General features: G+C 58.1%; 55 protein-coding genes, 4 pseudogenes and 1 other annotated feature (2 of these 60 running past the window's edge). Of the genes and pseudogenes, 29 read left to right on the plus strand and 30 right to left on the minus strand.

Annotated elements, in window-relative coordinates:
- Nucleotides 1-73: the final stretch of an ATP-independent periplasmic protein-refolding chaperone Spy gene (gene spy / locus L2I46_RS12290; RefSeq protein ID WP_072096650.1), read on the plus strand. It extends 413 nt beyond the left edge of the window; the window shows 73 of its 486 coding nt (coding positions 414-486); its start codon lies off the left edge, out of view; it ends in the stop codon at nucleotides 71-73.
- 87 nt (nucleotides 74-160) lie between these two features.
- Here the strand turns inward: spy and cho are convergent, their stop codons facing one another.
- Nucleotides 161-1,024 carry an excinuclease Cho gene (gene cho / locus L2I46_RS12295; RefSeq protein WP_023289300.1) on the minus strand — a complete coding sequence of 288 codons (864 nt, stop codon included), beginning with the start codon at nucleotides 1,022-1,024 and terminating at the stop codon, nucleotides 161-163.
- A gap of 99 nt (nucleotides 1,025-1,123) precedes the next feature.
- Nucleotides 1,124-1,951 carry an ammonia-dependent NAD(+) synthetase gene (nadE, locus tag L2I46_RS12300; protein ID WP_023289301.1) on the minus strand — a complete coding sequence of 276 codons (828 nt, stop codon included), beginning with the start codon at nucleotides 1,949-1,951 and terminating at the stop codon, nucleotides 1,124-1,126.
- 282 nt (nucleotides 1,952-2,233) lie between these two features.
- On the opposite strand from nadE, the gene osmE reads away from it, so the two are divergent.
- From osmE to chbG, 8 genes and pseudogenes are all read left to right on the plus strand, one after another.
- Nucleotides 2,234-2,572 carry an osmotically-inducible lipoprotein OsmE gene (osmE, locus tag L2I46_RS12305; protein ID WP_023289302.1) on the plus strand — a complete coding sequence of 113 codons (339 nt, stop codon included), beginning with the start codon at nucleotides 2,234-2,236 and terminating at the stop codon, nucleotides 2,570-2,572.
- 278 nt (nucleotides 2,573-2,850) lie between these two features.
- A complete protein-coding gene (chbB, locus tag L2I46_RS12310) occupies nucleotides 2,851-3,171 on the plus strand; it encodes a PTS N,N'-diacetylchitobiose transporter subunit IIB (protein ID WP_002901547.1) in 321 nt (106 codons plus the stop codon).
- 25 nt (nucleotides 3,172-3,196) lie between these two features.
- Nucleotides 3,197-3,307, plus strand: a pseudogene (locus L2I46_RS12315) (hypothetical protein); the annotation flags it as partial.
- An 11-nt stretch (nucleotides 3,308-3,318) separates the two neighbouring features.
- On the plus strand, nucleotides 3,319-4,677 hold the full coding sequence (gene chbC, locus L2I46_RS12320) for a PTS N,N'-diacetylchitobiose transporter subunit IIC (RefSeq protein WP_004203823.1): 1,359 nt from the start codon (nucleotides 3,319-3,321) through the stop codon (nucleotides 4,675-4,677).
- A 53-nt stretch (nucleotides 4,678-4,730) separates the two neighbouring features.
- On the plus strand, nucleotides 4,731-5,078 hold the full coding sequence (gene chbA / locus L2I46_RS12325; RefSeq protein ID WP_023289303.1) for a PTS N,N'-diacetylchitobiose transporter subunit IIA: 348 nt from the start codon (nucleotides 4,731-4,733) through the stop codon (nucleotides 5,076-5,078).
- Between the two features lie 27 nt (nucleotides 5,079-5,105).
- Nucleotides 5,106-5,930 carry a transcriptional regulator ChbR gene (gene chbR / locus L2I46_RS12330; protein WP_004203825.1) on the plus strand — a complete coding sequence of 275 codons (825 nt, stop codon included), beginning with the start codon at nucleotides 5,106-5,108 and terminating at the stop codon, nucleotides 5,928-5,930.
- A 110-nt stretch (nucleotides 5,931-6,040) separates the two neighbouring features.
- Nucleotides 6,041-7,387, plus strand: coding sequence for a 6-phospho-beta-glucosidase (locus L2I46_RS12335; RefSeq protein WP_023289304.1), 1,347 nt, complete (start codon nucleotides 6,041-6,043; stop codon nucleotides 7,385-7,387).
- Nucleotides 7,388-7,399: 12 nt separating this feature from the next.
- Nucleotides 7,400-8,158 carry a chitin disaccharide deacetylase gene (gene chbG / locus L2I46_RS12340; protein ID WP_032452530.1) on the plus strand — a complete coding sequence of 253 codons (759 nt, stop codon included), beginning with the start codon at nucleotides 7,400-7,402 and terminating at the stop codon, nucleotides 8,156-8,158.
- A 56-nt stretch (nucleotides 8,159-8,214) separates the two neighbouring features.
- On the opposite strand, the gene katE is transcribed toward chbG, so the two are convergent.
- Nucleotides 8,215-10,473, minus strand: a complete 2,259-nt coding sequence (gene katE, locus L2I46_RS12345) for a catalase HPII (protein WP_023289306.1) — start codon at nucleotides 10,471-10,473, stop codon at nucleotides 8,215-8,217.
- A 190-nt stretch (nucleotides 10,474-10,663) separates the two neighbouring features.
- Here katE and cedA point away from each other — a divergent pair, with 190 nt between their 5' ends.
- Nucleotides 10,664-10,918, plus strand: a complete 255-nt coding sequence (gene cedA / locus L2I46_RS12350) for a cell division activator CedA (protein WP_008807754.1) — start codon at nucleotides 10,664-10,666, stop codon at nucleotides 10,916-10,918.
- Between the two features lie 57 nt (nucleotides 10,919-10,975).
- Here the strand turns inward: cedA and L2I46_RS12355 are convergent, their stop codons facing one another.
- The 4 genes from L2I46_RS12355 to hxpB form a co-directional block, all read right to left on the minus strand.
- A complete protein-coding gene (locus tag L2I46_RS12355) occupies nucleotides 10,976-12,367 on the minus strand; it encodes an L-cystine transporter (RefSeq protein WP_023289308.1) in 1,392 nt (463 codons plus the stop codon).
- A gap of 135 nt (nucleotides 12,368-12,502) precedes the next feature.
- Entirely contained in the window at nucleotides 12,503-13,093 is a 591-nt protein-coding gene (locus tag L2I46_RS12360; RefSeq protein WP_023289309.1) for a metal-dependent hydrolase, read from the minus strand.
- A 91-nt stretch (nucleotides 13,094-13,184) separates the two neighbouring features.
- Nucleotides 13,185-13,946, minus strand: coding sequence for a 2-dehydro-3-deoxy-D-gluconate 5-dehydrogenase KduD (kduD, locus tag L2I46_RS12365; RefSeq protein ID WP_032452531.1), 762 nt, complete (start codon nucleotides 13,944-13,946; stop codon nucleotides 13,185-13,187).
- Between the two features lie 149 nt (nucleotides 13,947-14,095).
- Complete coding sequence (gene hxpB / locus L2I46_RS12370; protein WP_017898668.1) at nucleotides 14,096-14,764, minus strand: hexitol phosphatase HxpB; 669 nt, start codon at nucleotides 14,762-14,764, stop codon at nucleotides 14,096-14,098.
- A 188-nt stretch (nucleotides 14,765-14,952) separates the two neighbouring features.
- On the opposite strand from hxpB, the gene L2I46_RS12375 reads away from it, so the two are divergent.
- Nucleotides 14,953-15,489: a YniB family protein gene (locus tag L2I46_RS12375; protein WP_023283571.1), complete on the plus strand. Its 537-nt coding sequence runs from the start codon at nucleotides 14,953-14,955 to the stop codon at nucleotides 15,487-15,489.
- A 29-nt stretch (nucleotides 15,490-15,518) separates the two neighbouring features.
- Here the strand turns inward: L2I46_RS12375 and yciA are convergent, their stop codons facing one another.
- The 4 genes from yciA to L2I46_RS12395 form a co-directional block, all read right to left on the minus strand.
- Nucleotides 15,519-15,917 carry an acyl-CoA thioester hydrolase YciA gene (yciA, locus tag L2I46_RS12380; protein WP_002901629.1) on the minus strand — a complete coding sequence of 133 codons (399 nt, stop codon included), beginning with the start codon at nucleotides 15,915-15,917 and terminating at the stop codon, nucleotides 15,519-15,521.
- A 107-nt stretch (nucleotides 15,918-16,024) separates the two neighbouring features.
- A complete protein-coding gene (locus L2I46_RS12385; RefSeq protein WP_004203842.1) occupies nucleotides 16,025-16,564 on the minus strand; it encodes a septation protein A in 540 nt (179 codons plus the stop codon).
- 54 nt (nucleotides 16,565-16,618) lie between these two features.
- A complete protein-coding gene (locus L2I46_RS12390) occupies nucleotides 16,619-17,362 on the minus strand; it encodes a YciC family protein (protein ID WP_023289311.1) in 744 nt (247 codons plus the stop codon).
- A 25-nt stretch (nucleotides 17,363-17,387) separates the two neighbouring features.
- Nucleotides 17,388-17,801: a YkgJ family cysteine cluster protein gene (locus tag L2I46_RS12395; protein ID WP_236947896.1), complete on the minus strand. Its 414-nt coding sequence runs from the start codon at nucleotides 17,799-17,801 to the stop codon at nucleotides 17,388-17,390.
- 269 nt (nucleotides 17,802-18,070) lie between these two features.
- On the opposite strand from L2I46_RS12395, the gene ompW reads away from it, so the two are divergent.
- Nucleotides 18,071-18,709 carry an outer membrane protein OmpW gene (gene ompW, locus L2I46_RS12400; RefSeq protein ID WP_048334791.1) on the plus strand — a complete coding sequence of 213 codons (639 nt, stop codon included), beginning with the start codon at nucleotides 18,071-18,073 and terminating at the stop codon, nucleotides 18,707-18,709.
- A 78-nt stretch (nucleotides 18,710-18,787) separates the two neighbouring features.
- On the opposite strand, the pseudogene ybiX reads toward ompW, so the two are convergent.
- The 3 genes and pseudogenes from ybiX to L2I46_RS12415 form a co-directional block, all read right to left on the minus strand.
- Nucleotides 18,788-19,465: pseudogene (gene ybiX / locus L2I46_RS12405) on the minus strand (PKHD-type hydroxylase YbiX).
- 48 nt (nucleotides 19,466-19,513) lie between these two features.
- Complete coding sequence (locus L2I46_RS12410; RefSeq protein WP_236947897.1) at nucleotides 19,514-21,799, minus strand: catecholate siderophore receptor Fiu; 2,286 nt, start codon at nucleotides 21,797-21,799, stop codon at nucleotides 19,514-19,516.
- 302 nt (nucleotides 21,800-22,101) lie between these two features.
- A pseudogene (locus tag L2I46_RS12415) lies at nucleotides 22,102-22,431 on the minus strand (short-chain dehydrogenase); the annotation flags it as partial.
- Between the two features lie 172 nt (nucleotides 22,432-22,603).
- Between L2I46_RS12415 and L2I46_RS12420 the strand changes: the two are divergent.
- Nucleotides 22,604-23,073: pseudogene (locus L2I46_RS12420) on the plus strand (MarR family winged helix-turn-helix transcriptional regulator).
- Nucleotides 23,074-23,076: 3 nt separating this feature from the next.
- On the opposite strand, the gene trpA reads toward L2I46_RS12420, so the two are convergent.
- From trpA to L2I46_RS12445, 5 genes are read right to left on the minus strand one after another with little or no spacing between them, the layout of a single operon-like run.
- A complete protein-coding gene (gene trpA / locus L2I46_RS12425; protein WP_065883004.1) occupies nucleotides 23,077-23,886 on the minus strand; it encodes a tryptophan synthase subunit alpha in 810 nt (269 codons plus the stop codon).
- On the minus strand, nucleotides 23,886-25,079 hold the full coding sequence (trpB, locus tag L2I46_RS12430; RefSeq protein ID WP_236947898.1) for a tryptophan synthase subunit beta: 1,194 nt from the start codon (nucleotides 25,077-25,079) through the stop codon (nucleotides 23,886-23,888). Before trpB ends, trpA begins: the two co-directional genes overlap by 1 nt.
- A gap of 9 nt (nucleotides 25,080-25,088) precedes the next feature.
- Nucleotides 25,089-26,447: a bifunctional indole-3-glycerol-phosphate synthase TrpC/phosphoribosylanthranilate isomerase TrpF gene (gene trpCF, locus L2I46_RS12435; protein ID WP_032452536.1), complete on the minus strand. Its 1,359-nt coding sequence runs from the start codon at nucleotides 26,445-26,447 to the stop codon at nucleotides 25,089-25,091.
- A 3-nt stretch (nucleotides 26,448-26,450) separates the two neighbouring features.
- Nucleotides 26,451-28,046: a bifunctional anthranilate synthase glutamate amidotransferase component TrpG/anthranilate phosphoribosyltransferase TrpD gene (gene trpD, locus L2I46_RS12440; protein WP_236947899.1), complete on the minus strand. Its 1,596-nt coding sequence runs from the start codon at nucleotides 28,044-28,046 to the stop codon at nucleotides 26,451-26,453.
- A complete protein-coding gene (locus L2I46_RS12445; protein WP_236947900.1) occupies nucleotides 28,046-29,608 on the minus strand; it encodes an anthranilate synthase component 1 in 1,563 nt (520 codons plus the stop codon). The genes trpD and L2I46_RS12445 overlap by 1 nt, the downstream gene beginning before the upstream one ends.
- A 33-nt stretch (nucleotides 29,609-29,641) precedes the next feature.
- Nucleotides 29,642-29,737 (minus strand) — a sequence feature (Trp leader region).
- A 159-nt stretch (nucleotides 29,738-29,896) separates the two neighbouring features.
- Between L2I46_RS12445 and rnm the strand changes: the two genes are divergently transcribed.
- The 4 genes from rnm to rluB all read left to right on the plus strand — a co-directional run bounded on the left by rnm (nucleotide 29,897) and on the right by rluB (nucleotide 33,424).
- Nucleotides 29,897-30,760, plus strand: coding sequence for an RNase RNM (rnm, locus tag L2I46_RS12450; RefSeq protein WP_023289327.1), 864 nt, complete (start codon nucleotides 29,897-29,899; stop codon nucleotides 30,758-30,760).
- Nucleotides 30,761-30,776: 16 nt separating this feature from the next.
- Nucleotides 30,777-31,397, plus strand: coding sequence for an L-threonylcarbamoyladenylate synthase (locus L2I46_RS12455; protein ID WP_023289328.1), 621 nt, complete (start codon nucleotides 30,777-30,779; stop codon nucleotides 31,395-31,397).
- Nucleotides 31,398-31,478: 81 nt separating this feature from the next.
- Complete coding sequence (locus tag L2I46_RS12460; protein ID WP_023289329.1) at nucleotides 31,479-32,141, plus strand: response regulator; 663 nt, start codon at nucleotides 31,479-31,481, stop codon at nucleotides 32,139-32,141.
- 380 nt (nucleotides 32,142-32,521) lie between these two features.
- On the plus strand, nucleotides 32,522-33,424 hold the full coding sequence (gene rluB, locus L2I46_RS12465; RefSeq protein ID WP_023289330.1) for a 23S rRNA pseudouridine(2605) synthase RluB: 903 nt from the start codon (nucleotides 32,522-32,524) through the stop codon (nucleotides 33,422-33,424).
- 60 nt (nucleotides 33,425-33,484) lie between these two features.
- On the opposite strand, the gene cobO is transcribed toward rluB, so the two are convergent.
- Nucleotides 33,485-34,075 (minus strand): cob(I)yrinic acid a,c-diamide adenosyltransferase, encoded by a 591-nt coding sequence (cobO, locus tag L2I46_RS12470; protein WP_023289331.1) that lies wholly within the window; start codon nucleotides 34,073-34,075, stop codon nucleotides 33,485-33,487.
- Nucleotides 34,072-34,833 carry a YciK family oxidoreductase gene (locus L2I46_RS12475; protein ID WP_032452539.1) on the minus strand — a complete coding sequence of 254 codons (762 nt, stop codon included), beginning with the start codon at nucleotides 34,831-34,833 and terminating at the stop codon, nucleotides 34,072-34,074. The genes cobO and L2I46_RS12475 overlap by 4 nt, the downstream gene beginning before the upstream one ends.
- Nucleotides 34,834-35,088: 255 nt before the next feature.
- Between L2I46_RS12475 and sohB the strand changes: the two genes are divergently transcribed.
- The gene (gene sohB, locus L2I46_RS12480; RefSeq protein WP_032452540.1) at nucleotides 35,089-36,135 is read left to right on the plus strand and encodes a protease SohB; all 1,047 of its coding nucleotides are present in this window, start codon (nucleotides 35,089-35,091) and stop codon (nucleotides 36,133-36,135) included.
- 62 nt (nucleotides 36,136-36,197) lie between these two features.
- Here sohB and L2I46_RS12485 read toward each other — a convergent pair whose 3' ends face one another.
- On the minus strand, nucleotides 36,198-36,449 hold the full coding sequence (locus tag L2I46_RS12485) for a YciN family protein (protein ID WP_236947901.1): 252 nt from the start codon (nucleotides 36,447-36,449) through the stop codon (nucleotides 36,198-36,200).
- A gap of 406 nt (nucleotides 36,450-36,855) precedes the next feature.
- On the opposite strand from L2I46_RS12485, the gene topA reads away from it, so the two are divergent.
- The 4 genes from topA to acnA all read left to right on the plus strand — a co-directional run bounded on the left by topA (nucleotide 36,856) and on the right by acnA (nucleotide 44,245).
- On the plus strand, nucleotides 36,856-39,453 hold the full coding sequence (gene topA / locus L2I46_RS12490; RefSeq protein WP_023289334.1) for a type I DNA topoisomerase: 2,598 nt from the start codon (nucleotides 36,856-36,858) through the stop codon (nucleotides 39,451-39,453).
- Between the two features lie 343 nt (nucleotides 39,454-39,796).
- A complete protein-coding gene (gene cysB, locus L2I46_RS12495; RefSeq protein WP_085550745.1) occupies nucleotides 39,797-40,771 on the plus strand; it encodes an HTH-type transcriptional regulator CysB in 975 nt (324 codons plus the stop codon).
- A 245-nt stretch (nucleotides 40,772-41,016) separates the two neighbouring features.
- Nucleotides 41,017-41,184 carry a YmiA family putative membrane protein gene (locus tag L2I46_RS12500; RefSeq protein WP_002901776.1) on the plus strand — a complete coding sequence of 56 codons (168 nt, stop codon included), beginning with the start codon at nucleotides 41,017-41,019 and terminating at the stop codon, nucleotides 41,182-41,184.
- A 388-nt stretch (nucleotides 41,185-41,572) separates the two neighbouring features.
- Entirely contained in the window at nucleotides 41,573-44,245 is a 2,673-nt protein-coding gene (gene acnA, locus L2I46_RS12505) for an aconitate hydratase AcnA (protein WP_236947902.1), read from the plus strand.
- Between the two features lie 47 nt (nucleotides 44,246-44,292).
- On the opposite strand, the gene ribA is transcribed toward acnA, so the two are convergent.
- Complete coding sequence (gene ribA, locus L2I46_RS12510; protein WP_023289336.1) at nucleotides 44,293-44,895, minus strand: GTP cyclohydrolase II; 603 nt, start codon at nucleotides 44,893-44,895, stop codon at nucleotides 44,293-44,295.
- A gap of 163 nt (nucleotides 44,896-45,058) precedes the next feature.
- On the opposite strand from ribA, the gene pgpB reads away from it, so the two are divergent.
- The 5 genes from pgpB to yciH all read left to right on the plus strand — a co-directional run bounded on the left by pgpB (nucleotide 45,059) and on the right by yciH (nucleotide 48,701).
- Entirely contained in the window at nucleotides 45,059-45,826 is a 768-nt protein-coding gene (gene pgpB / locus L2I46_RS12515) for a phosphatidylglycerophosphatase B (RefSeq protein WP_023289337.1), read from the plus strand.
- Between the two features lie 135 nt (nucleotides 45,827-45,961).
- Nucleotides 45,962-46,270: a LapA family protein gene (locus L2I46_RS12520; RefSeq protein ID WP_023289338.1), complete on the plus strand. Its 309-nt coding sequence runs from the start codon at nucleotides 45,962-45,964 to the stop codon at nucleotides 46,268-46,270.
- Between the two features lie 6 nt (nucleotides 46,271-46,276).
- The gene (lapB, locus tag L2I46_RS12525) at nucleotides 46,277-47,446 is read left to right on the plus strand and encodes a lipopolysaccharide assembly protein LapB (protein ID WP_004203879.1); all 1,170 of its coding nucleotides are present in this window, start codon (nucleotides 46,277-46,279) and stop codon (nucleotides 47,444-47,446) included.
- A gap of 191 nt (nucleotides 47,447-47,637) precedes the next feature.
- Nucleotides 47,638-48,375, plus strand: coding sequence for an orotidine-5'-phosphate decarboxylase (pyrF, locus tag L2I46_RS12530; RefSeq protein WP_023289339.1), 738 nt, complete (start codon nucleotides 47,638-47,640; stop codon nucleotides 48,373-48,375).
- On the plus strand, nucleotides 48,375-48,701 hold the full coding sequence (gene yciH / locus L2I46_RS12535) for a stress response translation initiation inhibitor YciH (RefSeq protein ID WP_002901782.1): 327 nt from the start codon (nucleotides 48,375-48,377) through the stop codon (nucleotides 48,699-48,701). Before pyrF ends, yciH begins: the two co-directional genes overlap by 1 nt.
- A 129-nt stretch (nucleotides 48,702-48,830) precedes the next feature.
- Here yciH and osmB read toward each other — a convergent pair whose 3' ends face one another.
- The 3 genes from osmB to yciZ all read right to left on the minus strand — a co-directional run bounded on the left by osmB (nucleotide 48,831) and on the right by yciZ (nucleotide 50,323).
- Entirely contained in the window at nucleotides 48,831-49,049 is a 219-nt protein-coding gene (gene osmB, locus L2I46_RS12540; protein WP_002901783.1) for an osmotically-inducible lipoprotein OsmB, read from the minus strand.
- A gap of 271 nt (nucleotides 49,050-49,320) precedes the next feature.
- Nucleotides 49,321-50,070 (minus strand): DNA-binding transcriptional regulator YciT, encoded by a 750-nt coding sequence (gene yciT, locus L2I46_RS12545; protein ID WP_023289340.1) that lies wholly within the window; start codon nucleotides 50,068-50,070, stop codon nucleotides 49,321-49,323.
- A gap of 73 nt (nucleotides 50,071-50,143) precedes the next feature.
- Complete coding sequence (yciZ, locus tag L2I46_RS12550) at nucleotides 50,144-50,323, minus strand: protein YciZ/DeoL (RefSeq protein WP_004203883.1); 180 nt, start codon at nucleotides 50,321-50,323, stop codon at nucleotides 50,144-50,146.
- Nucleotides 50,324-50,348: 25 nt separating this feature from the next.
- On the opposite strand from yciZ, the gene L2I46_RS29535 reads away from it, so the two are divergent.
- Nucleotides 50,349-50,474: a hypothetical protein gene (locus L2I46_RS29535; protein WP_254915175.1), complete on the plus strand. Its 126-nt coding sequence runs from the start codon at nucleotides 50,349-50,351 to the stop codon at nucleotides 50,472-50,474.
- 7 nt (nucleotides 50,475-50,481) lie between these two features.
- Here the strand turns inward: L2I46_RS29535 and L2I46_RS12555 are convergent, their stop codons facing one another.
- The 4 genes from L2I46_RS12555 to L2I46_RS12570 form a co-directional block, all read right to left on the minus strand.
- Nucleotides 50,482-52,416 (minus strand): exoribonuclease II, encoded by a 1,935-nt coding sequence (locus L2I46_RS12555; protein ID WP_023289341.1) that lies wholly within the window; start codon nucleotides 52,414-52,416, stop codon nucleotides 50,482-50,484.
- A gap of 81 nt (nucleotides 52,417-52,497) precedes the next feature.
- Nucleotides 52,498-53,655 (minus strand): CMD domain-containing protein, encoded by a 1,158-nt coding sequence (locus L2I46_RS12560; RefSeq protein WP_105491154.1) that lies wholly within the window; start codon nucleotides 53,653-53,655, stop codon nucleotides 52,498-52,500.
- Nucleotides 53,656-53,843: 188 nt separating this feature from the next.
- Complete coding sequence (fabI, locus tag L2I46_RS12565; RefSeq protein ID WP_023289343.1) at nucleotides 53,844-54,632, minus strand: enoyl-ACP reductase FabI; 789 nt, start codon at nucleotides 54,630-54,632, stop codon at nucleotides 53,844-53,846.
- Between the two features lie 199 nt (nucleotides 54,633-54,831).
- A complete protein-coding gene (locus L2I46_RS12570) occupies nucleotides 54,832-55,374 on the minus strand; it encodes a HutD/Ves family protein (protein WP_101861491.1) in 543 nt (180 codons plus the stop codon).
- Nucleotides 55,375-55,583: 209 nt separating this feature from the next.
- On the opposite strand from L2I46_RS12570, the gene L2I46_RS12575 reads away from it, so the two are divergent.
- Nucleotides 55,584-55,697: the 5' end (the start) of a transporter substrate-binding domain-containing protein gene (locus L2I46_RS12575; RefSeq protein WP_023289345.1), read on the plus strand. The gene runs 732 nt beyond the window's last position; 114 of the gene's 846 nt are visible here — the first part of the coding sequence; its start codon is at nucleotides 55,584-55,586; its stop codon lies off the right edge, out of view.

Here is a 55,697-nt window from a genome sequence, read left to right on the forward strand (position 1 = left end):
CAATGCCAATTTTGAGAAGCATCTGACAGAACGCAACGCGCCGGCAGGTAAAATGCCTGCACCCGCTGAATAATGTAGCGTACTGAATCAAGACCGCCGGTCTTGCCCAATAATGCCATCAGGCGTTGGGCAGGGCCGGCGGTTTTTTCTTTCTGGCTTCTCAGCTAAGCGGGTGCAGCGGGTAGTTGCCGCTGAGCAGAGGTTTACAGAGAATTTTGTAACCATCCTGGTCGAATCCGGCGGGCAGGCGGGTAAGCTCAGCGGCCTGGTCGAGCGAGTCGACGGCCCCCAGCCACAGCCAGTTATGAATGACATGATACTGCGTCATATCAGGGCCGCGCTCCTCCAGCGCCACCGGTCCTGCCCAAGGCCAGCACACCAGCTGCAGCTTGCTCATCTGCGCCAGCAGACGCTGGCGGTGCGCCTCCACGCTCTCCTTTCCACAGCAGGCGCCGGCGCAGCGGCCCAGCGCGGATCGAAAGCAGGCGCGACCGCGGCTGAGCGGCTCCAGACCGAGCAGGCCATAACAGAGGCGCTGTTCGTCAGCGAGGCTCTGCAGCATCTGCAGCGCCGCCCGCCGGTTGGCGAACAGACCATAGAGATGCTGCTGATGAGAGAAATCAACCTCGCGGGCATAGACAATCTGCGGCCGGTCGTCCGCAAGCAGCCAGGCGCAGAGTTGCTTGTTACGCCGTAGCCGCTTGTTAAACAGCGGCTGCTGCTCTTTAATTAACCGCGCCTCCAGCAGCAGGGCCCCCAGCTCGCCAGCGGTGCGCTGCCAGGTAATACGCCGGGACTGACGCAGCATCGCGGCCTCTTCAGGCGTGCGCAGGTGGGAGAGCACCCGGCTGCGCAGGTTAACGCTCTTGCCGATATAGAGCGGCATCGTGTCGCTGTCGCCGTGAAATTGATAGACGCCCGGCAGCTTCGGCAGCGCCTCCAGCCACGGGCGAAGGTGTTCGGGATATTCATAGATCGCCGCCGCCTCAAACTCCAGACGCGGGGCAGATTGCTTTCTGGCCACAATAACTCCTGATACTGTCTATCTATCCAGTATAGCAGGCGGTTTTTGCGGCGAAAAGCGCAAAAAATAACCCCGGCGCGTGCCGGGGCGGGGGAGGGACTATTTTTTCCAGAAATCGTCAAAGACGGTGATGGGCGGCCGACGCTTGTGTTCGGTTTTCAGATACCAGCCTTCGATCGTTTTGGCGATGCTGGGGTCCAGCGTTTTGCCTTCCAGATAATCGTCGATATTCTCATAGGTGACCCCCAGCGCCACTTCATCCGGCAGGGAGGGGCGATCGTCTTCCAGATCGGCGGTCGGCAGCTTCTTATACAGATGTTCCGGGCAGCCGAGATGGGCCAGCAGCTGTTTGCCCTGACGTTTGTTCAGGCGGAAGATCGGGTTGATGTCGGTGCCGCCGTCGCCATATTTAGTGAAGAAGCCGGTAATCGCTTCCGCCGCATGGTCGGTGCCGACCACCACCCCTTTGGTCATCCCGGCGATGCTGTACTGGGCTTTCATGCGCTCACGGGCTTTTTCGTTGCCGCGAACGAAGTCGCTCAGTTCGATCCCCGCTTCGCGGAGGGCCTGTTCGCTTGCCAGTACCGAGGCTTTGATATTCACCGTCAACACGCGGTCAGGCTGAATAAAGGCGATGGCATCCTGGCAGTCCTGCTCATCCGCCTGCACGCCGTAGGGTAAACGGACGGCGATAAACTGCAGGCTGCTGTCGCCAGTTTCGGCGCGCAGTTCATTGATCGCCATCTGGCACAGTTTCCCCGTCAGGGTCGAGTCCTGGCCGCCGCTGATACCCAGCACCAGCGATTTAATAAAAGGGTAAGTCTGCAGATAGGATTTCAGGAAATCGACGCTGCGGCGGATCTCGCCTGCGGCATCAATCTGCGGCTTCGCGCCCAGCGCCTGAATAATCTCTTGTTGTAGCGTCATCGCGCCCTCCGAAAGTGAATCTGTTTGGCAACCTGTTGGCTTAAAGCTACCTCTTTGCCGCTGAAACGACAAGGACCGGGGTTTTGACTGCCGGAAAAGAAGGCAATCAATGACATAGGATTTCATTATAGATGCCCGCGCGCAGGAGAAAGCGCCGGTCGTCGGCGGAGCGTCAATCCTGTTTACGCAATAACACAATCAGACATGATTTCGCTGTTCGGCTTGAAAAATAACACTATTTATTCCAGGCTTATCGTTACACAGTGGAAGAGAGGAACCAAAATGAACAAAAGCTTAGCAGGAATACTGGGCGTCACCGTCGCGTTAACCTTACTCGCGGGCTGTACCGCTTACGATCGTACCAAAGACCAGTTTACCCAGCCGGTGGTGAAAGATGTGAAGAAAGGAATGTCGCGTGAGCAGGTGATGCAGATCGCTGGCAAACCTTCAACGGAAGTGACGATGGTCCATGCCCGCGGCACCTGCCAGACCTATATCCTCGGTCAACGAGATGGTAAAGTGGAGACCTACTTTGTGGCCCTCGACGAAACGGGGCACGTGATGAACTCCGGCTACCAGACCTGCGCTGAGTATGATACGGATCCGCGCAACGCTAAGTAAGCGCCCTACTGTTGACTGAGTTGTACGTAAGCCCGACCACTGGTCGGGCTTTTTTGTGAGTCCTGATGCTTATTTAATTGCGCGAATTATTTGGATGAAAATGTGAGGGTAGTCAAAACCGGAGGTCAATGAGAGACAATTCTGTTCAACAGGGAATTATCACGACGGCTCAGGTTGCCGTATACTCAACCCATAAACAGAATTAACCGGATGTTACCAGTCTTACCGGCTCTCAGCGGTTACTGAAGGCCCTGGTCTCACACATTGAGGAAGCGTTCATGGAAAAGAAACACATTTATCTGTTCTGCTCGGCAGGCATGTCCACGTCACTGCTGGTCTCCAAAATGCGGGCGCAGGCGGAAAAATACGAAGTCCCGGTCATTATTGAAGCCTATCCTGAGACTCTCGCGGGTGAAAAGGGACCGGAAGCCGACGTTGTATTATTAGGGCCACAAATTGCGTATATGTTACCGGAAATTCAGCGCCTGCTGCCGAATAAACCGGTAGAAGTCATCGATTCTCTTCTGTATGGCAAGGTGGATGGTTTAGGCGTATTGAAAGCCGCCGTCGCGGCCATTAAGAAAGCTGCAGCACAATAATTTTAAATTTTAAAACTCGATATAATTTGACGCCTGGCGGCATCCCGTTGCCGGACGTCAAAGAATAAAGAGTTTATTTTCCCGTCAAAGAGTAATTTCATACATCATCGCCGTAATAGTTTATTGCGGCTTTTAAGGGTATTGACTATGAGTAAAGTGATCGACTCGCTTGAAAAGGTACTCCTTCCTTTTGCAGTGAAAATAGGAAAGCAGCCGCATATTAATGCGATTAAAAATGGATTCATTAAATTAATGCCGTTGACCCTCGCCGGGGCCATGTTTGTATTAATTAACAACGTTTTTCTGAGCTTCGGCGAAGGCTCTTTCTTTTATTCCATGGGCATTCGCCTGGATGCCTCCACCATTGAAACCTTAAACGGTTTTAAGGCTATCGGCGGTAACGTCTATAACGGCACCCTCGGCATTATGTCGCTGATGGCGCCATTCTTTATTGGCTCCGCGCTGGCGGAAGAGCGCAAAGTCGACCCGATGGCCGCAGGCCTGTTGGCGGTCGCGGCCTTCATGACCGTGACCCCGTATAGCGTGGGCGAAGCCTATGCCGTCGGCGCCAACTGGCTGGGCGGGCAGAACATCATCTCCGGCATGATTATCGGTCTGGTCGTCGCGGAGCTGTTCACCTTCGTGATCCGTCGCAACTGGGTAATCAGACTGCCGGACAGCGTGCCGGGGTCGGTATCGCGCTCTTTCTCCGCGCTGATCCCTGGCTTCTTGATCCTCTCCATCTTCGGCATTATCTCGTGGGCCCTGTCGAGCTACGGCAGCAACTTCCACCAGATCATCATGGACTCCATCTCTACGCCGCTGGCGGCGATGGGCAGCGTGGTCGGCTGGGCATACGTCATCTTTAACTCCCTGCTGTGGTTCTTCGGGGTGCACGGTTCGCTGGCGCTGACCGCGCTGGATAACGGCATCATGACGCCGTGGGCGCTGGAAAACATCGCGCTGTACAACCAGTACGGATCGGTTGATGCGGCGATCGAAGCGGGTAAACAGTTCCACTTCTGGGCCAAGCCGATGCTCGACTCCTACATCCTGCTGGGGGGTTCCGGGGCGACGCTGGGTCTGATCATCGCCATCTTTATCGCTTCCCGTCGCGCTGACCATCGTCAGGTTGCGAAGCTGGCGCTGCCGTCAGGCATCTTCCAGATTAACGAACCGATTCTGTTTGGCCTGCCGATCATCATGAACCCGGTCATGTTCATCCCGTTCGTGCTGGTCCAGCCGATTCTGGCGGCCATTACTCTCGCGGCCTACAGCCTGGGGATTATCCCACCGGTGACCAACCTGGCGCCGTGGACCATGCCAACTGGCCTGGGGGCGTTCTTCAACAGTAACGGCAGCGTCGCCGCTCTGCTGGTCGCCCTGTTCAACCTTGGCGTTTCCACCCTGGTCTATCTGCCGTTTGTGGTGCTGTCGAATAAAGCGCAGACCGTCATCGAGCAGGAAGAGAGCGAAGAAGACATCGCTAACGCACTGAAATTCTGATACCGCGCGGTACGGGCAGCGTCCCGTACCGCCTGAGAAATGAGGGAAATATTATGTTTGATCTGGACAACATCGACGCGGTAGAGACCCCGGAAAACGACCTCGAAGAGGTGGTGATGGGGCTGATTATCAACTCCGGACAAGCCCGTAGCCTGGCCTATGCCGCGCTAAAACAGGCCAAGCAGGGGGATTTTGCCGCGGCGAAATCGATGATGGAGCAGTCGCGTCAGGCGCTGAGCGAGGCGCATCGCGTGCAGACCCAGCTTATCGAAAGCGACGAGGGCGAAGGGAAAATGAAGGTCAGCCTGGTGCTGGTGCATGCTCAGGATCACCTGATGACCTCCATGCTGGCCCGCGAGCTGGTTGCGGAATTGATTGAGCTGCACGAGAAGGTACAATAGGCCATCACGACGATGAGGCAGCCCAGGATGATGACCACCGAGATCAGTACCGCCAGAGAACAGCAGTTGTTCAACGGGAAGAACTTTCATGTGGTCATCTATAACAAAACGGAAAGCGTGAGCGGGCTCCACCAGCATGATTACTACGAATTTACCGTCGTATTAACCGGGCGCTATTACCAGGAGATCAATGGCAAACGGGTGCTGCTGGAGCGCGGGGATTTTGTCTTTATCCCGATGGGCTCGCACCACCAGAGCTTCTACGAATTTGGTGCGACGCGCATCCTTAACGTCGGCATCAGCAGGCGCTTCTTTGAGAAACACTATCTGCCGCTGCTGCCGTTTGGCCTGGTGGCGTCGCAGGTCTATGCCGTGCAGAGCGCTTTTCTCGGCTATATTGAGTCGGTCATTGCCTCACTCAATTTTCGCGAAACGGAATTTGACGAATTTATCGAGCTGGTCTCCTTTTATGTCATTAACCGTTTACGTCACTATCGCGAAGAGCCGGTTGCAGACGTGGTTCCACAATGGTTAAAAAATACCGTTGAGGCCATGCACGATAAACTGGAGTTTGGCGAGAGCGCCCTCGAGAATATGGTTCGGCTATCGGGCAAAACGCAGGAATATTTAACCCGGGCGACCCAGCGCTATTATGGTAAAACACCGATGCAGATAATTAACGATATCCGTATCAACTTTGCCAAAAAGCAGCTGGAAATTACCAACTATTCGGTGACGGATATTGCCTATGAATCAGGGTACAGCAGCCCGAGCCTGTTTATTAAAACCTTTAAAAAGCTGACCTCGTTTACGCCGAGCAGTTACCGCAAACATTTGACCAGTATTAATTAAACCCGCGCGGTATTAGCCGCCCGGCTTACACCGTAACTAATTTAAGTTAACTGTCCGCATTTATGCGGAGAGCGGCCTGCGCCCAGGCGCAGCGCCTAAGGGAGAAAAAAATGAGCCAGAAATTAAAAGTCGTCACCATTGGCGGCGGTAGCAGCTATACCCCGGAATTACTGGAAGGTTTCCTGAAACGTTATCATGAACTGCCGGTGACAGAGCTGTGGCTGGTGGATGTGGAAGAGGGCCAGGAGAAGCTCGATATTATCCATGCGCTGTGCGAGCGGATGGTGGAAAAAGCCGGCGTGCCGATGAAGGTTTATAAAACGCTGGACCGCCGCGAGGCGCTGCAGGGCGCGGATTTCGTTACCACCCAGCTGCGGGTGGGCCAGCTGAAGGCGCGTGAAAAAGATGAGCGCATCCCGCTGAGCCACGGCTATCTTGGCCAGGAGACCAACGGGGCGGGCGGGCTGTTTAAAGGGCTGCGCACCATCCCGGTGATTTTCGACATCGTGAAAGATGTGCAGGAGATCTGCCCGGACGCATGGATCATTAACTTCACCAACCCGGCGGGCATGGTCACCGAGGCGGTCTATCGCCACACCAGTTTCAAACGCTTTATCGGCGTGTGCAACATTCCCATCGGCATGAAGATGTTCATCACCGACGTGCTGCAGCTCAGCCCGAGCGATGAGCTAAACATCGACCTGTTCGGTCTGAACCACCTGGTGTTCGTCCGCGACGTGCTGGTTAACGGCGTCTCGCGCTTCGATGAACTGCTGGACGGCGTTGCCTCCGGCCGCCTGACCGCGAACTCGGTAAAAAATATCTTCGACCTGCCGTTTAGCGAGGGGCTGATCCGCTCCCTGCGCCTGATCCCATGCTCCTATCTGCTCTATTACTTTAAGCCAAAAGAGATGCTGGCGATTGAGATGGGCGAGTACTATAAGGGCGGCGCGCGCGCCCAGGTGGTGCAGAAGGTGGAGAAGCAGCTGTTCGAGCTGTATAAAAATCCGGATCTCAAGGTCAAGCCGAAGGAGCTGGAGCAGCGCGGCGGCGCCTATTACTCCGATGCCGCTTGCGAAGTGATCAACGCTATCTATAACGACAAGCAGACTGAGCACTATGTGAATATCCCGCATCATGGCCATATCGATAATATCCCGGCGGACTGGGCGGTCGAGATGAGCTGCACCTTAGGTCGCGATGGCGCGAAGCCGACGCCGCGCATCACCCATTTCGACGAGAAGGTGCTGGGGCTTATCTACACCATCAAAGGGTTTGAAGTGGCGGCCAGCCAGGCGGCGATCAGCGGCGAGCTGAACGACGTGCTGCTGGCGCTGAACTTAAGCCCGCTGATCCATTCCGATCGTGACGCCGAGCAGCTGGCGCGGGAGATGATTCTGGCTCATGAAAAATGGCTGCCGAACTTTGCGGCGACGATCGAAAAACTGAAAGCGTAACGGGAGCGGCAAATGGAACGGGTATTGATCGTCAACGCCGACGACTTCGGCCTCAGTAAAGGGCAGAACTACGGCATTATCGAAGCCTGCCGCAACGGCGTGGTGACATCGACTACGGCGCTGGTCAACGGCGCGGCTATTGACCACGCCGCCCAGCTGAGCCGCAGTACGCCGGAGCTGGCGGTCGGGATGCACTTTGTGCTGACGCTGGGCGAACCGCTGTCGGCCATGCCGGGGTTAACCCGCGACGGCCGGCTGGGCAAATGGATCTGGCAGCAGGCGGAAGAAGATACCCTGCCGCTGGAGGAGATTGCCCATGAGCTGGCGTGTCAGTACCGTCGTTTTATCGATCTCTTCGGCCATGAGCCGACGCATCTCGACAGCCATCACCATGTGCATATGATCGCCCCGATCTATCCCATCGTCGCCGCTTTTGCCCGCGACAAGGGCATCGCGTTGCGCATCGATCGCCAGGTGGCGGCGCAGAGCGGTCTCGATCAGCAGGCGGCGCGCAGCAGCGCAGGCTTCAGCAGCGAGTTTTATGGGGAAGCGGTCTCTGAGGCGCTGTTCCTGCAGACGCTGGACGCCTCAATCGCCCGCGAGGAGCGCTCCCTGGAGGTGATGTGTCATCCGGCCTTTGTCGACCAGACCATCATGGGCAGCGCCTACTGCTACCCGCGGCTGGGCGAGCTTGATGTGCTGACCTCTGCCTCGCTGAAAGCGGCGGTGGCCGACCGGGGTTATCGCCTGGGAACCTACCGCGACGTGTAAGCCCGACGGGGGAAAGGAAAGTGAGTCAAGCCCGGCACACCGTGCCGGGCTTTTTGCTACGCCGGAATAGCGGCGATTTTCGGGCTTCTCGACCACACCCGGTGGGCCGTCATCAGCGCGAGCAGTTTATCTGCCGCCGGGGTGTCGAGAGCATCGGTAACGATGACGCCCTCTTCGCCCTGGGCCGGGACCTGGAGAACCGACGTTAACTGCCGCGCATCGCCTGCCAGCAGGATCGGCTTCAGGTGCTTATAGGCCTCCAGCAGGTAGTAGCGCGCATCGCCGCTCTGGCTCAGGGCGCTGAGGTCGCCGCCGGGCACCACCACGGCATCCACCGTCAGCGATGGGGAACCGGCGAAGGTGCCGGCGATCGGCACGGGAGAACCATCGTCGGCGATGACCTCGCCCATCCGCGAATAGAGCAGTTTACTGTGCACGCCCTGAGCCTGTAGCGCCTGCAGGAGATGGACCAGGTCCTGCGCCGAGGTACGCTCATTGAGCAGCACCGCCACCACGCGACCTTTCACATCCCCTTCGGCGTCCGCATAGAGGCTGAGGGTGGGATCTTTCTCCACGCCGTTGACCGGGGAGGGCAGAGTGAGGCTGCGCTGCTCATCGCTCAGTTCGATACCTAAATTCGCCCCGACCGCTTCCGCCAGCCGGGTATCAATATGGGCCAGGTGATCGACCACCCGCTCGCGGATCCAGGTGCGGACCACTTTGCTGAGCTCGAAGCTGAAGCCATCGATAATATGCTGCTGCTCAATCGGCGTCTGGCTCAGCCAGAACAGACGCGGCTGGGCGTAATATTCGCCGAATGAAGGGCTGCGCTGGCGGATCTTCTCGCCGTCGACGCGTTCGGCAAGGGACTCGAAACCGCCGCGTTTGGCGGCTGGCGGCGTCTCGCGCGGCCAGTTGTCGTTGATCGAGTTGGGTTCGTAGTTGGCCGGGTTGGTGTCAATCTCCATCCGGTGCATACCGTCGCGCTGGAAGTTGTGGTACGGGCAGGTTGGCCGGTTGATCGGGATTTCATGGAAATTCGGTCCGCCGAGGCGGCTAATCTGCGTATCGGTGTAGGAAAAGAGACGCCCCTGCAGCAGCGGATCGTTGCTGAAATCGATGCCCGGTACGATATGCCCGGGATGGAAGGCCGCCTGTTCGTTCTCGGCAAAGAAGTTGTCCGGGTTGCGGTTGAGGACCATTTTGCCGACCCGTTGCACCGGCACCAGCGCCTCAGGGATCAGCTTGGTGGGATCTAACAGGTCGAAGTCAAAATCAAATTCGTTCTCCTCGGGGATCAGCTGCAGCCCGAGCTCAAATTCCGGGTAGTCCCCGGCTTCAATGGCCTCCCACAGATCGCGGCGATGAAAATCGGGGTCACGGCCGGTCAGCTTCTGCGCTTCATCCCACACCAGCGACGCCTTGCCGGCGACCGGTTTCCAGTGGAAGCGAACAAAGGTGGCTTTGCCCTCGGCATTGATCAGGCGGAAGGTGTGGATCCCGAAGCCTTCCATGGTGCGATAGCTGCGCGGGATGCCGCGATCGGACATCGCCCACATCACGTTGTGCAGCGTTTCCGGCTGCAGGGAAACGTAGTCCCAGAAGGTGTCGTGAGCGCTTTGTCCCTGGGGGATGGCCCAGTGGGGCTCAGGCTTCACGGCGTGGACAAAGTCGGGAAACTTCAGCGCGTCCTGAATGAAGAAGACCGGGGTGTTGTTGCCGACGAGGTCAAAAATCCCCTCGTCGGTGTAAAACTTGGTGGCGAAGCCGCGAATATCGCGAACGGTGTCCGCCGACCCCGCGCCGCCCTGCACGGTGGAGAAGCGCACAAAGACCGGGGTGATTTTATCGGCTGCCGAGAGAAAATCGGCTTTGGTCAACGCTGTCAGGCTTTTGTAGGGCTGGAAGTAACCGTGGGCCGCTGAGCCGCGGGCATGTACGATACGCTCCGGAATTCGCTCATGGTCGAAGTGGGTGATCTTCTCCCGCAGAATGAAATCTTCCAGCAGCGTTGGGCCGCGGGCGCCGGCGCGCAGCGAGTTCTGATCGTCGGCAATGCGCACGCCCTGGTTGGTGGTCAGCGGATAGTCTTCTCCGCCTTTGCGCTGCGGCTCCAGGGCGTCAAGTTTGCTGCTGTGGGTATCAGGCGCTTTCAGGCTGCCAGGGGCGGTCGGTTCAGCGCCAGGGGCGGTGGGTTTCGGCGTGGGGCGCCACTCCCGGTCATCCGGCGCCAGCGAGTCGAGACCCGGCTGCGCTTCCTCGCTGCCGTGAACCGGTGCCTGCTGGTGGTGCGGGTTTGGGTGCTTATCAGACATTGCTCGTCTCCTGCTTTCATTGCTAAAAGTGGTCGTTGATAAACCAAAACCCTTCTAACTATAGAACATTACGCTGGCTGCGCCCGGCGAGGGGGCAGGGAGTTATCCTAAAATGCGCATCGGCGGCAGGGGGGCGACGAACGGGGGCACGATCGGCTATGATAGAGGTTTCTGTTTCCCGCTTTGCTTAGTGAATCCATTTGTTATGAAACCATTGCGCCAACAAAATCGCCCTGTCATTAGCTACGTGCCGCGCGTGGAGCCTGCGCCCCCGGAACATGCCGTGAAAATGGACCATTTTCGCGATGTCTGGATTTTGCGCGGGAAGTATGTCGCCTTTCTGCTGATGGGGGAGCATTTCCGCCGTTCACCGGCGTTCAGCGTGCCGGAGTCGGCGCAGCGCTGGGCTAACCAGGTGCGTCAGGAAGGTGAGATTGAAGCCTGAATCTGCTGCAGAAATAAAAAAACCGCTGATTATCAGCGGTTTTTTTGTGCTTACCGTTTAGCGATGCGCCAGTTCGGCCTCTTCTTCGCTATCGAAAATCGACTTGTCGGTCTGGCGCAGCCACTGGCTGGTCAGCGTCCCGGCGGTCATGGAGCCGTTAACGTTCAGCGCGGTACGCCCCATATCGATCAGGGGTTCGACGGAGATCAGCAGCGCCACGAGGGTCACCGGCAGGCCCATCGCCGGCAGGACGATCAGCGCGGCGAAGGTGGCCCCGCCGCCCACCCCGGCGACGCCCGCCGAGCTGACGGTGACGATGCCCACAAGGGTGGCAATCCACATCGGATCCAGCGGGTTGATGCCTACGGTCGGCGCGACCATCACCGCCAGCATGGCCGGGTAGATACCGGCGCAGCCGTTCTGACCAATGGTGGCGCCAAAGGAGGCGGAGAAGCTGGCAATCGACTCCGGTACGCCGAGACGACGGGTCTGCGCTTCCACGTTCAGCGGAATGGAGGCGGCGCTGGAGCGGCTGGTGAAGGCGAAGGTGATCACCGGCCAGACTTTACGGAAGTACTTCAGCGGGCTGATGCCGTTAATCGCCAGCAGCAGGCCGTGAACGACAAACATGATGCCCAGCGCGATGTACGAGGCCACCACGAAGCCGCCAAGCTTGATGATATCCTGTAGATTCGACCCGGCAACCACTTTGGTCATCAGCGCCAGCACGCCGTAAGGGGTCAGCTGCATCACCAGACGAACCAGCTTCATCACCCAGCCCTGCAGGGTATCGATGGCGGTCAGTACGCGCTGGCCTTTTTCCACATCCTCTTTCAGCAGCTTCAGGGCTGCGACGCCGAGGAACGCCGAGAATATGACGATGCTGATGATCGAGGTCGGGTTAGCCCCGGTGAGGTCAGCAAACGGGTTCTTCGGCACGAAGGAGAGGATCAGCTGCGGGACGCTGAGATCGGCCACTTTACCCACATAGTTGCTCTGAATGGCGTTCAGACGGGCGGTCTCCGCGCTGCCCTGGACCAGCCCCTCGGCGGTGAGGCCGAACATGTTGGTCACCAGCACGCCAACCAGGGCGGCGATCAGGGTGGTGAACAGCAGAGTACCGATGCTCAGGAAGCTGATTTTCCCCAGCTGCGAGGCATTGTGCAGGCGGGCCACGGCGCTAAGGATTGACGCGAAGACCAGCGGCATAACGATCATTTGCAGCAGCTGGACATAACCGTTGCCGACGATATTGAACCACTGGATGGAATCTTTCAGCACCTGGCTGTCAGACCCATAGATCAGCTGTAGCGCCAGACCGAAGATCACGCCAATCGCCAGGCCGACCAGGACCTTCCTGGCCAGGCTCCACTGTTTATGGCGAGTTTGCCCCAGCGCAAACAGCAATACGGCGAACACGACTACGTTCGCTATTAATGGAAAGTTCATCCCCGTTCTCCTGATATTTTTATAACCTGGGCTGGTGGATAACCAGCTCTTATGACCGCAAGGTTAGCAGAAGGCGTTATCAAGGACTTATATTCAAATGGAATGGGTTATAACCAAATGGCGTTTTCTGCCGGTTTATCGCCCACTCTGGTGACTTATGAAGCGATTGAAGGTGATCTGCAGGGAATTAATCACCCCGGAAGACCAGCGTATCGCGCTGTTGTCCGCCAGCGTCTGCGGCATCCAGACGGCATAGACGAATAGCGCCATGCATAAGGCGCGCTCCAGCTGGTTGCCTTTGCGCGGCGCAAGGATCGGCAGCCGGAAGCGCCAGCGACACGGCCATAGCAGCGGCACTCCGGCGGGGGTGAGCATATCGGCGAGGATGTGGCTGAGATAGCCCAGCACCAGGCCCTGGAGGGCGTCCGCCGGGACAATCCAGCTGTCAGGCACCTTGAGGTAGAATAGCGTCAGCGCGCCAAACACCGCCAGCAGGCTGTGGGTGAAGCCGCGGTGGCCAAAGGCCCGCGCCACGGGCCTGGAGATCCAGCTCAGCCGCTGGCCAAGAAACGACTTTGGGTGATCGATGTCCGGCAGCAGGCAGGTCAAGACCGCGGAGGGCACAATATGCCACCAGTCGCCCTGCGCCAGCACCGGCGTTAACTCTGCGTTTTTGGCAAATACTGCGCAGGCGATTGAAAAGAAGAGATGGCCTTCCGCCGTCATGATAACACACCCTAAACTGTCGATTCATACAGTATAGGGTTTTTATACAGTGCACGGAAGAGGTGACGGTGTAACTCTTTGTCACAAATTCTCAGCGCGCCAGCCATCCGCCGTCGACGGCCAGGGTATAGCCATGAATATAGTCGGCGGCGGACGAGGCGAGAAACACCGCCGGCCCCTGCAGGTCACCCGGCACCCCCCAGCGACCGGCGGGGATACGTTCAAGGATTGCCTGGTTACGCTCTTCATCTTCGCGCAGCGCCTGGGTGTTATTAGTGGCCATATACCCGGGCGCAATGGCGTTGACGTTGATACCCTGACCAGCCCATTCGTTGGCCAGCAGGCGGGTCAGGCCCAGCACGCCGCTTTTCGAGGCGGTATAAGAGGGGACGCGGATCCCGCCCTGAAACGAGAGCATCGAGGCGATGTTAATAATTTTCCCGCCTTCACCCTGGCGAATGAACTGCCTGGCGACCGCCTGGCAGAGGAAGAAAACCGCTTTCAAATTCAGATCGATGACCGCGTCCCAGTCGCTTTCCGTGAAGGTCAGGGCGTCATGGCGGCGGATAATCCCGGCGTTGTTAACCAGAATATCGACCCGGCCCATCGCTGCTACCGCCTGGTCGACCAGAACGGTCATATCATCCTGATGGCTGAGATCCGCCTGAATGGCATGAAAGCGGCGGCCCAGCGCCTCAACCTGCGCGGCCGTGTCGTGGGGAATTTTGCGGTTGATGCCGACGATATCGCATCCGGCCTGCGCCAGGCCCAGCGTCATTCCCTGTCCCAGGCCGGTATCGCAACCGGTCACGATGGCGACCTTACCCGTCAGGTCGAAGGCGTTCAGTACCATATTCACCTCTGTGTGCTGATCTTCAGGCGTACGATGACGCCACCTGTGCCCAGCATAGAGGCAGGAAAACAAAATTACAATTAAAATGAAACGCTGTTTTGATTTTATTGCCGGCGGCGTGACGGCGATCGCGTCAGCCGCCAGCGGCCTTACCCGAGCAGCGCCTCGACGGTCAGGGCCTGCAGTGACGGCAGCTTGACGTCTGCCAGCACAAAGCGCGGGTCGCGGCTGTTCTCCGCTTCCGGCACCACGATAGCGCGCATGCGTGCAGCTTTGCTGGCGATCATGCCGTTGACCGAGTCCTCCAGCGCGACGCAGCGCTGTGGGTCGACCCCGAGGGCGGCGGCGCAGTTGAGATACACCTGCGGGTGCGGTTTGCTCCAGGGCAGATGCTCCGCCGAGGCGAGGGCATCAAACTGATCGCGCAGCTCGAACATATTGAGCACTTTCTCCAGCATCACCAGCGGCGAGGCTGAGGCCAGCCCAACCTTCAACCCCTGGGCTTTACACAGGGCCACCGCCTCGCGCACCCCCGGCAGCAGCGGACGTGAGGCTTCCACCAGTTCAATGGCGCGACGGATAATGCGCGCGGTGGCTTCCGCGCGGTCCACGCCGCGCCACGGCTGCTGCGCGTACCACAGATCCACCACCAGGTCGATTCGCAGACCCAGCAGGTCGGGCAGTTCATCGCGGCGGCGGGTATCCACCCCCAGGCTCTCCATGACCTCGACCTCCGCCTGATCCCAAAGCGGCTCAGAGTCAATCAGCAACCCGTCCATATCAAAAATCGCAGCCTCAATGCGGCGCTTCGCTGACATATGTCCTTCTCCTGTTGCGTAATCAGATAAACGAATCGGCATTCATGGTATATCATACCGCGCGTTATTGGGCGAAATTCGCCGTGGAAGATAGACTTATACCCGACACATTCGGGTAAGCGAGGAGCGCCTGCGCCACGCAACGGGCGGCAGGCGAACCACTAACGCGTCTTTAACAAGGGGAACTCATGACGTACCAACAAGCTGGACGCATTGCGGTCATCAAACGTATTTTGGGATGGGTCATCTTTATTCCCGCCGTGCTGTCGACGCTGATTTCTGTCCTCAAATTTATGTATGAGCACAGTGAAAAGAAACCCGGCATTGACGCGGTAATGATGGATTTTGCGCACGTCATGATTGAGATGATGCGCTTTAACACGCCGTTCCTGAACTTTTTCTGGTACAACTCACCGCTGCCGGATTTTCACCACAGTCTGAACATCGGCTTCTGGATTATCTTCATTCTGGTGTTCGTCGGTATGGCGCTGCAGGCCTCCGGCGCGCGGATGGCGCGGCAGGCGAAATTTCTCCGCGAGGGGATTGAGGATCAGCTGATCCTCGAGCAGGCGAAAGGCGCGGAAGGGTTAACTCGCGAGCAGCTCGCCGAACGCATTGTGGTGCCGCGACATACGATCCTGGTGCAGTATTTCCCGCTGTACGTGCTGCCGGTGATCGTAATTGTCATCGGCTACTTCTTCTTCTCGCTGCTGGGCTTTCTCTAAGCCAGGTGCCCGGTTAGCCGGGCGCCATCTTATTCCGCCGGCAGAGGGCGTGGTTTACCCTGATTATCGACGGCAACGTAGATAAACAGCGCTTCCGTCGCCTTGTAGCGCTGGCCAATCGGTTCTGAAGAGACTTTTTTCACCCACACTTCGATGTTGATGGTTACCGAGGTATTGCCGCGCTTCACGCAGCGGGCATAGCAGCACACCACGTCGCCGACGGCCACCGGGCGTAAAAAGGTCATCCCATCCACGCGCACGGTCACCACGCGACCCTGGGCGATCTCTTTGGCCATAATGGCGCCGCCGATATCCATCTGCGACATCAGCCAGCCGCCAAAAATATCCCCGTTGGCATTAGTATCCGCCGGCATTGCCAGGGTGCGTAAAACCATTTCGCCCTTCGGGGCGAGATCTGTTGTTGTCATGCTCTACTCTGTTGTGGTCAAAGACGATCAGCGGGATGCTACTATGAAAACGGCGGAGAGAGAATAGGGGATAGCGCCCGCGGAGGCGGGCGCAGGCTGCCGGGGAATTAGTGGTGGTCGTCCTGCGGCATATGGCGGTAGATGTAGATCCCGCTCAGCAAGGTAAAGACCAGCGTGAGAGCGGTTAAACCGAAGACCTTAAAGTTAACCCAGATATTCTGCGGCAACCAGAAGGCGATATAGATATTAGCCAGCCCACAGAGGATAAAAAACGCCGCCCACGCCAGGTTTAGACGCGACCAGACCTGCTGCGGCAGGGTCAGCTCTTTACCCAGCATGCGCTGGATAAGCGGCTTTTTCATTACCCACTGGCTGAACAGCAGCGCGCCGGCGAACAGCGCATAGATCACCGTCACCTTCCATTTAATAAACTCATCATTGTGGAAGAAGAGCGTTAATCCGCCGAAGACGGCCACCAGCACGAAGGTGATCAGCGCCATTTTTTCGATTTTACGGTAGCGCACCCAGCTGTAGATCAGCACGATGGCGGTCGCCACAATCAGCGCCGTGGTAGCGGCGTAGATATCGTAAAGCTTGTAGAAGGCAAAGAAGACCACCAGCGGTAAAAAATCCAGAAACTGCTTCATACATCGATCCCGTCTGTCAGGACGGACCGGGAAATTTCCCGGTCCAGGTTAAAATTAGCTACGGATAAGCATATACACGCGGAATAAATAGATCAGCAACAGGGCGGAAATCAGGTTGCTGATGGTGTTGATGACCACCGCGCCGACGTTCGGCGTCAGCACGGCAAAGCTGGAAGCGAACAGCAGCAGCAGGGTTTTCGCCACCAGCCAGCCGATAATGGCCGGCGCCACCAGCCGCAAATTGGCCCAGGCCAGACGCATGCTGCTGCGCATGGCGCTGAGGATGCCCATTTTGTCCTGCACCAGCATGATCGGCGCAAAGGCTAGCACAATGGCCAACAGGACGCCGGGCACCAGCACTAACATCATCCCCATCTGCACCAGGAAGGTGGTGAAGAGGATCAACAGCAGCAGCTTCGGCAGCACCGGCGCCGAGGCGCCGATAGCGCGCAGAGCGCTGACGCGATGACCGGCAGAGACCAGCTGGATGAGCAGCAGGACGCCGCCGGCGAGGATCGCATTGCCCACCAGACCCGAGAAGGTCGATGCCGCCGAGGCGCGCAGCAGAACCTGCTGCTGCTCCGGCGTCATATTCTGCACCAGCTCGAACAGGCCTGCGCTACCGGCGAGGTTATCGCCTTCGCTGAGTATCGACAGCTGCTCGTCGCTGGGTGAAAAGGCATGGCCAAGTACTACCGTAATGAACGCGCACAACAGCGCAATCAGCAAAATGGTAATGAACTGATTACGAAAAAAATTCCCGGTGTCACGGTAGACGGACTTCGCCGTGATAGACATGCATTCTCCTTGAGTGTCGCAGGTGTTAACTAGCCGGCGATTGTACCGCAAATCGTTCCGTCGTAGCACTCTCTGCGCCGGTCAGGGCAGGTATATCTTTGTAAAGAGGCCGCAATGGCGGCAGGCCATAGCGCGCTCGCGCCCGGTTGCAGGCGTCGTTTTCCTCGCCATCTTCCCCGGACATGGCGAATTCGCGACATGGCGAGGGACGGTTTTCATAGATAGTGCAGTGGACGGCGTCGCCGATTTCGCCCGATAGCGCCGCGCAGCGGCCCTGGCGTTGATTGGTGCCGCTCATGCAGCGCAGGAAAGAGGTTAGCGGCTCGGTCAGCGCGGAGGGCACCAGGCCACCCGCGTCGTCGGCTTCCGCCCAGTAGAAAGAGACACGAAAATACGCACAACAGGCACCGCACGTCATGCACGGGTTGATTTCACTCATAATTACACCTGAAAAAAACGCATCAACACAGATTTTCGGCAGTTAACTTATCCAGCCGCCTCAGCGGCGGCAAGAGGGGCAGAAATAATTTTTTTCGCGAAAAGTGAAAATTGATGTGTGTAGGATTCAGCGTATTGCGATCGGTATCAAAAATTAATCTGGATCAATAAATGTTAAATCTAAGGTTTTAGTGTGATCTAAAACAGATCAAACGTAACTCGTTATAGGTATATTTGGCCGCGCTGAAAAACCATAATGAGGAAGTGGATATGAAGAAGTTAGCAGCGGCGGCATTAATTCTAAGCACTCTTTCCACCGGCAGCGTCTGGGCGCATGAAGCGGGTGAATTTTTCATTCGCGCCGGGACCGCCACCGTCCGACCGACGGAGGGCTCTGACAATGTGTTAGGCAGCCTTGGCGGTTTCAACGTCAGTAACAACACTCAGCTGGGTTTAACCTTTACCTATATGGCGACCGATAACATCGGCGTGGAACTGCTGGCGGCAACGCCGTTCCGCCATAAGGTTGGTACCGGGCCAACCGGCACCATCGCCACCGTCCATCAGTTGCCACCCACCCTGATGGCGCAGTGGTACTTTGGCGATGCGCAAAGCAAGGTGCGCCCTTACGTGGGGGCGGGGATTAACTACACCACCTTCTTTAATGAAGACTTTAACGATAACGGTAAGGCGGCCGGGCTTTCCGATCTGAGCCTGAAGGACTCCTGGGGCGCGGCAGGGCAGGTCGGCCTCGATTACCTGATTAACCGTGACTGGCTGCTGAATATGTCGGTGTGGTACATGGATATCGATACCGATGTGAAATTCAAAGCCAACGGCGTGGACCAGAAAGTCAGCACCCGTCTGGATCCGTGGGTGTTTATGTTCTCCGCAGGCTATCGGTTCTAACGCCTGCTGCAAACTGGCCAGCGGACGGCCAGTTTGTTGCCTCCTCACTCCTCCCTGCGATCCCCCTTCGCCTGCGGATCACACTTCCGTCCACTGGCGCAGCAGGTTGTGATACATATTGAGCAGGGAGAGCACCTCTTCTCCGTCGCCAAAGCGCGTTTTGAGCGACTGGATCGTGCGGTCCAGGTCGTAGAGCATCGCGCGCTGCTTATCGTCGCGGACCATCGACTGGATCCACAGGAAAGAGGCCTGGCGTACGCCGCGGGTGACCGGGGTGACGCAGTGCAGGCTGCTGGCGGGATAGAGCACCAGATGCCCGGCCGGGAGCTTCACCCGATGCTGGCCATAGGTGTCTTCAATGACCAGTTCGCCCCCCTCATAGCTTTCCGGTTCGCAGAGAAACAGCGTCGCCGATAAATCGGTCCGCATCCAGCCCGCTTCGCCGTTCTGACGCACCGCGCCATCGACATGAAAGCCGTAGGTCTCCCCCGGCCCGTAGCGATTAAACAACGGTGCGGAAATCGTCCGCGGCAGCGCGGCGGAAAAAAACTGCGGATGGCCGCGCAGCGCGTCGAGTACGGCGGCCTGCAGACGGGCGTACAGCGGCGTGCGGGTATCGATCTGTTGGTTTTGTTTGACGGTCGCCCCCTGGCTGCCAACGGTAACCCGTCAGTCAACCCATTCGGCCTGCGCCAGCAGGCGGGCATATTCAGCCACCTGATCCGCCGTTAACACATCAGGAATGTGATACATCATTGCGGTGTTCTCTCAAAAAGGTGGGGCGCGATGGCCCCACGTACAGACTCAGAAATGGACGTTCGCCGTCAGCATAAAGGTACGGGGTTCGCCTGGATGATAGCGATAGCCGCTCTTGTTGATGGAAGCCACGTAATCGGTATCAAACAGGTTGTACATATTGAGCTGCAGATCGAGGTTGCTGTTGACCCGATAGCCCAGTTTGGCGTCGGCGACCCAGTAGCCCTCGGTGTGATCCGGGGTACCGACCGCACCATCGCTGCCCCGGCGCAGGCTTCCGACATAGCGCACGCCGCCGCCGACGGACAAATCGCTGGTGGCCTGATACTGCGTCCACAGCGTAAAGGCATGTTTCGGGGTGTAGGCCAGCGCGGAAGAGCCATCCTGCGCCACATTCTGCCCCTCCGTCACCTTGGCATGCTGCTGGGTGTAGCCGGCGATGATCGTCCAGTCCGGGGTCAGGTTCCCGGTCGCGGAGAGCTCATACCCCTCCACGCGCTTTTTGCCGTATTGCGACCAGGTTCCGTCATCGTTAGCGGCCACTTCGTTTTCAATATCGGTACGGAATAACGCCGCGCTGAGCAGCATGCGCTTGTCGAGGATCTGCCACTTGGTGCCCAGTTCGCTGGATTTCGCCTTCTGCGGTTTAAAGTCGGTCCGGTTGGCGCTGTTGCCGCTGCCGCTGGCGGCCAGCGCGAAGCTGCTGCCCCCCGGCGGTTGCTGCGAGATGGCATAGTTGACGTAGATATTGCCCTGCTCGGTTAAGCGATACAGCGCCCCGGCCTTCCAGTTAACCAGGTTACCGGATTTGGCGGTATCGACTGTGGTGACCGGGCTGCCGGTCGACTGTCCTGGCGGGCAGGCGACAGCCCCGCGTCCGCTGCCGCCGCAGGCGGTGGCGCTGTCATATTTGGTATGGTAACTGTCGAGACGCAGCCCGCCGTTGATCTCAACCCGATCGGTCAGCGCCAGCGTATCGAAGGCATAAATGCCGAAGGTATCGGTCTGGCCGTTGGCGTTCGCCCCGTTTCTGTCCAGCCCGCCAATCGACAGGCTGCTCACCGGATGATAGAGATTCACCGCCGGGGCGGTCAGGGCGTTGACGCCATAGTTGGTCTGGTTTTCCCGGGTAAACTCCACGCCGGCGCTGACGTCATGGCCTATCGAGCCGGTATTGAAGGTCGAGGTGATATTGGTCTGGTTGGTCAGAATGCGGTTGCTGACATCTTTGGTATTAACCAGCCGTGACCAGCTCCAGGTGTTGACGTCATTGATGTCGGGGGCGGTGATATTGCTCGCGCCGCCCATCACCGCAGTCAGGAGATACTCCTGCTTCACCCGCGACCAGCGGGTGGTATTGCGCACGGTGGTATTGTCCGTCAGATCGTGTTCGAAGCGCAGGGTGCCGCTGTCGGTGGTGGATTTATCGTAATCGGAGTCGGTGCCATAGAAATTGTTGGTATTGACCTTACCGGCGGAATTGAGCGCGGCATACTTCGGCGAAGGCGCTGAATAGCCCGGCAGGCCGACGGTGGGGATCCCGCCATCCGGGGTGTTGTTCTGCCGGACGTGGAGATAGTTCAGATACAGACGGGTGGGCGTATCGAGGCCAAAGGCCAGCGACGGAGCGATGCCGTAGCGCTCGTTCTCAATTTTATCCCGGCCGGCGTCGTGGGTTTTTTCGCCCATCAGGTTGAGGCGAAACGCGGCGTTGTCGCCGAAGGCCTGGTTAAGATCAAGGGTACCCCGGCGCGACCAGGCGCTGCCGATGCTGGCCGAACCGTCGATCCCGGAGTCAAGACGCGGCTGTTTGCTGATCATATTGATCGAGCCGGAGGGGGCGCTGCGGCCATAGTCCGTGCCGGCGGGCCCTTTGATGACTTCCACCTGCTGGGTATTGAAGGTATCCCGCGTCACGCTGCCGATATCGCGAATGCCGTCCACATAAATACTGTTGGAGGTGTCCACGCCGCGCATAAAGATGGCGTCCCCGGTGGTTGAGCTGCCATTCTCCCCGGCGTAAAACGCCCCGACGCCAGGGACGTTCTTGAGGGCGTCAGTCAGGTTGGTGACGCCCTGATCTTTAATGACCTGTTCGGGGATCACGGTGATGGTGCGAGTGGTATCCACCAGCGGTTTATTAAACTTGGGATCGGCGGAGGCCCCGGGAGAATAAAGCGAAGGCGGGGCGGCTTCCACCACCAGCGTCTCTTCATTATTTTTGACTGATTTTTCCGCTGCCATGCCGGTTGCCGGCGCGGCCCCCAGACACAGACCCGTAAACAATGCCAATGAGTTGAAACTGCCAAACGGCAGAGAAGCGTTTTTTTCCATGATAAATGCAGGCTTATTTTTTGTTATTCGCACATATCACGCCGCGCAAAAGCGACGTTATTCGTCGTCTGGCTTGCGCTGACCCGGCGTGACTCCATAAATGATAAAAAGAATAGTTATCATTCGCCTTAATATTTACACAGAAAAGTTGACGTTTAAACTGATTTCTTCACCACCGTTTACAAATTTCATAAATTTTGAACAAAAAAGGCGAGTTAGCTCGGCAAAGGCGGCGGAACAAAGCGGTACATGACGTGGTGACCTGGGAGCAATGACGCCCGGAGGCAGGCGTCCCGGCGGGCTTACCAGGGCACCGTGCGGCCCTGGTAATCCGGAGACTCCAGTCCCGGGCGCCGCTGCTTGTCGAGCAGGACGTTCACCAGGCGTGGGATGGTCTCTTCGATGGTCAGGGGAGCGTCGGCCCCGCCGAGCTCGGTGCGGATCCATCCCGGAGCCATCACTACCAGCGGGTGGCAGGCCGAGGTGGGGCGAGCGGCGAAGCTGCGCATGAACATAATCAGCGCGGCTTTACTTCCGCGGTAGAGCTCCCGCTGGCCGCCGAGATTGTTCGTCAGACTGCCCTGGCCGGAGGACATCACACCCAGCAGCCCCTGCGGCTTGACCGCCGGCTGCGGCAGCTGGTGCGTGAGGTGTGTTGTGAGTAAAAAAAAAGCCCGCACAAGTGCGGGCAAAAATACTGGAAGCAATGTGAGCAATGTCGTACTGAATACCTGAGTTGTTTACTCAACTATTCAGTAATGAGAAAGATAATATTTCTCATTTAAGATATTAACCCCATCTTTTGTGCGGAAGCGATTTTTATCCAAGGGTAAAGACCGTGCGCTGCTGGATATCATTAGCGTGATGAACCAGCCGGTGCGCGATGAGCAGATCCTCCAGGCGGCTGGCGTCCAGCTGGAACAGATGCTGTTTCCGCTGCTGGTGGCGGTAGGGCGCCATGGCCCGGTGGGGGGGAGCTGGCGGATCATTTAGGGCGCGATAACACCACCGTCAGTCGCCAGGTGAAGAAACTGGAAGCCCAGGGGCTCGCCTGTAAGCAACCGAACCGTCATGCCCGACGAATCAGCGAAGTGACGCTTAGCGCCAACGGACAACAGATGATCGATAGGATCGCTGTGGCGCGGCGGCGGTTGATGAAACAGGCGCTGGCGCAGAGGTCGGAAGAGGAGGGGCAGGCGCTGTTTCGCTTAACGCGCAAATACGCCGACAGTTTGCAGAAATCATCGCCGCCCGGCGCAAGGCCAGGCGGCTGACGGTCAGGCGGTTTTGGTCGCCGCCTTCAGGCTCCGGACGAAGGCTTTCAGCTCGTCGAGCATGGTCTGCGGCTCATCAAGATGGCGTTCGATGATTTTGACGATGGCGGAACCGGAGATCGCCCCGGCGGCGCCGGCGTCAATGGCGGCGCTCACCTGCTCCGGCGCGGAGATGCCAAAGCCCTGCAGCGGCGGCGCGGCGTGATATTCCGCCAGCTTCTCCACCAGATGGTGCAGCGGCAGCGCAGCGCGATTTTCCGCACCCGTCACCCCGGCGCGCGACAGCAGATAGGTGTAGCCGCGGCCATATGAGGCAATCTGGCGCAGTAAATCGTCATCCGCATTGGGCGGGCAGATGAAAATCGGCGCGATGTTATGGCGCATCGCCGCCTGGCGGAACGGGGCGGACTCTTCCACCGGCACGTCGGCGACCAGCACCGAGTCGACGCCGACGCGGGCGCACTGGGCATAGAACTCATCGATACCCGGGCTGAAGACGAGGTTGGCGTACATCAGCAGGCCGATTGGGATCGTCGGATGCTTCTGGCGGATCGCCGCCAGCATCTCAAAGCACTGCGCCGGGGTCACCCCCGCGGCGAAGGCGCGCAGGGCCGCGCCCTGGATGGTCGGGCCGTCCGCCAGCGGGTCGGAGAAGGGGATCCCCAGCTCAAGGGCATCGGCGCCGCCTTCGATCAGCGCATCGATAATTTTCAGCGACTGCTCCGGTCCCGGATCGCCAAGGGTCACAAAGGGGACGAAGGCGCCTTCCTGGCGGTTTTTTAGTTGGGCAAACAGCGTCTCATAGCGTTCCATCAGATTTCCCCTCGCGCTTTCAGGATGTCGTGTACGGTGAAAATGTCTTTATCGCCGCGGCCGGAGAGGTTAACCACCAGCAGCTGCTCTTTTTCCGGGTTTTCGCGCATCATCTTCAGCGCGTGGGCCAGGGCGTGCGAGGACTCCAGCGCCGGGATGATCCCTTCGTGGCGGGAGAGCGCTTTGAACGCGTCCAGCGCTTCGTCGTCGGTGATCGACACATAGTCGGCGCGCCCGGTGCTGTTCAGATACGCGTGCTGCGGCCCAACGGACGGGAAGTCCAGTCCGGCGGAAATGGAGTAAGATTCCTCGATCTGGCCGTCGGCGGTTTGCATCATCGGCGACTTCATGCCGAAGTAGATCCCAATGCGACCATGCTTCAGCGGCGCGCCGTGCTCCCCGCTTTCGATACCGTGCCCGGCAGGCTCCACGCCGATCAGGCCGACATGGGTTTCCTCGATAAAATCAGCGAACATGCCGATGGCGTTTGATCCGCCGCCGACGCAGGCGATCACCGCGTCCGGCAGGCGTCCCTCTTTTTCGAGGATCTGCGCTTTGGTCTCTTCGCCAATCATGCGCTGGAATTCACGCACGATGGTTGGGAACGGGTGCGGACCGGCGGCGGTGCCCAGCATATAATGCGCCTTCTCGTAGCTGCCGGACCAGTCGCGCAGCGCCTCGTTACAGGCATCTTTCAGCGTGGCGGAACCGCTGTGCACCGGGATCACTTCGGCGCCCATCAGGCGCATACGGAAGACGTTCGGCGACTGGCGTTCGACGTCCTTGGCGCCCATGTAGATACGGCATTTCAGGCCGAGCAGGGCGCTGGCCAGCGCTGAGGCGACGCCGTGCTGGCCGGCGCCGGTCTCGGCGATAATTTCGGTTTTGCCCATCCGTTTGGCCAGCAGAGCCTGGCCCAGTACCTGGTTGGTTTTGTGCGCGCCGCCGTGCAGCAGATCTTCGCGTTTCAGGTACAGGGTGGTGCGGGTCCCTTCGGTCAGGTTCCGGCATTTGGTCAGGGCCGTCGGACGACCGGCGTAGTTTTTCAGCAGGTCGGTGAATTCCGCCTGAAAGGCCGGGTCCTTCTGCGCGCTGACAAAGGCTTCTTCCAGCTGGCGCAGGGCGGGCATCAGGATCTGCGGCACATACATGCCGCCGAATTCGCCGAAGTAGGGGTTCAGTAAAGTGCTCATTATTGCTCCTTAATATGCGCGCAGCGTCTGGAAAACGGAGGCCAGCTTGCTGGCGTCTTTAATCCCGGGTTGCGACTCTACGCCTGAATTGAAATCGAGTCCGGCACAGCCGCTTTTGGCCGCTTCCACACAGTTATCGGCGCCGAGGCCGCCGGCCAGCATAACGTTGCGCAGATCCTGGCCCTGCAGCAGGCTCCAGTCAAAACGCTGGCCGCTGCCGCCCTGGCCGTTGTCGAGCAGATACTTATCGACATGGCGGAGTGTACGGGCCGGCAACGTTTCACCAACGCTCAACGCCTTCCAGATGCGGACGTTATCCGCGAGGGCGTCGCGCAGCGCGTCGATATAAGCCTGGTCTTCATCACCGTGCAACTGCACGGCGGCCAGCCTCAGGGCCTGGGCGCGAGCGACCACCTCGTCCAGCGGCGCATTGCGGAAGACGCCGACGTACTGCAGCGGCGCGGCGGCGATCACCGCTTTGGCCTGGGCATCATTTACCGCCCGCGGCGAGGTCGGGACGAAGATCAGGCCACCGTAAATGGCGCCGGACTCCCAGGCCACCTGGGCATCCTGTGGGCGCGTCAGGCCGCACACTTTGTTCTCGCCGAGCAGCACGCGTTTGACCGCCGCTTCCAGATCCGCCTGCTCCATCAGGGCGGAGCCGATCAGGAAGCCGTTGGCGAAGTGGCTCAGCTCACGCACTTCGGCATAGGTATGGATGCCGGATTCGCTGATCACCGTGACATCCGGGCCGAGACGCGCCGCCAGCTGACGGGTGCGGTTAAGGTCAATCGACATATCGCGCAGGTCGCGGTTGTTAATGCCCACCACCTTCGCCTTCAGAGCGATGGCGCGCTCCAGCTCCTCTTCATTGCTGACTTCGGTCAGCACGCCCATATTCAGGCTGTGAGCCACCGCGGAGAGCTGACGATATTGTTCATCGTCGAGCACCGAGAGCATCAGCAGGCAGGCGTCGGCCTGATAGTAGCGCGCCAGGTAGATCTGGTAAGGGTCGATGGTGAAGTCCTTACACAGGATCGGCTGCGGCGCGACCTTGCTGACGATCGGCAGAAAATCGAAGCTGCCCTGGAAATATTTCTCATCACACAGCACCGAGATCGCCGAGGCGTAGTGTTTGTAGATGCTGGCGATCGCCGCCGGATCGAAATCTTCGCGAATCAACCCCTTCGACGGCGAGGCCTTTTTGCACTCGAGAATAAACGCGGTGCGGGTGCCGGCCAGCGCGTCATAGAAATTGCGCTGCGTCGGGACGACCTCATTCTGAAAACTGACTAACGGTTGTTGTTGTTTGCGGGCTTCCACCCAAATCGCTTTGTCGGCAACGATTTTTGCTAAAACGGTCTGCATTCTTTACCCTCTTGCCGCTAAGGCGGTCACTCTGTCATAGGCCGCGCCGCTGTGCAGCACATCCAGTACCTGCTGAGCGTTAGCTTTCAGATCTTCATGCCCGTGTAAACGCATCAACATGGCGACGTTGGCGGCGACGGCGGCTTCGTGAGCGGCTTCACCTTTACCTTGTAGCAAGCGCGTCAGAATGTCACGGTTTTCTTCCGGCGTACCGCCCGCCAGCTGCGCCTGATGGTAAGGCGTCAGGCCGAAGTCGTCGGCGGTCAGCTGATAGCTTTTGATTTCCCCGGCATGCAGCTCGGCGACCACCGTGGGCGCATGCAGCGAGACTTCATCCATCCCGCCGCTGTGCACCACGGCCGCGCGCTGATAACCGAGTACGCGCAGGGTTTCCGCAATCGGCAACACCAGCTCCGGGCTGTAGACGCCAATCAGCGCCAGCGGCGGATGCGCCGGGTTGATCAGCGGTCCCAGTACGTTAAACAGGGTACGGGTCTTCAACTGCTGACGGACCGGCATCGCGTGGCGGAAACCGGTGTGATACTTGGGCGCGAACAGGAAGCAGACGCCCAGCTCATCGAGCGCCGCGCGGGATTTATCGGCGTTCATATCGAGATTAATGCCGAAGGCCGCCAGCAGGTCGGAAGAGCCTGATTTACTGGAGACGCTGCGGTTGCCGTGCTTCGCCACTTTCAATCCACAGGCGGCGGCGACAAACGCGCTGGCGGTGGAGATATTAATGCTGTTGCTGCCGTCGCCACCGGTGCCGACGATGTCGGCAAACAGGTAGTCCGGGCGCGGGAACGGCGCGGCGTTTTCCAGTAGCGCGGTGGCGGCGCCGGCAATTTCCTGCGGCTGCTCGCCGCGCACTTTCATGCTGACCAGCGCGGCGGCCAGTTGTTCAGGCTTCACTTCGCCGCGCACCACGGCGGAGAACAGCTGGTGGCTCTCCTGCTGACTCAGGGTTTCCGCCTGGTACAGTTTCTCCAGGATCGGCTGGAGGGTGTTGGCATGCTCCAGCTTCTGCAGCGCCCAGGCCAGAGTCTGCTCCAGCAGTCGCGCGCCCTGGGTGGTGAGGATCGATTCCGGATGGAACTGGAAGCCGCACACCCGATCCGCATCGTGACGCACCGCCATCACCATGCCGTTGAAATTGGCGTTAATCGTCAGCCCGGCGGGAATATTGCTGCCGACCAGCGAGTGGTAGCGCGCCACCGGCAGCGGGTTAGCCAGACCGGCAAACATCGCCTGGCCGTCGTGCTCAATGCTGGAGGCTTTGCCATGGAGGATCTCGCCCGCCTGGCCGACATAGCCGCCGTAGGCTTCGACAATGGCCTGGTGGCCGAGGCAGATGCCGATGATCGGCAGCTTGCCCCGCATGCGGGTCAGCAATTCCGGCATGCAGCCGGCTTCGCTTGGCGTACCCGGGCCAGGGGAGAGCATCAGCACCGGGTTGTCCATGGTGCCCAGACGTTCAATCAGCGCCTGCGCCGGAACGGAGTTACGGTAAATCACCACGTTATGGCCGTTGGCGCGCAGCTGGTCTGCCAGGTTATAGGTGAAAGAATCGATATTATCGAGCAGCAGAATGTCAGCCATCAGAAAATCTCCTTCGCGTGATGGGCCTGGGCAATGGCGCGCAGCACCGCGCGGGCTTTATTTCGGGTCTCATCCGCTTCCGACTGGGGAACCGAGTCGAGCACAATGCCGGCTCCGGCCTGGACGGTAGCGATACCCTCCTGCACGTAGGCGGAACGGATGACGATGCAGGTGTCGAGGTCGCCGTGGGCGGTGAAATAGCCCACCGCGCCGCCGTAGCTGCCGCGTCGTTTACCTTCGGCGGCGGCAATCAGCTGCATGGCGCGAACCTTCGGCGCGCCGCTGAGAGTGCCCATGTTCATGCAGGCGCGGTAGGCGTGCAGCACATCAAGATCCTGACGCAGTTCACCCACCACCCGGGAGACCAGATGCATGACAAAGGAGTAACGGTCAACCTTGGTTAAATCGGCGACATAGCGGCTGCCCGGGGTGCAGATGCGGGCCAGATCGTTGCGCGCCAGGTCCACCAGCATCAGGTGCTCGGAAAGCTCTTTGTGATCGGTGCGCATTTCCAGTTCGATACGGCTGTCGAGATCGCGGTCCAGCGAACCGTCGGCGCGGCGGCCGCGCGGCCGGGTGCCGGCGATGGGGTAGATCTCAATCTGACGGCTGATGGCATCGTATTTCAGCGAGCTCTCCGGCGAGGCGCCGAACAGGGTGAAGTCGTTGTCCTGCATAAAGAACATATACGGGCTGGGGTTACTCTTCTTCAGCACATCATAGGCGGCCAGCGGCGACGGGCAGGGCAGCGAGAAGCGGCGGGAAGGGACTACCTGGAAGATTTCCCCGGCGCGGATCGCGCGCTGCATTTTGCGCACCACCGCGCCGTACTCTTCATCGCTCTGGTCAACGTCGCAGCGCATTTCGGCCACGGTGGTGACCGGCAGCGGCAGCGGCGGCTCGTTCAGCTGCTGGCGCAGCTGGCTCAGGCGCTGCTCCAGGCGCTGTTTTTCACTCTCCAGCGGCGTGAACAGGCTCGCCTGAATGCGGGTATGCTTGGTCTGATGGTCGATGACCAGCAGGGTCTCCGCCAGATAGAAACAGTAGTCCGGGCAGGCGGTGTCGTTCTGCAGCGGCGGCAGATCTTCAAAGCCGGCCACCAGGTCATAGGCGAACAGGCCGCCGAAGAACATCGCTTCACGCTCGTTGGCCGGGACGGTCACCAGCTCCTGCAGGAGACGGAAGGCGTCAAACACTGACAGCGAGCAGAGGCGGGCGTCTTCATCGAGCAGGGAGCTGACCGCCGGGAAGGTCAGAATGCGGCCATTGGGCTGGCGCTGATTGGCGATCCCGGAGGGCAGCGCGCCGTCCAGCAGCTCCAGCAGCGCGGCTCCGTTGGCGGAGAGGGCCTGAATGGTGACAGTGTCACCGAGGGCAGTGATGCGCAGCGCGCTGTCGACCAGCAGCAGGCTTTTTAAGTCATCTTTGCTGTCGATGTCAGCCGATTCCAGCAACAGGGTGGCCGGACGGGCGCCGCACAGTTGGTGGAATAACGCCGTCGGGTTCTCCCGGTAGATGGCGTCGCTGGTGAGAAGCTCGAGTGCCGGTTTGGATGTTTGCATTATTGTTCTCGCCTGTTCGTATTATTTTTGTCCAATAAAAAGCCCGCTCATTGGCGGGCCGGGTATCTGTATGCTGAATGCAAAACGCGATCACGCCGCCCGTTATCAGGGGGTGCGCCACCAGCTGTGCAGAGTGATAAAGTGCATTTTCATCGTGATACCCCTTCATGTGAACTTGCGTACTAGTTAACTAGAACGATGGAATAAAGTCAACCCTTGTTTGCAGATTTTCTCTGCCTGTCGGTATGATAATGCGCTTATTTACGTTGATGTCCAGCAGGAGTCCTTTTGAGCGACAGCCAATACGCAGTGATTTACGATCTGCACAGCCATACCACCGCCTCTGACGGGCGGCTGACTCCGCAGGAACTGGTCCATCGCGCCCATGAGATGCGCGTTGGCACGCTGGCGATCACCGACCATGACAGCGTGGCGGCTATCCCGGCGGCCCGGGAAGAGATTGCCCGCGCCGGATTACCCTTGACCCTGGTGAACGGCGTCGAGATTTCCACCCTCTGGGAGAATCACGAGATTCATATTGTGGGTCTCAATATTGATATTGCGCACCCGGCGATGACCGCCCTGCTGGAGGAGCAGAAAGCGCGGCGCCAGCAGCGCGGCCAGATGATTGCCGAGCGTCTGGAGAAGGCGCGCATCCCCGGCGCCTGGGAAGGGGCGCTGCGGCTGGCGGACGGTGGCGCCGTCACCCGCGGCCATTTTGCCCGTTTTCTGGTGGAGGCCGGCCACGCGAAGAACATGGCGGAGGTCTTCAAAAAATACCTTGCCCGCGGGAAAACCGGTTACGTGCCGCCGCAGTGGTGTACAATAAAACAAGCAATTGATGTCATTCATCATTCTGGCGGCAAGGCGGTGATAGCCCATCCCGGACGTTACGATCTTTCCGCCAAGTGGCTGAAGCGGCTGTTGGCCCACTTTAGCGAGCAGGGCGGTGATGCCATGGAAGTGGCCCAGTGCCAGCAGGCGCCCCACGAACGCGCTCAACTGGCCGCCCTGGCCGTGCAGTTTGGTCTTCTGGCGTCGCAGGGATCCGATTTCCATCAACCCTGCGCGTGGATCGAGCTTGGCCGTAAGCTCTGGCTCCCTGCCGGCGTCGAAGGCGTCTGGCACAGCTGGGAAGCGGCCGCCGAATAAAAATTGAGAGGGAAGTATGAGCCAGTTTTTTTATATCCATCCGGATAACCCGCAGGCGCGGTTGATTAACCAGGCGGTGGAGATTGTGCGTAAGGGCGGGGTGATCGTTTATCCTACTGACTCCGGCTACGCGCTGGGCTGCAAAATTGAAGACAAGGGCGCGATGGAGCGGATCTGCCGCATCCGTCAGCTGCCGGACGGCCACAACTTCACCCTGATGTGCCGCGACCTGTCCGAACTGTCAACCTACGCCTTTGTGGACAACGTGGCGTTTCGCCTGATGAAAAACAATACGCCGGGCAACTACACTTTTATCCTCAAAGGAACGAAAGAGGTGCCGCGCCGGCTGCTGCAGGAGAAGCGTAAAACCATTGGTATGCGCGTCCCGTCCAACCCTATCGCTCAGGCGTTGCTTGAGACCTTAGGCGAACCGATGCTCTCCACCTCGCTGATGCTGCCCGGCAGCGACTTTACCGAATCCGACCCGGAAGAGATCAAAGATCGTCTGGAGAAAGTCGTGGACCTCATTATCCACGGCGGCTTCCTTGGACAGCAGCCGACCACGGTTATCGATCTCACTGAAGACGCTCCGGTGGTGCTGCGCGAAGGCGTCGGCGACGTGAGGCCGTTTCTGTAATCTGACGAAAAGTGGGCTGAAGCAACGCTCGAAGGTCAGGAGCCTGTCTGGCTCCTGAAAGTCTCATGGGAGAACCTGGTTATGCTTCATGAGCTGATATCGTTAATCAATGTTGTTATTTGGCCCGCTATTGTTCTGTTTTTTCTATGTCGATTTGGAACTGCAATCAACCGGTTTCTTGAAAACCTCAGCCGCCTTTCCATTAAAGGTCCCGGCTTTGAAGTCGAGACCTTCAATAAAGGGGCTGAGTCTAGTGCCAATCTTGCCGCTGCATTGGCCAGCAAAGGTACCATTGCTAAAGGCGAGGGTAATGTAGAGCAAAGCGTTCTGGATGACGTCAACGTAGTGACTCAGGCTGTAACACCGAGAGTATTGCGAAGAGCGGGTGATGCCGTCATCTTATGGGTTGATGACAGACCCAATGGTAATCGCTTTGAACGTCAGTCCATGGAAGCTCTGGGCATAAGGTTTGTTAATGTAGTATCTACCGACGAGGCTCTCGAGAGACTAAAAAATCAGTCGTTTGATGTGATTATTTCCGATATGAAGAGGCCTGGGGATGATCGTGCGGGATATACTCTCCTGGATGAGCTAAGAAGAAAGGGCAAAGACATTCCATACATTATCTATGCGAGCTCCAATGCTGCTCAGCATAAGGAACAAGCAAAACAGCATGGCGCTTTAGACGCGACCAATAATCCGCCGGAATTATTTCGCCTGGTCATGGGGGCGTTAAAAAAATAATTATCCATCAAATCCAGAGGATGGCTTCTGCATTCCACCCCTTGCTCAATCCGCGCTGGAGGCGGGTTATCTGTAAATTTCCTTTCCCGGATTGATAATCAATGACCCACCAGGTCTTTATAGGTTCAGGCTGCTCGCAAATCTAAGCGTCCGCGCAAAATCTGTTCCATACTCAAGGCGCGGTGTGGCGAACAGAAGCTTTCCCGACGAAGTTAGTGTAGTATGTTCGGCCACGATTACGGGCTCGCGGTGAATGTTTTGCGCATGCCAGCGAGACTTTACGTAAAAAGTATATACGTAACAATGAGTTGTTGATAAAGGCCTCATTGTTTCATAAAGCATACCAGACGCCTGGGAAGGCGACACCTTAAGGAAGCTCAATGAGCGAGAAACTGCAAAAAGTGCTGGCCCGCGCCGGCCACGGCTCCCGCCGTGAAATTGAAGCGAAAATCGAAGCTGGCCGCGTCAGCGTCGATGGCAAAATCGCCACCCTCGGCGACCGTGTGGAAATCGTCCCCGGTTTAAAAATTCGTATCGATGGCCATCTGATCTCGGTGAAAGAGTCCGCCGAGCAGATCTGCCGCGTGCTGGCTTACTACAAGCCGGAAGGCGAACTGTGCACCCGTAACGATCCGGAAGGGCGCCCGACGGTGTTCGATCGTCTGCCTAAACTGCGCGGCGCGCGCTGGATTGCCGTTGGTCGTCTGGACGTCAACACCTGCGGCCTGCTGCTGTTCACCACCGACGGCGAACTGGCAAACCGTCTGATGCACCCGAGCCGTGAAGTCGAGCGTGAGTACGCCGTTCGCGTTTTCGGCCAGGTGGATGAAGATAAGCTGCGTCAGCTGTCTCGCGGCGTGCAGCTAGAAGATGGTCCGGCGGCGTTTAAAACCATTAAATTCACCGGCGGTGAAGGGATTAACCAGTGGTACAACGTCACCCTGACCGAAGGGCGTAACCGCGAAGTGCGTCGCCTGTGGGAAGCGGTCGGCGTGCAGGTCAGTCGCCTGATCCGCGTGCGCTATGGCGATATTTTGCTGCCGAAAGGCCTGCCGCGCGGCGGCTATACCGAGCTGGACCTGGCGCAGACCAACTACCTGCGCGAGCTGGTGGAACTCACTCCGGAAACCAGCTCTAAGGTCGCCGTTGAAAAAGATCGTCGCCGGTTGAAAGCCAATCAGATCCGCCGGGCGGTGAAGCGCCACAGCCAGAGCAGCGCTAACCCGCGCCAGGGTAATAACAGCAACCGCCGTTCCAGTACCCGCAATAAGACCAACGGTTGATGTTGCGCGTTCCGGTGGTTTTGCGCCGGAACGCGGACTTCCTTTCGCCGTATCCGGCCCTCAGTAGTCAATCCCCATCTGTGCTTTAATGCCGGCATCAAAGGCATGTTTCACCGGGCGCAGCTCGCTGACGGTATCCGCCAGTTCAATAATATCGCGATGACAGCCGCGGCCGGTGATGATCACCGACTGGTGGGCAGGACGCTCACGTAGGGCGCTCAGCACCGCCTCCAGCGGCAGGTAATCGTAGGCCACCATGTAGGTCAGTTCGTCCAGCAGCACCAGATCGAGCTGGTCGTCGGCAAGCATACGGCGGGCATGCTCCCAGACCGCCAGACAGGCGGCGGTATCGCTGTCGCGGTCCTGGGTGTTCCAGGTAAAGCCTGTCGCCATTACCTGGAATTCGACGCCGTGTGGCTCCAGCAGATTACGCTCGCCGTTAGGCCAGGTCCCCTTGATAAACTGGATCACGCCGACTTTTTTGCCGTGGCCGACGGCGCGGGTCGCGGTGCCAAAGGCGGCGGTGGTTTTGCCTTTGCCGTTGCCGGTAAAGACCATCACAATGCCGCGTTCGTCCTGGGCCGCCGCCACCCGGGCGTCAACTTTATCTTTCAGCCGCTGCTGGCGTTCGCGGTAGCGTTCATCACTCATTGGGCAATTCCTGGTTTACGCCCCGGTTGGGCGTCGAAGGTCATTCCCGTCTTGCGACGACTGTCGTCGCCCATCAGCCACAGATAGACGGGCATAATGTCAGCGGGGGTTTTCAGTTTCAGCGGATCTTCCGTCGGGAACGCGCTGGCGCGCATGCCGGTGCGGGTGCCGCCAGGGTTGATGCAGTTCACGCGCAGGTGGCGGCTTTGGTACTCGTCGGCCAGCACCTGCATCATCCCTTCGGTGGCGAATTTGGAGACGGCATAGGCGCCCCAGTTGGCGCGACCCTGACGACCGACGCTGGATGAGGTAAAGACCAGCGAACCTGATTCAGAACGGAGTAATAAAGGAAGAAGCGCCTGGGTCAGCATAAAGGTGCCATTGACGTTCACCTGCATCACCTGCTGCCAGACCTCCGGTTTCTGCTCATCCATCGGGCAGATGTCGCCGAGCAGGCCAGCATTGTGCAGCACGCCGTCAAGGCGGGGATAGTGCATGCTGATCTGCTGCGCCAGCTGCTGACACGCCTGCGGCGTGCAGGTTAGCAGGTCGAGAGTAAACCAGCGGGGGGAAATACCGCCCTCGCGTTCAATCTCCTGGGCGACGGCGCGCAGTTTTTCGTCGTTGCGGCCAAGCAGAATCACGCTGGCGCTGTAGCGGGCGTAGGTCAGGGCCGCTTCACGGCCAATTCCGTCGCTGGCCCCGGTGACCAGAATGATGCGATCTTTCAGCAAGTGGCGTTGCGGTTGATAATGCACGGCGACTCCTTTGGCGATCGGCTCTCGATCGCGCTTCATCTTTGGTATCTCACTTTTGCGCTGTTATGCCTGAAAGCGCCCGCTATTGCAATCGGCGAAGCGGAAAGTATTCACAAAATTAATATCTTGCAACGATTTCAGCCTCGCTGAAAAAAAACGGAATCCGCTGCGCAGAGGACACAAAGCACAAAGACTTCTCGCCAGGGGCTGATGTACACTGTGCAGCAACGTCAGTGCTTTACACAAGGTGAAAACGTGGAATTACTTGCTCAATATGGCTTGTTTTTAGCCAAGATCGCGACCGTTGTCGTCGCTATCGCGGTGATTGCCGCTATTATCGTCAACCTGGCCCAGCGCAAGAAGCAGCGCGGCGAGCTGCGGGTGACGAATCTTAGCGAGCATTATAAAGAGATGAAGGAGTCGCTGGCGGTGGCCCTGCTGGATGGCCCGCAGCAGAAGCAGTGGCATAAGTCGCAGAAGAAAAAGCAAAAGCAAGAGGCGAAGGCGGCGAAAGCGCGGGCGAAGCTGGGTAACGTGGAGCCGGAAGGCAAGCCGCGCGCCTGGGTGCTGGATTTCAAAGGCAGTATGGATGCCCATGAGGTCACCAGCCTGCGCGAAGAGATCACCGCGGTGCTGGCCGCGGCGAAAGCGCGCGATCAGGTGGTGATTCGTCTGGAAAGCCCCGGCGGGGTGGTGCACGGCTACGGGCTGGCTGCCTCTCAGCTGCAGCGCTTGCGTGACAAACAGATCCCGCTGACGGTGGCGGTCGATAAAGTGGCGGCCAGCGGCGGCTATATGATGGCCTGCGTGGCGAACAAAATTGTCTCGGCGCCGTTTGCGATCCTCGGCTCTATTGGCGTGGTGGCGCAGATCCCAAACCTGCACCGTTTCCTGAAGAACAAAGATATTGATATCGAACTGCACACCGCCGGACAGTACAAACGAACGCTCACTATGCTGGGTGAAAACACTGAAGAAGGACGGCGCAAGTTCCGCGAGGATCTCAATGAGACGCACCATTTGTTCAAGGATTTCGTCCATCGGATGCGCCCGGGCCTTGATATTGAGCAGGTGGCCACTGGCGAGCACTGGTACGGGGTACAGGCGCTGGAAAAAGGGCTGGTGGATGCGGTTGAAACCAGCGATGAGCTGCTGCTGGGATTAATGGAAAGCCACGAGGTGATCGGGGTGCGTTATCAACAGCGTAAGAAAATGCTCGATCGCTTCACCAGTAGCGCGGCGGAGAGTGCCGATCGACTGCTGCTGCGCTGGTGGCAGCGCGGACAGAAGCCGCTGATGTAGATGATAAAACGCGAGGCTCTGCCTCGCGTTCTCGTTTAGAGCGGTCTTAATTTACGCCGGTCTTAATCGACAAGGTGATATTTGTCCGACAGTTCATGGGCGAGGTACTTAAACATATTAAATACCGCTGTACTCTTTGGCGTCGGCAGACCCTGCTCATCAAGATAAAACTCACCGCTAAACACCAGGACATTGTTGCGCTGAACGACGCCGGTGGCTTCGATACCGGCTAACGTATCCTCATGTTCGCGAATAAGTTTGTTGGCTTTTTCGAGCAGCGTCTGGCGATCGATTGGTTGGGTTGTACCTTGCATAACGGACTCCTCTTTTTCTCCGGGCGTAGTTTACGCCGCGCGGCGGCGCGGGGCAAATTTTCCATGGACAAAACAGGGGTAATCGTAACCAGTGGAGAAACAGCCGTTTACTGGCGTGATTCGCTTTTGCATGCTAATAAAGTTGCGTAACGAATTTTATCAGGTACAGTGTGACGCTTTCGGCGATCTGGCAACAGATTTGCTTGACATTCGGCCAAAAATTCTTCGTGCTATGTCACCTGACGAAAAAAGGTCAGTAAACTCAAGCGCCTGGTTTTACGGAGTTGAAACAGGTGTTCTGGGTTGATATTCACCGACGGTGCCGCAACATATGAGGCAGTCGCCAGTGGAGGGTGTATGAATGTGCGATGTATTCCTGGATGAATCAAATTAGGTAAAGGTGAATATGGGTAAAGCTCTCGTTATCGTTGAGTCCCCGGCAAAAGCCAAAACGATCAATAAGTATCTGGGTAATGACTACGTGGTGAAATCCAGCGTCGGTCATATCCGCGATTTGCCGACCAGTGGATCAGCTTCCAAAAAGAGCACCGACTCTACCGCCACCAAAGGGGCTAAAAAGCCTAAAAAGGACGAACGTGGTGCTCTGGTTAACCGCATGGGCGTGGACCCATGGCATGACTGGAATGCGCATTATGAAGTACTTCCGGGTAAAGAAAAGGTAGTTTCAGAACTCAAACAGTTGGCGGAAAAAGCTGACCACATCTATCTCGCAACCGACCTTGACCGCGAAGGGGAAGCCATTGCCTGGCACCTGCGGGAAGTCATCGGCGGCGATGAGCAGCGTTACAGCCGCGTGGTGTTCAATGAGATCACCAAAAACGCCATTCGTCAGGCTTTCGAAAAGCCGGGCGAGCTGAATATCGATCGGGTTAACGCCCAGCAGGCGCGTCGCTTTATGGACCGCGTGGTGGGTTATATGGTTTCGCCGCTGCTGTGGAAAAAAATCGCCCGTGGTCTTTCTGCCGGGCGCGTGCAGTCCGTCGCGGTCCGCCTGGTGGTGGAGCGTGAGCGTGAAATCAAAGCGTTCGTCCCGGAAGAGTACTGGGAAGTTGATGCCAGTACCACCACGCCGGGCGGCGACGCGCTGCCGCTGCAGGTGACCCATAAGGATGATAAGCCATTCCGTCCGGTCAGCCGTGATGAGACGATGGCGGCGGTATCGCTGCTGGAAAAAGCCAGCTACAGCGTACTGGAGCGGGAAGACAAGCCGACCAGCAGTAAGCCGGGCGCGCCGTTCATCACCTCCACCCTGCAGCAGGCGGCCAGCACCCGTCTCGGCTTCGGCGTGAAAAAGACCATGATGATGGCTCAACGTCTCTATGAGGCGGGGCACATCACCTATATGCGTACCGACTCCACCAACCTGAGTCAGGACGCGCTGAACATGGTTCGCGGTTATATCAGCGATAAGTTTGGTAAAAAATATTTGCCGGAAAGCGCGAATCAGTACGCCAGCAAAGAAAATTCACAAGAAGCGCACGAAGCGATTCGTCCGTCTGATGTGAACGTGCTGGCGGAAACGCTGAAAGATATGGAAGCGGATGCGCAGAAACTGTATCAGCTGATCTGGCGCCAGTTTGTCGCCTGTCAGATGACGCCGGCGCAGTACGACTCCACGACGCTGACCGTGGCGGCGGGCGATTTCAAACTGAAAGCGCGCGGTCGTACCTTACGCTTCGACGGCTGGACCAAAGTGATGCCGGCCCTGCGCAAGGGCGATGAAGACCGGACCCTGCCGCTGGTCAAACAGGGCGACCAGCTGAGCCTGGTCGAGCTGACGCCTGCGCAGCACTTTACCAAGCCGCCGGCGCGCTTCAGCGAAGCCTCGCTGGTTAAAGAGCTGGAAAAACGGGGCATCGGCCGTCCGTCGACTTATGCCTCGATTATTTCCACCATTCAGGATCGTGGTTACGTGCGAGTGGAAAACCGTCGTTTCTACGCGGAGAAAATGGGCGAGATCGTCACCGACCGACTGGAAGAGAACTTCCGCGATCTGATGAACTACGACTTCACCGCGCAGATGGAAGATCGTCTCGATCAGGTGGCTAACCACCAGGCCGAGTGGAAAGAGGTACTGAACCACTTCTTCGGCGATTTTACCACCCAGCTGGAGACGGCGGAGAAAGATCCGGAAGAGGGCGGCATGCAGCCGAACCCGATGGTGCTTACCAGCATCGACTGCCCGACCTGCGGCCGTAAAATGGGTATCCGTACCGCCAGCACCGGCGTTTTCCTCGGCTGTTCGGGCTATGCCCTGTCGCCGAAAGAGCGCTGCAAAACCACCATTAACCTGGTGCCGGAAAACGAAGTCCTCAACGTGCTGGAAGGCGATGACGCCGAAACTAACGCGCTGCGCGCCAAACGCCGCTGCCAGAAGTGCGGTACGGCGATGGACAGCTACCTTATCGATCCCAAGCGTAAACTGCACGTCTGCGGTAACAACCCGACCTGCGATGGCTATGAGATTGAAGAGGGCGAGTTCCGCATCAAGGGCTATGACGGTCCGGTAGTGGAGTGCGAGAAGTGCGGCTCCGAGATGCACCTGAAGATGGGGCGTTTTGGGAAGTACATGGCTTGTACCAACGACGAGTGTAAGAATACGCGTAAGATCCTGCGCAATGGGGAAGTGGCGCCGCCGAAGGAAGATCCGGTGCCGTTGCCGGAGCTGCCGTGCGAGAAGTCTGACGCCTATTTCGTGCTGCGTGACGGGGCCGCGGGCGTCTTCCTGGCGGCCAACACCTTCCCGAAATCACGGGAAACGCGCGCGCCGCTGGTGGAAGAGCTGTACCGCTTCCGCGATCGTCTGCCGGAAAAACTGCGTTATCTCGCCGATGCGCCGCAGCAGGATCCGGAAGGCAATAAGACGCTGGTGCGCTTTAGCCGTAAAACGAAGCAACAGTACGTAGCGTCCGAAAAAGAGGGCAAAGCGACCGGCTGGTCTGCCTTCTTTATCGACGGTAAATGGACGGAAGCTAAAAAGTAACTGACCATTATCAGGCAGGAAAAGGGCGCTTTTCCTGCTCTGGCGGCCGGCAGGGGCCATGGATGCCTCTGCCGTGTCGTTTTCCTTTCTCTCCGCGCTTTTCACCCTCTTATAACCACCTATATTATTTTTCGTTACCGTCTATACAGTGTTGATATAAATGATATAGTGGTTATAGTTAATGCCTTTTTTATTATTAAAACGTCTTATACATCATCGCTTTCAGGATGCGTTGCGGCGCCACTATGGTCAACTGCCGGGAGGCCTGGCCTTCACCGGCGACAAGTTGCCTGAACGTAAAGTGTATTAAGCGGCTTCATTTTACGCGCAAACGGATATCAGCATGAAACTACAACAGCTTCGCTACATCGTTGAGGTGGTTAACCATAACCTGAATGTTTCATCCACCGCCGAAGGGCTTTATACCTCTCAGCCAGGCATCAGTAAGCAGGTGCGTATGCTGGAAGATGAGCTGGGCATCCAAATCTTTGCCCGCAGCGGCAAGCATTTGACTCAGGTGACGCCTGCCGGGCAGGAGATCATCCGTATTGCCCGCGAGGTGTTGTCGAAAGTCGATGCCATCAAATCTGTCGCCGGGGAGCATACCTGGCCGGACAAAGGGTCGCTGTACGTGGCGACCACCCATACCCAGGCGCGCTATGCGTTGCCCGGGGTGATCAAGGGCTTTATTGAACGCTATCCGCGGGTGTCGCTCCATATGCATCAGGGTTCGCCAACCCAGATCGCCGAAGCCGTGTCGAAAGGCAACGCCGACTTCGCCATTGCTACCGAAGCGCTGCATCTGTATGACGACCTGGTGATGCTGCCATGCTATCACTGGAACCGGTCGATCGTGGTGACGCCGGATCATCCTCTGGCCTCCAGGGGCTCGGTATCAATAGAAGAGCTGGCGCAGTACCCGCTGGTGACCTATACCTTTGGCTTCACCGGCCGCTCCGAACTGGACACCGCGTTTAACCGTGCGGGCCTGACGCCGCGCATTGTCTTTACCGCTACCGATGCCGACGTCATTAAAACCTATGTTCGCCTGGGGCTGGGGGTTGGGGTGATTGCCAGCATGGCGGTAGATCCGGTCTCCGATCCGGACCTGGTGAAGCTGGATGCCAACGGTATTTTCAGCCACAGCACCACTAAAATAGGCTTCCGCCGTAGCACCTTCTTACGAAGCTACATGTATGATTTTATTCAACGTTTTGCACCCCATCTGACCCGGGATGTCGTGGATACCGCAGTGGCGCTACGGTCGAATGAAGATATTGAAGCGATGTTCAAAGATATAAAACTTCCGGAAAAATAACCACGTTAAAAATAATGGCATTCCGTGTAAGGAGTGCCATTAACTATCATGGCCCTTATTTAACAACTTAAACCTCGAACCAATCACAAAATTAAGAATTTCTGATAACACGTTTTTCATAATGCCCGCCGCGATCAAATAACCGGTCAAATATATTCCATCAGGCCTAAATTCACTGGATTAATCGTTTATCCATAATTAAGATTTATCTGTACCTGATGATTTGAGCAATTGGTGGTGACAATATGATAAGTAATATCGATTACATGAAACTGGCGATGTCATACGAAAATGACAAAACCGAAATCGATCCCGTTCTGCGTAGTCGCGTATGGGGCGTAGTGTTGGTAGGGCTGGCGATGTTCTGGAGCATCATCGCGCTCACCATCTGCAACATCTGGATTGTCAGCTAAAGCTGTAGGTCATCGTTGTAGATACATGTCATTTTTATGACAGTGAAAGGAAACTGTAATATAAAATCAGTGACCGGCAATACAGGGAGAATATATTTTGCCGCGGGATTCATCCAACCTGAAATCAATCACAAGAGCTAATCGGCCAGCAGGTAATGATTAGCTCTTTTTTTGTCCTCGTGTACTAATACAATATCGCTTAAAAGACCTATCTGCACTATTTTGGTGCTATTTCCTCTGCGCGTAGATAATTCCCTTTAACCCCTCTCCGTCACATCAGATTTAGCAATTTGGGTTGTTATCAAAGTGTTATGCCCAGCATGTGTTATCTTTAATGGAGACCCTGAGGAGAATCGGGGTATGCCATCCCTGAGATAAAGGAGGAGCTATGTCGTCAACCCTACGAGAAGCCAGTAAGGATACGCTGCAGGTTAACGCGAAAACCTGGCATTACTACAGTCTGCCGCTGGCGGAGAAGCAGCTGGGCGATCTCAGTCGACTGCCCAAGTCGCTGAAGGTGCTGATGGAGAACCTGTTGCGCTGGCAGGACGGTGACTCGGTGACTGAAGAAGATATTCGCGCCCTTGCCGGTTGGCTGCAGCAGGCCCATGCCGACAGGGAGATTGCTTATCGTCCGGCCCGCGTCCTGATGCAGGACTTTACCGGGGTACCGGCGGTGGTGGATCTGGCCGCCATGCGCGAGGCGGTGAAACGCCTGGGCGGCGATACCGCGAAGGTGAACCCGCTGTCGCCGGTCGACCTGGTGATCGACCATTCGGTGACGGTCGACCGCTTCGGCGATGACGAAGCCTTTGAAGACAACGTCCGCCTGGAAATGGAACGTAACCACGAACGCTACGCTTTTCTGCGCTGGGGGCAGCAGGCCTTCAGCCGCTTCAGCGTGGTGCCGCCGGGCACTGGGATTTGCCACCAGGTCAACCTGGAATATCTCGGACGGGCGGTGTGGAGCGAAGAGGTGAATGGGAAGTGGATGGCGTGGCCGGATACCCTGGTGGGTACCGACTCCCATACCACCATGATTAACGGGCTCGGCGTGCTGGGCTGGGGCGTGGGCGGGATTGAAGCGGAAGCCGCCATGCTTGGCCAGCCGGTGTCGATGCTGATCCCCGATGTGGTAGGCTTTAAGCTCAGCGGCAAACTGCGCGAAGGCATTACCGCTACTGACCTGGTCCTGACGGTCACCCAGATGCTGCGCCAGCACGGCGTTGTCGGAAAATTTGTTGAGTTCTACGGTGACGGTCTGGATACCTTGCCCCTGGCCGACCGCGCCACCATCGCCAATATGGCGCCAGAGTATGGCGCCACCTGCGGTTTCTTCCCGATCGATGACGTGACGCTCAGCTATATGCGCCTCAGCGGACGTAGCGAAGAACAGGTGGCGCTGGTGGAAGCCTATGCCAAAGCGCAGGGCATGTGGCGCCAGCCGGGCGATGAGCCGGTCTTTACCAGTACCCTGGCGCTGGATATGGGCAGCGTTGAAGCAAGCCTCGCCGGGCCGAAGCGGCCGCAGGATCGCGTGGCGCTCGGCGATGTGCCGAAAGCCTTTGCCGCCAGCGGCGAGCTGGAGGTTAACCACCTTCAGCGTCAGCGCCAGCCGGTGGCGTATACGCTGAACGGGCATCACTATTCGCTGCCGGATGGCGCTGTGGCCATTGCGGCGATCACGTCCTGTACCAACACCTCCAACCCCAGCGTGCTGATGGCCGCCGGCCTGCTGGCGAAAAAAGCCGTCGAACGCGGACTGCAGCCGCAGCCGTGGGTGAAAGCTTCTCTGGCCCCGGGCTCGAAAGTGGTGTCGGATTATCTGGCCCATGCCGGCCTGACGCCTTACCTCGACCAGCTCGGCTTCAATCTGGTGGGGTATGGCTGTACCACCTGTATCGGTAACTCCGGCCCGCTGCCGGAACCTATTGAAGAAGCAATCAAAAAAGGCGACCTCACCGTCGGGGCGGTGCTCTCCGGTAACCGTAACTTCGAAGGGCGTATCCACCCGCTGGTGAAAACCAACTGGCTGGCCTCGCCGCCGCTGGTGGTCGCTTACGCGCTGGCCGGGAACATGAACATCGATCTTACCCGCGAGCCGCTGGGGCAGGGCAGCGACGGCGAGCCGGTCTATCTGAGAGATATCTGGCCGAGCGGGGAGGAGATTGCCCGCGCGGTGGAACAGGTCTCCACGGAGATGTTCCGCAAAGAGTACGCGGAAGTGTTTTCCGGGACAGAGGAGTGGAAGGCGATCAAGGTGGAGGCGTCAGATACCTACGACTGGCAGGAAGATTCGACCTATATTCGCCTGTCGCCGTTCTTTGACGAGATGGGCATTGAGCCGCTGCCGGTGGAGGATATTCACGGCGCGCGGATCCTCGCCATGCTGGGCGATTCAGTGACCACCGACCATATTTCGCCGGCGGGAAGCATCAAAGCCGATAGTCCGGCAGGCCGCTATCTGCAGGAGCATGGGGTTGCCCGGCGCGACTTTAACTCCTACGGCTCCCGTCGCGGTAACCATGAGGTGATGATGCGCGGCACCTTCGCCAATATCCGCATCCGCAACGAAATGGTGCCGGGGGTGGAAGGGGGCATGACCCGCCATCTGCCGGACCGCGAACCGGTGGCGATCTACGATGCAGCGATGCTATATAAAGCTGAGGGCATACCGCTGGCGGTGATTGCTGGTAAGGAGTATGGCTCAGGTTCCAGTCGCGACTGGGCGGCGAAGGGGCCGCGCCTGCTGGGGATCCGGGTGGTGATCGCCGAGTCCTTCGAACGTATCCACCGCTCCAACCTGATCGGGATGGGTATTCTGCCGCTGGAGTTCCCGCAGGGCGTCACCCGTAAAACGCTACAGTTGACCGGCGAAGAGCGGATTGATGTCAGTAACCTGCAGTCGCTGCAGCCCGGCGCCACGGTGCCAGTGACCCTCACCCGCGCTGACGGCTCGCAGGAGGTGATCGCCTGCCGGTGTCGTATCGACACGGCGACCGAACTCACCTACTACCACAACGACGGCATTTTGCACTACGTTATCCGCAATATGCTGTAAAACGAAGGGCCAGCATCGCTGGCCCTCTCTTTACGCTGCCGCCGGTATTATTCCGCCGGCTTGCTGTTCAGCAGATGGCCCATCTTGGCGGCTTTGGTGTCCAGATAGTGGGCGTTTTTCGGGTTGCGCCCGACGATCAGCGGAACGCGCTCCACAATGTTAATCCCGGCTTCGCTGAGGATTTCCACTTTTTTCGGGTTGTTGGTTAATAACCGCACTTGCTCAACGTTGAGCAGCTTGAACATATCGGCGCACAGGGTGAAGTCGCGTTCATCGGCGGCGAAGCCAAGCTGATGGTTCGCTTCGACAGTGTCATAACCCTGATCCTGCAGCGCGTAGGCGCGGATCTTATTCAATAAACCAATGTTGCGACCTTCCTGACGATGATAGAGCAGGATCCCCCGGCCTTCTTCGGCGATATGCGACAGGGCCGCCTCCAGCTGAAAGCCGCAATCACAGCGCAGGCTAAACAGGGCATCGCCCGTCAGACATTCTGAATGGACGCGGGCGAGCACCGGCGACTGCCCTGAAATATCGCCGTATACCAGCGCGACATGATCCTGTCCGGTTGCCAGTTCTTCAAAACCCACCATCAGGAAATCGCCCCAGGGGGTTGGCAGTTTGGCTTCTGCCACACGTTTAAGCTGCATGTGATTCTCCAGATTCTGTCAGCACCTGAATGTGCTTTCTGTTTACCGCTATTTTGCCACAACGCCGGGACGTTCTCCTAATCACGAACGGTTAGCCGCGCGGAAAGCGCACAAACGATCTACTTTCCGCTATGATGTTCATCTACAAGGAGAAGGAGAGAAAATGCTGTTGATTGCCCGACGAACCGCTCTCGCGGCGGCGCTGCTGCTGGTCATGCCCCTCACGGTCTGGCTGTCTGGTTGGCTGTGGCAGCCAGGACTGCCGGTGGTATGGCTGAAAAGCCTCTGGTGGGTGACGGAAACGGTGACCCAGCCGTGGGGAATTATCACCCATGTTGTGCTGTGCGCCTGGTTTCTCTGGTGCCTGCGCTTTCGCCTGCGCGCGGCGCTGATCCTGTTCCTCATTCTTGCCGCCGCCATCCTGGTGGGACAGGGGACCAAATCCTGGGTCAAGGCGCGGGTTCAGGAGCCGAGACCGTTTGTCATCTGGCTGGAAAACGCCAGGCAGGTGCCGGTGACGCAATTCTACGCGTTAAAGCGCAAAGAACGCGCTAAACTGGTGCATGAGCAGCTGGCGCAGGCGCAGGACATCCCGCCGTTTTTACGCAAACACTGGCAGAAAGAGACCGGGTTTGCATTCCCGTCAGGCCATACGATGTTCGCCGCCAGCTGGGCGCTGCTCGCTGCCGGGCTGCTGTGGCCGCGTCGGCGCTGGGGCACGATCGCGGTACTGCTGGCGTGGGCGACGGCGGTGATGGGGAGTCGCCTGGCGCTCGGTATGCACTGGCCGCTGGATCTCATCGTCGCTACGCTGATCTCCTGGCTGCTGGTCACGGTGGCCTGCTGGCTGACGCAGCGTCTTTGCGGACCGCTTTCGCCGCCGGGGGAAGAGGCGCAGGATATTAAAAAACGGATGCCTGAAGCGGAGTAATGTTGATTTTAGCGGCATCCGACCGCATATCCTGTCGAGTTGCCGTGCTTTTTCGTTCCACCGCTGCGGCGAAAATGATACTTTATAGGGCTGAAAGCGGGCTTTTTACGCGCAACCCACAGAACGGGAAGTCATGTGAAATATTTACTCATTTTCTTACTGGTGTTAGCAATCTTCGTCATTTCAGTGACGCTGGGGGCGCAGAATGACCAACAGGTCACTTTCAACTATTTGCTCGCTCAGGGTGAATTCCGCATTTCGACGCTGCTGGCGGTGCTGTTCGCTGCGGGCTTTGCCATCGGCTGGCTGATCTGCGGCCTGTTCTGGCTGCGGGTGCGCGTCTCGCTGGCGCGCGCGGAGCGGAAAATTAAGCGCCTTGAGCACCAGATTGCTCCTGTCAGCCCGGCAGCTGTCGAGGCAGGCGTGCCTGCGGTGAAGGAATAACCTCTTATGCTGGAGTTGTTGTTTCTGCTTTTACCCGTTGCCGCCGCCTACGGCTGGTACATGGGGCGCAGAAGTGCACAACAGTCCAAACAGGACGACGCGAGCCGCCTGTCACGGGATTACGTGGCGGGGGTAAACTTTCTGCTTAGCAACCAGCAGGATAAAGCCGTCGATCTGTTCCTTGATATGCTGAAAGAGGATACCGGCACCGTTGAGGCCCACCTGACCCTCGGCAACCTGTTCCGCTCGCGCGGCGAGGTCGACCGCGCGATCCGTATTCACCAGAGTCTGATGGAAAGCGCGTCGCTCACCTACGACCAGCGCCTGCTGGCGGTGCAACAGCTGGGGCGCGACTATATGGCCGCCGGGCTGTATGACCGCGCGGAAGATATGTTCAAACAGCTGGTGGATGAGACCGATTTTCGCCTCGGCGCGCTGCAGCAGCTGCTGCAGATCTACCAGGCGACCAGCGACTGGCAGTCGGCTATCGAGGTGGCTGAACGGCTGGTGAAGCTGGGGAAAGAGAAGCATCGTGGCGAAATCGCCAACTTTTGGTGCGAACTGGCCCTGCAGCAGATGGCGGCCAACGATCTGGATAAGGCGATGGCGCTGTTGAAGAAAGGCGCCGCCGCGGACCGCAACAGCGCCCGGGTTTCGATCATGATGGGCCGGGTGTGGATGGAGAAGGGCGACTACGCCAAAGCGGTGGAGAGCCTCGAGCGGGTTATCGATCAGGATAAAGAGCTGGTGGGTGAGACGCTGGAGATGCTGCAGACCTGCTACCAGCAGCTCGGCAAAGCCGATGAATGGGAAGTTTTCCTGCGCCGCTGTGTGGAGGAGAACGCCGGGGCGACCGCCGAACTGATGCTGGCGCAGATCCTTGAGCAGCGGGAAGGGGTCGAAGCGGCGCAAAACTACGTGACCCGGCAGCTTGAGCGCCACCCGACCATGCGCGTTTTCCATAAGCTGATGGACTACCATCTCAACGAAGCGGAAGAAGGGCGGGCGAAAGAAAGCCTTGGGGTGCTGCGAAACATGGTCGGCGAACAGGTGCGCAGCAAACCGCGCTACCGTTGTCAGAAATGCGGCTTTACCGCTCATACTCTCTACTGGCATTGTCCGTCCTGCCGCTCCTGGGCGACTATCAAACCTATTCGTGGCCTCGACGGCCAGTAAGGTCAAAAAAAACAGGCGCTTTAGTTACAACATACTTATCATTTCTTTCCCGTCACCGCCTGCAGCCCCGGCAACGCCATCGTCCGCGCTGGGCAAAACAGCAGCCTGTTATTTTGTTAGCTTCACAGGTAGAATGCTGCCCGTTTACCTTTTTTGCGCCCTCTGGCGCCCATCAACACTAAGGTCTGGTCATGACGTCAACAGCTATCCCATCTTCCCGCGCTGTCACTTCCTCTCCCGTTGTGGTTGCGCTCGACTATGATAATCGCGATAAAGCGCTGGCATTTGTCGACCGCATCGACCCGCGCGACTGCCGCCTGAAGGTGGGCAAAGAGATGTTCACCCTGCTGGGGCCGCAGTTTGTCCGCGATCTGCATCAGCGTGGGTTTGAGGTGTTCCTGGACCTTAAGTTTCACGATATTCCCAACACTACCGCCCGCGCGGTGGCGGCCGCTGCCGAGCTTGGCGTATGGATGGTGAATGTCCATGCCTCCGGCGGCGCGCGGATGATGACCGCGGCACGCGAAGCGCTGCTGCCCTTTGGTCAAGACGCGCCGCTGCTCATCGCCGTCACCGTCCTCACCAGCATGGAGTCCAGCGACCTGCAGGATCTGGGCATTACCTTATCCCCGGCTGACTACGCGGCGAAGCTGGCGGCGCTGACCCAACGCTGCGGCCTCGACGGGGTGGTGTGTTCAGCTCAGGAGGCGGTACGCTTTAAGCAAGAGCTGGGGCAGGCGTTCAAGCTGGTCACCCCGGGTATCCGTCCGCAGGGCAGCGACGCTGGCGATCAGCGGCGGATCATGACTCCCGAGCAGGCTCAGGCGGCAGGGGTGGACTATATGGTTATTGGCCGCCCGGTTACCCAGTCGACCGATCCAGCCGCGACGCTGCGGGCGATCAACGATTCTCTGCGCAAGGGGGCATAATGAGCGATTCCAACAGCCGTCTGGTCTACTCCACCGAAACCGGGCGTATCGACGAGGCGAAACCGGCGCCGGTGCGCCCGAAAGGCGACGGTATTGTGCGGATCCAGCGCCAGACCAGCGGCCGCAAGGGCAAAGGCGTCTGTCTGATTAGCGGAATTGATGCCGACGATGCGGCGCTCACTGCGCTGGCGGCAGAGCTGAAGAAGAAATGCGGCTGCGGCGGCGCGGTGAAAGATGGTGTGATCGAGATCCAGGGCGACAAACGGGATTTACTGAAGTCGCTGCTCGAGGCGAAAGGGATGAAGGTGAAGTTAGCCGGCGGCTAATCGTTATTTCAACCCTAATTAATGGCCTGGTGAAATAACAAGGCCGCGGTGAATGCCGCGGCCTTGAATGTTTTAACGTGCGTAAGTCAATTCGTGTGAATTATTCTTTTATTTCGTCAGATAAATATATTATTTGCCGACCTGGTGACCAATAATACCACCGACTGCTGCGCCACCCAGGGTACCGAGTGCGCTACCGTCAGTTAACACCGCACCGCCGATGGCGCCGGCACCTGCGCCGATAGCAGTGTTACGATCGCGTTTAGACATGTTAGAGCAAGCGCTCAGAGACATTGCTACAGTGACAGCCAGAACAACAGCAGCCATTTTTTTGCTCGTTGAAGTCATCATTTTTTTCTCCTGAATAATCTATTCATGGATTACAGCGCTCCTGTAAGCATAGCCTGATAAAGCAGCTTTAGGGCAATTCCATGAAGTTAGGGTGCGCAGGTATCACGAAAATCACGCAGGTGATAGTCACTTCCTGTTATATCGCTAATAATAATTTTACTTTTTTTAAAATTTAGCGTCAGGTAAAAAGTCTTAATTACCGGCTCGGAATACTCTCAGAGCGTTAACGCGCCCGTCCGACGCTTGGCTGGGACGGGGCGGAGACACATCAGACGTAGGGTACAATATCCACAGTCAGGCCGCTGCGCAGCAACTGCTCACGGCAGTCGTTCGGCAGACGATCGTCGGTGATAACACGATTAAAGCGGCCGGCAGGCCCAAGCGGATAGGGGTGCACCGCGCTGAATTTTGAGCTATCGCTGAGGATAATCGCTTCGCAGTGCTTCTCCAGAACGGCGTTAACGACGTCCGCACGCATCATATCGCGACCGGTAAAGCCGGTTTCCGCCTGCCAGCCATCGATCCCGATAAAGGCTTTACTGAAATGCACCTGCTGGATGAACTGGCGGGTCAGTGGGCCAACCATACTTTCACTGCGTTTCTGGTAAATCCCGCCCAGCAGGATCACCTCTCCCGGCGTCTCTTTCAGCAGATGGGCGATATAGCTGCTGACGGTGATGATGGTGATATCGCCGCGTTCGGCCAGGGTGCGCGCCAGCAGGGCGTTGCTGCTACCGTTTTCGATAAATACCGTTTCGCCGGCATTCACCAGCGCCGCGGCGCGGCTGGCCAGTTCACGCTTAATGGCGAAATGGGTCATCATGCGGGTTTCGACATCTTCACTGTCCAGTGGGACGGCGTAGCCATGGGTACGGCGCAGATAGCTCTGCTTCTCCAGCAGGTTCAGATCCTGACGGATGGTGACCTCTGAGACTCCGGTCATCTTCGCCAGATCGGCGACGCTCATGCGGCCTTTATCGATGACCACTTGCAAAATACTTTGTTGTCGGGCGTTCATAGCAACATCACTGTTAGGGGGCTATACGGCGAGCAACCGGTCAGCATCGCCGGTTGCGGCATGTGGGCGATAATCAGATTTCCCAGGGCGCTTTGGGTGGTTTGTTTTGCTCGGCGTCGTCTGCCGCCAGCGCCAGCAGCTCCGCTTTGAGGATCTCCAGATTATGGATCGCAGAGTGGTAATCACCGGCAACCAGAATATCCAGCACGGTATCGATACGTTGGGCGAGCAGGTGGGCATTCACATCTGACATGGCATTATCCTGGTAACAAAAACGAATGAAATCAATGATGCTAAAAATGGGTGAAAAAGAGAAGCGAAAAAAACGCACAACCTTAATCGGCGCGACGGAAATGGCGGGACAGGGAGGAAAGAAGGAGCGGTTCCCGGAGGAACCGCTGTGATGAGACGTCAGGCAGCCGGACGAGCAATGATGCTACGAGTTTCCATGCGGACTTCAGCGATAGTGACATCGATAACATCGGTCACTTTGTAGACCACTTCTCCCTTGATCTGCACGGTGCCGTTTTCCTGGCTGCAGACCAGTTCGTCGCGCACGGCGTGAAGGAACGGGGCCGGAATAAAGGCGACCGCGCCATTGTCCACCAGACGCACGCGCATCCCGCCGCGGCTGATGTCGATGATCTCCGCCGCAAAGCGGGTATCGGTGCCGGCTTTGTCGTTGAGGAAACGGGCATACAGCCAGTCGGCGACATCGCGTTCGGCCATGCGGTTGAGACGACGGCGCTCCGCCATCTGCACGGTGGCTTCATCCTGCGGGCGCGCAATGGTTTCGCCTTTGATGATGGCCTTAAGCAGACGGTGGTTGATCATGTCGCCATACTTACGGATCGGCGAGGTCCAGGTGGCGTAGGCCTCAAGACCGAGACCAAAGTGCGGGCCCGGCTCGGTGCTGATTTCAGCAAACGACTGGAAACGACGTATGCGGCTGTCGAGGAAACCGGTCGGCTGGGCGTCCAGTTCGCGGCGCAGCTTGCAGAAACCTTCCAGGGTGAGCACTTCCGTCGGATCAACGTGTACGTCGTGGGTCTTCAGCAGGGCAGCCAGCTGTTCGGTATTCGCCGGGTCGAAGCCGGTGTGGACGTTATAAACGCCGAAGCCGAGCTTGTCGCGCAGAACGCGGGCGGCACAGATGTTGGCGGCGATCATCGACTCTTCGACAATACGGTTGGCAATACGACGCGGTTCCGCGACGATGTCCAGCACTTCGCCTTTTTCGCCGAGGACGAAACGGTAATCCGGGCGGTCTTTAAACACCAGCGCGTGGGTCTGACGCCATTCGCTGCGACGCTGACACACGTCCTTCAGCAGCGTAATTTGCTGTGCGATCGCCTCGCTGCCCGGCTGCCAGCTGCCGCGGCCTTCCAGCCAGTCAGAGACGTCGTCATAGGCCAGCTTGGCTTTCGATTCGATGGTGGCGGCAAAGAACTCGATGTTGTCTTCAATGGTGCCATCGGCCGCCAGGGTCATCCGGCAGGCCAGCACCGGGCGCACTTCATCGGCACGCAGGGAACACAGGTCGTCTGACAGTTCGCGCGGCAGCATCGGGATGTTGAAGCCCGGCAGATAGTTGGTAAAGGCGCGTACTTTTGCAGCGTTGTCCAGCTTGCTGCCTTCGGCAATCCATGCGGTCGGGTCAGCGATCGCCACCGTCAGCAACAGTTTGCCGTCGGCGCCAGATTCGACATACAGCGCATCGTCCATATCTTCGGTGCTGGCGCTGTCAATGGTGACGAAGTCGAGGGCGGTCAAATCGCGGCGTGTCAGCCCTTCGTCAAGCATCTCGGTGGCGACGCCGTCCGGTGCCTCTTTTTCCAGATTATGGCGCGCCAGCGTCACCCACCACGGGACGAAGTGGTCGTCGCTGAAGGTGATGAACTGGGTCAGCTCCGCGTAAAATCCGCGGTCGCCTTTTAACGGATGACGGCGCATTTCAGCGACGGCCCAGTCACCCTGTTTGAAATCATGCTCAACGCCACGGGCGGCGCGGCAGGGAATGGCGTCTTTCAGCAGCGGATGGTCAGGAACGATAGCGAGGCGATCGTCTTTCTTCTGGACTTTACCGACGAAACGGGTCAGGAAAGGCTCAACCAGCGACTCCGGCTCGGCGCTTTCGCGTTCTTTTTCAGAATGGATCACCGCAACGATACGGTCGCCATGCATCACTTTTTTCATCTGCGGCGGCGGAATGAAGTAGCTCTTCTGAGCGTCCACTTCGAGGAAGCCAAAGCCCTTTTCCGTGCCCTTAACGACCCCTTCCGCGCGCGGCGTCTGGGAATGCAGTTGCTGTTTAAGCTGCGCTAGCAGCGGGTTATCCTGAAACATAATTAGGTATTTTCGTGGCTAAAAGAGCGGCTGACATTTTTACGCGATTATGCCTGTCGCAGCAAGCGCTGTTTCAGCAATTTACGTCTGCTGACGCACATTGCCGAGGGCGATTTTCAGACGATTCATCCAGCCGCACAGCCCGCTCCAGGTTAACAGATCGATCGCTTGTTCCGCTGAGAGTCCATATTCGCCGAGGGGTGTTAACTGGGCGGCGCTAAACCGGTCCGGGGAGCGGGTTAACAACTGTACCGCGGTAACGAGCGCGCGCGACTGAGGATGCTGCCCAAGCCAGCGATGGAGAGCCTGATCGCCCTCCCGTAAATGGCTGGCGAACGCTTCTTCACCGTGCCAGTGGGGGAGCCAGGCGTCAAAACAGGTGGCGCTGCCATTGGTGCGCGCGGTGAGTAAGGCGACCTGCGGGCCAAAGGTATCGTTGCCGCTGAGCTGGCGTAACAGCGTCTCCAGCGGCGCGATCAACTGCGGGTCGCAGGCCAGCAGCGGAGCCAGCGGGCCCAGGCCGGGCAGCGACTGCCAGCTGACGATGCGCCGCTGGCGCTCGTCATCGGCATACTGCAGATCGGGATCTTCTATGTCGGTTTGCCACTCTCCCGGCGGGATGACGAACAGGCCGGCGGGCGCCTCCTCTTGCTGCGGCATGCCGGGGATCCAGCGCACCGGGAAGCCCTGCGCCGCCTGCAGCACGGCAATCGCCCGCGCCTGGAAGCCGACGAAACCGATAATCTGGTTGATCAGGATAATATCCCGGCTGGTCAGGCCCACTTCGTCCAGCTGGCTGCGGGAAAGGGCGTTAATGACGGAGGGTGAACCGGCGAGCTGACGAGCGTATTGGGTGATCTGCGCCAGACGACGGTTGCTCTCGCGCGAAGAGTCGGGCCCCGGCAGGGGCGCCAGGCGGGCGGCATAGTGGTTACATAGCCGCTGGACGCCGTAGACCTGGGCAACGGTCAGCGCAGTGCTCAGGCGATCGTAGGCGGTAAAGGTTTGCAGGCGGCTTACCGTCACCTGGTCGGGAAACAGCCGCTCGGCGAGCTGGCGCGCGGGGCGTAGCCAGCCTGTGTGGGCGTGTAGCCAGGCGTCCGGCAGCGTCAGGTCCAGCAAAAAGCGGTCTTCAACATGGGCGGCTTCAGGGACGAGCGGCAGGACATCCACCGGGCAGATTGTTGACTGGGTTTCGTGGTACCAGTGGTTTTTGCCATTCACGCGGCGTGGCTCCATGGGCTTTCCTTGTTCGGTATGTGGCGAACCGCCGTTCCGCGGATCGTTTATGCAGAACTATCCTGGCGTAACCCGGAAGCAGGAGAAAATATTGATACGTGCTAACAAATAGCCGATTGGAATAACAGGGGGAGCGCAAGGCCTGGGAAGGGAAAACCCTCCTCACCGGGGCGAGGAGGGGAAGGAACTTATTTCAGTTCCAGCTCGTTCATAGCGGCGATACTGAACCCGCCATCAACGTGAACGACTTCACCGGAGATACCCGCAGACAGGTTGGAGCACAGGAAGGCTGCGCTGTTACCCACGTCTTCAATGGTGACGGTGCGACGGATCGGGGTGACCGCTTCGCAGTGCGCCAGCATTTTACGGAAATCTTTGATACCGGACGCGGCCAGGGTACGGATCGGACCGGCGGAGATAGCGTTGACGCGAACGCCTTCCGGACCCATCGCGTTCGCCATATAGCGCACGTTCGCTTCCAGAGAGGCTTTCGCCAGACCCATCACGTTGTAGTTCGGGATCGCGCGCTCGGCGCCCAGGTAGGAGAGCGTCAGCAGAGCAGAATCCGGGTTCAGCATCGTGCGGCAGGCTTTAGCCATCGCCACGAAGCTGTAGGCGCTGATGTCGTGCGCGATTTTGAAACCTTCGCGGGTGACCGCGTTGACGTAGTCGCCGTCTAACTGGTCAGCCGGGGCATAACCGATAGAGTGGACGAAACCATCGAATTTTGGCCAGACTTTTTCCAGCTCGGTGAACAGCGCGGTGATGCTCTCATCTTCAGCAACGTCGCACGGCAGCACAATGTCAGAACCCAGCGCGGCAGCAAACTCTTCAACGCGACCTTTCAGTTTTTCATTCTGATAGGTGAATGCCAGTTCCGCGCCTTCGCGGTGCATTGCCTGCGCAATACCGTAGGCGATGGACAGTTTGCTGGCGACGCCAGTGATCAAAATGCGCTTACCGGAAAGAAAACCCATAGCTTTAATCCTTATCGTTATTGCTTATTTTTACTTTAACAATCATAACGTTAACATTGTTATTTCAAAATAACTCAAATTTAGCCGGGAATTATATCCCACTGACGACCCCTTGTGTCACGATATTTTTCAGCCGGCCCGCGCCGCGCGGGGCAAAAGCCGATCGCGATGGTTCAAGTATACCATTTTTCTCTGCTGACTATTTGAGCGCAATCGCCGCCAGCAGCAGACGCCCATCGGCGCTGAGAGGCCGCAACTCCCCCGGAGCGTCGCCGTGCCAGCAGAGCCCGCTGCCGACGGTGCAGCGCCGTCCGGCCAGATCCCACTCACCCTGCAGCACATAAGCAACCCCGTTAGTGGCCGGTCGCTGCCGGTCGCTCACCACTTCAACCTGCGCGAGGGCTCGCCCGCGCTGGGTCATGACATTGAAGTCCAGTCCAGGCTCAACGATCCCGACGCTGGACAGCGCCCATTCGCCGGGAAACGCCCACGGCTGCCAGCGCGCCAGCGGATGGTCGATCTCCTCCCCGCGCAGCCGTAGCGGTTGCCCCGCCAGCAGGACGATCGTCCGGTCGACGCCGGGAAAAGGGGAGAATGGGCCATCGGCCTGCAGGGTGGCAATGCTCGCGCGCCAGAGAAAAGGCGCATCTACGGAAGGAACGGCGATAATTTCCCGGGTGGCGCCAGCGCCGTTCTTCCATGGCGTGACGGGCAAGGTAGCGTAATCAAAATAGGTGATCATAGTTTGCTCGGCGGAAGTCGGAAGTGGATAGTATTTGTTACACACTTGTCTCAATGTTCTTACAAATTATTTACAACAGGGCTCACAAATCCATCATTGAGCGCGTGTGCGGGTTTGTCAATGCTTGTATATACATGAGCAGTCATCTGCGAATTATCTTATCGCCTTGACCAGAGCCATCATGACAAAACGCGATCGGGAGAATGAAAATGCAACAGCGTATTACTTTCCGCCAGGCCTGCCTGGTCACCCTGTTTTCGGGGCTACTGCTGTCTGGTGGCTCAACATACGCTAAAGAGTGGAAATCGATCACCATCGCTACG

This window comes from Klebsiella sp. 2019SCSN059, assembly GCF_021739525.1.
GTDB lineage: Bacteria > Pseudomonadota > Gammaproteobacteria > Enterobacterales > Enterobacteriaceae > Klebsiella > Klebsiella quasipneumoniae.

Coding starts and splice junctions, on each gene's coding strand:
- yciA (WP_002901629.1), bottom strand. CDS start 15,917: ATGACAACAACAGATCTCGCCCCGAAGGGCGAAATGGTTTTACGCACC.
- lapB (WP_004203879.1), top strand. CDS start 46,277: ATGCTGGAGTTGTTGTTTCTGCTTTTACCCGTTGCCGCCGCCTACGGC.
- kduD (WP_032452531.1), bottom strand. CDS start 13,946: ATGGTACTGAACGCCTTCGACCTGACGGGTAAGGTCGCCATCGTGACC.
- trpB (WP_236947898.1), bottom strand. CDS start 25,079: ATGAGCACTTTACTGAACCCCTACTTCGGCGAATTCGGCGGCATGTAT.
- trpA (WP_065883004.1), bottom strand. CDS start 23,886: ATGGAACGCTATGAGACGCTGTTTGCCCAACTAAAAAACCGCCAGGAA.
- cysB (WP_085550745.1), top strand. CDS start 39,797: ATGAAACTACAACAGCTTCGCTACATCGTTGAGGTGGTTAACCATAAC.
- trpCF (WP_032452536.1), bottom strand. CDS start 26,447: ATGCAGACCGTTTTAGCAAAAATCGTTGCCGACAAAGCGATTTGGGTG.
- L2I46_RS12570 (WP_101861491.1), bottom strand. CDS start 55,374: ATGATCACCTATTTTGATTACGCTACCTTGCCCGTCACGCCATGGAAG.
- osmE (WP_023289302.1), top strand. CDS start 2,234: ATGAACAAAAGCTTAGCAGGAATACTGGGCGTCACCGTCGCGTTAACC.
- ribA (WP_023289336.1), bottom strand. CDS start 44,895: ATGCAGCTTAAACGTGTGGCAGAAGCCAAACTGCCAACCCCCTGGGGC.
- L2I46_RS12560 (WP_105491154.1), bottom strand. CDS start 53,655: ATGGAGCCACGCCGCGTGAATGGCAAAAACCACTGGTACCACGAAACC.
- L2I46_RS12460 (WP_023289329.1), top strand. CDS start 31,479: ATGCTTCATGAGCTGATATCGTTAATCAATGTTGTTATTTGGCCCGCT.
- L2I46_RS12555 (WP_023289341.1), bottom strand. CDS start 52,416: ATGTTTCAGGATAACCCGCTGCTAGCGCAGCTTAAACAGCAACTGCAT.
- cobO (WP_023289331.1), bottom strand. CDS start 34,075: ATGAGTGATGAACGCTACCGCGAACGCCAGCAGCGGCTGAAAGATAAA.
- pyrF (WP_023289339.1), top strand. CDS start 47,638: ATGACGTCAACAGCTATCCCATCTTCCCGCGCTGTCACTTCCTCTCCC.
- fabI (WP_023289343.1), bottom strand. CDS start 54,632: ATGGGTTTTCTTTCCGGTAAGCGCATTTTGATCACTGGCGTCGCCAGC.
- L2I46_RS12455 (WP_023289328.1), top strand. CDS start 30,777: ATGAGCCAGTTTTTTTATATCCATCCGGATAACCCGCAGGCGCGGTTG.
- L2I46_RS29535 (WP_254915175.1), top strand. CDS start 50,349: ATGAAATCAATGATGCTAAAAATGGGTGAAAAAGAGAAGCGAAAAAAA.
- yciT (WP_023289340.1), bottom strand. CDS start 50,070: ATGAACGCCCGACAACAAAGTATTTTGCAAGTGGTCATCGATAAAGGC.
- L2I46_RS12355 (WP_023289308.1), bottom strand. CDS start 12,367: ATGAACTTTCCATTAATAGCGAACGTAGTCGTGTTCGCCGTATTGCTG.
- chbB (WP_002901547.1), top strand. CDS start 2,851: ATGGAAAAGAAACACATTTATCTGTTCTGCTCGGCAGGCATGTCCACG.
- L2I46_RS12395 (WP_236947896.1), bottom strand. CDS start 17,801: ATGAGTGAAATCAACCCGTGCATGACGTGCGGTGCCTGTTGTGCGTAT.
- L2I46_RS12385 (WP_004203842.1), bottom strand. CDS start 16,564: ATGAAGCAGTTTCTGGATTTTTTACCGCTGGTGGTCTTCTTTGCCTTC.
- pgpB (WP_023289337.1), top strand. CDS start 45,059: ATGCTGTTGATTGCCCGACGAACCGCTCTCGCGGCGGCGCTGCTGCTG.
- L2I46_RS12375 (WP_023283571.1), top strand. CDS start 14,953: ATGACGTACCAACAAGCTGGACGCATTGCGGTCATCAAACGTATTTTG.
- hxpB (WP_017898668.1), bottom strand. CDS start 14,764: ATGTCAGCGAAGCGCCGCATTGAGGCTGCGATTTTTGATATGGACGGG.
- chbC (WP_004203823.1), top strand. CDS start 3,319: ATGAGTAAAGTGATCGACTCGCTTGAAAAGGTACTCCTTCCTTTTGCA.
- chbA (WP_023289303.1), top strand. CDS start 4,731: ATGTTTGATCTGGACAACATCGACGCGGTAGAGACCCCGGAAAACGAC.
- osmB (WP_002901783.1), bottom strand. CDS start 49,049: ATGACTTCAACGAGCAAAAAAATGGCTGCTGTTGTTCTGGCTGTCACT.
- chbR (WP_004203825.1), top strand. CDS start 5,106: ATGATGACCACCGAGATCAGTACCGCCAGAGAACAGCAGTTGTTCAAC.
- L2I46_RS12445 (WP_236947900.1), bottom strand. CDS start 29,608: ATGCAAACATCCAAACCGGCACTCGAGCTTCTCACCAGCGACGCCATC.
- yciH (WP_002901782.1), top strand. CDS start 48,375: ATGAGCGATTCCAACAGCCGTCTGGTCTACTCCACCGAAACCGGGCGT.
- ompW (WP_048334791.1), top strand. CDS start 18,071: ATGAAGAAGTTAGCAGCGGCGGCATTAATTCTAAGCACTCTTTCCACC.
- trpD (WP_236947899.1), bottom strand. CDS start 28,046: ATGGCTGACATTCTGCTGCTCGATAATATCGATTCTTTCACCTATAAC.
- L2I46_RS12390 (WP_023289311.1), bottom strand. CDS start 17,362: ATGTCTATCACGGCGAAGTCCGTCTACCGTGACACCGGGAATTTTTTT.
- acnA (WP_236947902.1), top strand. CDS start 41,573: ATGTCGTCAACCCTACGAGAAGCCAGTAAGGATACGCTGCAGGTTAAC.
- yciZ (WP_004203883.1), bottom strand. CDS start 50,323: ATGTCAGATGTGAATGCCCACCTGCTCGCCCAACGTATCGATACCGTG.
- L2I46_RS12410 (WP_236947897.1), bottom strand. CDS start 21,799: ATGGAAAAAAACGCTTCTCTGCCGTTTGGCAGTTTCAACTCATTGGCA.
- rluB (WP_023289330.1), top strand. CDS start 32,522: ATGAGCGAGAAACTGCAAAAAGTGCTGGCCCGCGCCGGCCACGGCTCC.
- chbG (WP_032452530.1), top strand. CDS start 7,400: ATGGAACGGGTATTGATCGTCAACGCCGACGACTTCGGCCTCAGTAAA.
- nadE (WP_023289301.1), bottom strand. CDS start 1,951: ATGACGCTACAACAAGAGATTATTCAGGCGCTGGGCGCGAAGCCGCAG.
- L2I46_RS12335 (WP_023289304.1), top strand. CDS start 6,041: ATGAGCCAGAAATTAAAAGTCGTCACCATTGGCGGCGGTAGCAGCTAT.
- topA (WP_023289334.1), top strand. CDS start 36,856: ATGGGTAAAGCTCTCGTTATCGTTGAGTCCCCGGCAAAAGCCAAAACG.
- L2I46_RS12500 (WP_002901776.1), top strand. CDS start 41,017: ATGATAAGTAATATCGATTACATGAAACTGGCGATGTCATACGAAAAT.
- katE (WP_023289306.1), bottom strand. CDS start 10,473: ATGTCTGATAAGCACCCAAACCCGCACCACCAGCAGGCACCGGTTCAC.
- L2I46_RS12485 (WP_236947901.1), bottom strand. CDS start 36,449: ATGCAAGGTACAACCCAACCAATCGATCGCCAGACGCTGCTCGAAAAA.
- L2I46_RS12360 (WP_023289309.1), bottom strand. CDS start 13,093: ATGACGGCGGAAGGCCATCTCTTCTTTTCAATCGCCTGCGCAGTATTT.